The following is a 45,294-nucleotide window of genomic DNA, read 5'->3' on the forward strand; positions in this document are numbered from 1 at the left end:
CTGGATGAGCGGATCGCGGGACACTCGGTGATCGAAAAGCTGCTGGCCGATAGAGAGGGACGGCGTCCGCCGTCGTTTCTGGGGCGTATTTTCGGTGCCGACCCCTTGAGCCCGGATGATTATCCCTGGTACAAGGGTGCTCTGGGTGAGATAGCAATCGGACGTGTCCTTGAACGGCTAGGGCCGGAGTGGACGGTCCTGCACGCTGTACCGGTGGGCACCGGGGCATCCGACATTGACCATGTTCTGGTAGGTCCGGGTGGGGTGTTCACTTTGAATACTAAGAACCATTCTGGTCAATCTGTTTGGATTGCCGGCCGCACCTTGATGGTGGCCGGCAAGAAACAGCGCCATCTCCACAATGCGGGCTTTGAGGCTGCGCGGGCAGCGAAACTTTTAGGCCGCGCCACTGGCTGGGCTGTTGAGGTCACAGGTGTCGTGGTCCTTGTAGACCCGAAGAGTGTGACGGTTAGGGAACGGCCAACAGGCGCCGCTGTGGTCACGGACCGTCAGCTGCTGCGCTGGTTGAGCGGCCGCCCTAATCTACTTAATTCGAGTCAGGCGGCAGTGGTGGCAGCAGCAGCGGTCCGGCCTGGAACGTGGCGTCGGAACTCGGCGGCCAGCGTGGATACAGGGTTCCTTCAATCTGAATTTGCAGCGCTCCGAACTCTCGTCGGCAGAGCGCGACGTCGCCGCGCAGGATGGATCTTTGGTCTTTTGATTGGGGTGCCAATCGTCCTGGCCACACTCTTCACCTATTTCTAACAAGCAAGGAAGTGGGGCACTTGGTGGATTGAGCACGTGCTTTGGCCTTGGGGCGGCCGCAGCGGGAATCCGGGTGTTGCGGCCGGGCCAGCAATCTATCCCTCACTTGGCAGAACCCAACCAATACCGGTGCAGAGGTACGCGCATCGAACGGCAGCAGAGAAGCCCAGGCTGATAGTCAAATCCGCGATGGGGAGTGCCTGCCAATGGTGTTCCAGCGGCAATCGCCGCAGACTACGGGTGCGTCAGCTAGTAGGAGGTTTTACCGCGTCGCGGACAAGGACGCCGGCCTCAAACTGGAGACAACACAAGGTCGCGCCAAGGCGGGCGGCCCGCTCGTTGACAGCGAAACCCAGGCCACCGTTCGCGACGCGTCAACAACACGCACTGCACGTCACAACAACCGGCCTCAGACCGGCAAGGACTTCGGGAAATAACGACATGGAAAACACCGCGAAGCTACGGGAGGCAGCCTGGGTATCCGTCCTTGATGGCTGCGATATCTGCGCTAGCTAAAGTCCCATCTGGTTGGAATCCGGTCTGGGCATAGCCGCAGGAAGTATGGCTTCCGTCAGTGGTGCTGCCTTGAGCATTCGACACGCACAGATCGCCAAAGAGGTTTTCTGTCAGATGTCCGCCGATCGCTGCGCAGGCCTTCTGTTCGGTCATCAGACGTGCCGCCTTGTCCTGTACTGCCTGCGCGGAGGCTTGAGCCTCCCCAGCGGCATAAGAGGCCCTTGCACTTGCAGAAGCTTCGGCCGATGCCTGGGCTGCCTCCTGCCTGGATAGGTTCGCATCACACTGTTGGATCTGCTGGTCTGCCACGGCGCGGGCCTGCGGCAGATCGACACCAACATACTTGGACAGCAGGACATCTAGCTGGGCAGCACGAGATACGTGCTCGCTGCTAACGTAGTGCCACTCGTTGTTGCCGACGTACGCCTTCACTGCCGGATGGTAGCGGGATATGCGCTCAGGCATCGGGACAGGTGACGCGGTGACGTAGTCGTCAAAGTACTCAGTGAATACGATCGTCTTGGGGCCTTGATTCCAGGGGCCCGTCAAAACGATCTCTAGCTTCCTCCCTTTAGGGCGGAGCGGTGGTTTCAGGCTGAGGCGTACCAACTGTTCATACTTCTTCTCAAGGGCTGAGTCTTTCGGCAGGACGAGATTGCCTCCTGCATTAAGTAGCTGCCGGATCAATGTGTCTGGTTCGGCCTCGGCCATAAGCCCGTTGGATTCTTCGCGCGGCGGCTCTTTCCATGTATTCCCTGCTGCAGTTGCCACAGCCTTCCAGGAAGGACCGGTGCCGGTGATCGCTACTAGACCGCGTCGTTCCAGAGCCCGGGCAATAATCCTGTGCTCATAACCCTTAGTGAAGATGCCATCCGGGCATCCATCCCGGACCCATCGCAGCACTTTGACTTGCCTATTGTTCAAATGATCGAGCTTCTCAGCCATTTACCCATCATCCTCACGAACGTTCCCCTTACGTAGGTTGCTGCGTGGGGGAGTGTCCCACCAAGGTGTTCCAGTCCTAAGGAAGTGCGACAGTCCATCCCCGCGTCCGGTGAAATGTCCCACCCTCACACTATTCTTCCGGTCATGACTATCGATTCAGGAGTTCTCGCCCTTCTTGCGTGGGGTAATTCCCCACTCGGCGCCGCGGTTCTCACGGCTCTTGTACTGGCTACCCTGCGGAGCATCCCTAAGCTCCTGCGTTGCCTTATTCGTGGAGTCAGGAACGCTCCCGACCGAATACTGATGGGCGTGTTGAACGCTATCGACAAAAGGGCCTCCTCCAAGTCCGGCGGCCTGCTCTAAATTCCGGCCTTTGCAGTCCTTGACCGTGGAGACCACAATCCCGGACGAGCGTCCATGGTTACTTGGTTATGGTGGAGGGGGCGTGGATAGAGCCTGCGGCCTGTGCTTTGTCCCGGAGGAAGTCCTGGTCTTCCTTGGAGAGTACGATTTGTCCGTGTTGGTCACGGTCGATTTCGCCATCGACTTCGGTGCTGATTCTGGTGGACATCGTGCACGGCAGAATCAGACACCCCGGATTGTTCAGAAGCCATTTGCGGGTCTCGGCATCGAGCCGGTCCCACTCGTCGTTGAGATTCACCGAGTCACGCTCCAATCCCGATGGCTTGTCTGATTATCAGGTGCCGGGCCTCCGATTCAGCCCAGAGTACGCCTGAGGATAAGGGAATGACAGGTGCTTTTGCCTTAACTGCCCGGTGTCGGGATCCCCGCGGCACCGGACGGACTGCTTCAGATATCACGCTTGAGATAATCTCCCGAGCGATGGTGCACCCGGTGGGATTCGAACCCACGACCCGAGGATTAAAAGTCCACTGCTCTGCCAGCTGAGCTACAGGTGCTGACTGTCATCCATGGATTCGAGGCCGATGCTTCGGACCTCTCACCAGCGCATTCTGTGGATGAGCGAGACGAGGGCTGGGCCAGGAGGCGTAGCAGGCCCACGATCCGCAGCAAAATGAAGAGGACCAGGCCCGGCAGGAAGTAAAGGAACACTGCGATGACGGTCGCGAGGTATCCCGCGATGTATGCGGCGATCGTTGCTTCGTCCATTGGACTCCCCGATGACCAGCCGGATGGGCCGGAATGCGGGTTGTTGCTGCTGGTTCCCTGTGCAGCGTTGGGTGAGGCGGTCCCCGGCCGGATTGGCCGGGGACCGCTGGCGGGAGGGATCCGCGCGCCGCTGATCTACGCTACAAGGCGGTGACGTCCGCAATAATTGCCCCGCCCAAAAATGCAGCTTGAGCGTGTTGCGACGCTCGTCCCGGTCCATTAGGCGGCGCTGATCTGCTGCTGCTGGCCCTTGGTCTCAATTTCGATCTTGCGGGGCTTCGCCTGTTCGGCGACAGGGATCCTCAGCGTCAGGACGCCGCCGTCGTAGCTGGCCTTGATGTTTTCGGTGTCCAGGGCCTCGCCCAGGACCAGCTGCCGGCTGAACACACCGCGGGGACGTTCGGAAGCGAACATCTCGGTGTCCTCACCGACAGCATCCTTCCGCTCGGCGCGGACGGTCAGGACATTGCGTTCAACGTCCAGGTCCACCGAGTCGACGTCCACCCCTGGCAGATCCAGGGCAACCATAAATTCGTTCCCTTCGCGCCAGGCGTCCATCGGCATCGCTGCCGGGCGTGCCACGGTACCCAGGACCTGCTGGGCGAGCCGATCGAAGTGGCGGAACGGATCGTTGAGCATCAACATCACATACCTCCTTATGATCCAACCTAAGACCAGATGTATATCCGCTGATATAGATTTTATAGCACCATGAATTCAACACTGCAAGAGAGTTTCAGCGGGGGTATCCGGGGTTTGGCTGGCGGCGAAAAAACCGGGGCCGGTGGCGAGTGGGGGTCGACCCTCGGTCTGAGAAGGCTCGAATCAGCGCCTCCTGCAAGCTGCGGTAGGCGGCGTCAGGTGTTGCTTCCGCGTAGTAATCACAGCGGTCAATGCCCGCAGGCGTGCAAGTTCGGGGTTGCTCACTATGTTTCGCCTTCCCCTTTTGGCTGTGTGGGTCCCGGTTCCTGATCATTCCAGTAAATACACTCGCAGCGAGCGGAGATAGGCCACCGCAGACCGGGCATGCACCCGCACAAGCTCTGGCGCCTCCCTTCTGGAATCGGAAAGTCGGGGGCATGGTGCAGGCAGTCCGTTGGGGGGAATATGGGGAAATGAACCCTCCCGGTCCCGATCATCCGGTGCAGGGTGGCGCCGTTGACGACGGAGCCGGTCTGCACCCGTGGAGTCGTTATGTGGCTTTGGGCGATTCCTTCACTGAAGGGGTGGGTGATCCGGAACCGCGCAGCCTGGGCGGGCTGCGCGGGTGGGCGGACCGGGTCGCGGAGGAACTGGCCATTGGACACGAGGATTTCGCCTACGCCAACCTCGCGGTACGGGGACTTTTGCTGCGGCAGATCCTGGACCGGCAGGTGTGCCCTGCATTGGCCCTGAAGCCTGATTTGATCACGTTCAATGGAGGAGGCAATGATCTGATTTTCCGCAGAAGCGATCCGGACAAACTCGCCGCCGTACTTGATGCCGGGGTGGAGTTGCTGGCCTCCACCGGAGCGACAGTGGTGCTGTTTGCCGGGCCGGACTGGGGTGCCACCCCGGTCCTGGGACGGACCCGCGGGAAGGTGGCCATTTTCAATGAAAACCTGCGGATCATCGCTGCCCGCCATGATGCCGTGATTGCTGATCTATGGGCGCTGCGGGAGCTTACCCATCCGCAGATGTGGGATCCGGACCGGCTGCACTTCTCTCCGCTGGGCCATCACACCATCGCCGCCATGGTGCTCGATACGCTCAACGTCCCCCACACCCTCGAGCCGATGACACCTAAAGACCTACCCGAGCGCAGGTGGCGGGAGGCCAGGGCAGATGACATTCTTTGGGTACGCGAACACCTGTTTCCCTGGGTCCTGCAGCGATTGAAACAACGCATCTCCGAAGAAGAACGTCGGACTCCCAAACGGCCCGATGTCAGCACGGTCTTCGGGGCCGGCATGCCGCCAGGAACGTTCATTGGTAACCGTCCCCGGAAGTAATGACCCGGATCAGGAGGGGCACCTCAAATCCGGTCGTCTGCAATGAACAGGTTGGGCAGCATACATGGCTGAAGAATATATTCGAAGGGGATGGTTCAAGTGGTGAAGATCGCGGTGGTGGTTGGCAGCACGCGGCCGGGGCGCCGGAGCAGGCAGGTGGCGGACTGGGTGCTGGCCAGGGCAACCTCCCGAGGAGGTGCCCACTTCGAGATACTCGACCTGGCCGACCACGTGTTGCCGCTGCTGGATGAGCCGATGCCTCCCTCCCTCGGGAACTATCAGCATGAACATACCAAGGCCTGGGCACGGACAATCTCGCAGTTTGACGGTTTTATCTTCGTCACCGCTGAATACAATCACTCCGTGCCAGGAGTCCTGAAGAACGCCCTGGACTTCCTCTACGCGGAATGGAACAACAAAGCGGCCGGCTTCGTCTCCTACGGAAGTGCAGGCGGGGTCCGCGCGGTCGAAAACCTCCGCCTGATCGCCGGCGAACTGCAGATGGCAGACGTCCGCGCCCAAGTGGCGTTGCCCTTTGCCGCGGACTTTGAGAACTTCACCAAGTTCACCCCCAGCGAAGCAGCCGAAGAGGCACTTGAGCCCCTCCTGGACCAGCTCATCTCCTGGACAACGGCGCTAAAAACCATTCGCACGTAAACTGCGGGGAGGTCGCCTGGCGATTACTTAGCCCCATCCCGGCTGCGCGTCCCTGCCGAAGGTGGTCTCCGACCCGGAGTTCGCTCATAGTGTTCTCTACTTTCCTAAAAGAATCTCGAGTTTTCGCGTCGCGAGTCGCTTCCTCCCGGCACGCTATCCGGAGAAGGGGGTAATGCTCAGCGCTGGTGGTCCCAGTTCCAAGGAAGTGGAACACATCCCACAATGCACACCTCATGCCGCATGTAGTTTTAGAGGCAGTGGCATCTTCTTTTGCTGCTTCCACCTCAAGAGCCATACGATCACTAGGAAGTCTGGGGATCCGGGTGGCAACAATGCCGCACCGTGCCATCTCCCGCGTGGAGCATTAGGGAATCATGAAACGTCTAGGGGCCACGGTCATCGTCGCGGGAGTAGTCCTCGCTGGATGCGCTTCTGTCAAAAAGGATGCAAGCTACCAGACCTTGAAAGACCTTGCCTCTGCAGTGCAAGTGGCGTCCGGCGAGAAATGCGATGAGATAACAACAAGCAGCTCAAACATGGACAAGTACGGATGGGACCAGGACCCCTGCGGGGAAAAAACATCAATCGCCATATTCTCAGACCATGAAACGCAGAAGAAGATCAGGCTGAAAAATCCGCCGACTGCAGATAAGGCACTGCTCGAGGGCCCGAACTGGATCGTCTGGTCGCCGGCGGACACCGCCCACACGATTCAGGAAAAGCTGGGCGGCATCTTCCGCGAGGCTCCGCAGCAGATTACGGCAACGGTCAAGCTCCTCGTTCACGCTCCGTATGGCGGGATCCTGCGTGTGAGCGACACAGAGAAAGGACCAGGCCGTTGGTGCTATGGCAGTGGTGGAGATGTGTTCAAGGACCTTGGCCCGGACAGCGAAGCGTCAATCACGTCACAATCCGGCCTGGTCACGAGCGCTCGGCTGACGAACAGCGTTGTTGTCGACCGCGCCTGCCAGATGACGTACGTCGTTCCGGACATCATCGCTGAGGATGGGCCGTACAAGGTGCAAGTAGGTGAACGAGATGCCGGGACGCGAACAGAATCTGAACTCCGTTCCGGTTTGGACCTTCAGATCGGGAAGTAGAGCACCTTGACTTGGCCGCACGATCTTATGCGGTCCGGGATGAACTCACGCCGGCGCCTCAGTGGATGCCACGGAGGGCGCAGTGTCCTCGAGGTTGCCATGGGGCCGCAGTCAATTCTCGGAGGGGTCCCTAGGCCCATAACAAGCAGCAACCCAATTCCAAGCGAGATCCATGCCATGCCGGCCGTTCAGGCGTCTTGTGACTGATCGCCGCGACTCATTTCGTTCAACGTTGCAGCGATGAGTTTACGCAGTTCAGGTGCATCCACATACGGCTCGCCAGATCCGGGCGAATACATTGATAGCGCATAGAGAAGTTCGTCCGTCTGTTTGTCTTCGAGGTACTCCTCGATAATTACACCTTCTAGCTGCTGAGCGGCGATCATGGAGTCGTCGCCAGCCAGTACTTTCGCGGCGGCCGCACGCAGGCGGTCTGAGATGCTCATACCTGTGATTTTGGCACCATAACAGTGACAGTATGCTGAGGTCCGGAGCCCTTTACGGCACCGTACGCTTTGCCTTGAAAAAACTTGAACCGTGTTGTTGGTTGGTTCCATCTGACAGAGGTCGGATTGTCGAGAATCTGGTCGAAACGTGACAAAGTTGTTGGTGGTCTCCCCGCCCCACCCAACACGATTCGATCGGCGGCGTGCGCGGTGATCGTTCGTCCACCGGGTGTTACGGCATACCCACTTCCGAGCTGTCCAAGACGGTTCCTTGAGGCCACCATTGGGTCGAACCGAACGAGGGCCGTAGATACTTTGTCCGCGGCCTTGGCCGCTCCCGTCAGCGCTTTCGCGCCGGCCGCGGCACCTTTGATTAGCCTGGCCCCCAGCCGAAATTATCTAAGACACGGAAGCATCTTCTTACGCTGCACGACGTTGGCGAGTACACGCAGGCTGAGCTGGCGGAGCTGTTTGGTGCGTCCCGTACAACGGTCTACCGCGAGCTCCAGCGTCGCACGACCTAAAAGACCAGTGCCATGCTCTGCGCTTGGGGGAGTGGGGAGGTGTCCCGCTGACAAGGGAGGCTTGTGCGGGGACGGCGGTTCCGAGGAACAGTGCATCGCAACGTTTGGGCGCGTCGCCAAGGCCGCCTGTGTGGGGGGGTGCCCCTTTTTACGTGGTGGTGTCAGGTGTCCGTGGCGGCAGGAGCTCGCGGATGATTTTCCGCAGATTCTCTGGCCGGAAGGGCTTTGCCAGGTAGGCAGTGGCACCTGAGGCCATGGCTTCAAATTCGTCGTCCGGTTTCGCGGAGGGCGGTGATGATCACCAGCGGTGCCAGCGTTTCCTTCCTGACCCGACGAGCCACCCCGTTCTAAGTAACTGGAACACGGTTGTTTCTTTGCATCATTAATTAATTCTGGTAGGGCGCGTCCGGACATGGTTCTTCGGGGGTTCGGCGGGAGCGCTGGGGAAGGGAAGGTACCGGCTCTGTTGCGGTGCATGGCTCAGGCGTAGTGTCGGTAGTAGAAGATTTCGGGTGTGGCAAACGGTCCGGAGTTAACTATCCGGGTTGTGCGCGAACTCGAGCGCACTGCCGCCAGCCGGAGTCAATCGCTCTGGCATTGCCTGGAATGAGGCCGAATGGCCCAGAACGATGCAGTACCCACAGCGGAACAGTTGCAGGACCTGCTGTTGGAGAGCCCCGGATTCACGGAATTCCTTCTGGGTTTGACCACCATTTCGGCTTCCTTGTTGGGCGGGGATGTCCCCATGCTGTGCGCCATCACCGTAGAACGGGACGCGGGCCCGTCCACCGTGGCGAGCAGCACAGAGGCGGCTCAGCGCCTGGACGAGAAACAGTACGAGTTCGACGACGGCCCATGCCTTACCGCGCTCCGGCAGCAGCAGGCCGTTTTGGTTGGGGACCTTCAAGCCGACGTCCGCTGGCACCATTACGCCGACGCTGTTTCGCAGGAAGCTATCACAACCATGCTGGCGGTACCGATCGCAACAGACGACGACTCACGGGCGGCGTTGAACTGCTATTCCACCGAAGCAGGCACCTTCGATCCAGAGACCGTGGCATCGATTGTGAAGCACGCAGAATCCTTGTCGAGGATTCTCCGACTGGCCCTGCGCCTGCACACCCCGGATCCATACCCTGTGCACTTGCGTTCCGCGTTGGAGTCACGGGCGATAGTGGACGCGGCTATTTCCCTCATCATGATGCAGAACCGTTGCAGCAGGGACGCCGCCATCAGGCTCATACAGTTGGCATCCCGCAACAGCGACAAGCGGCTCCATGAAATAGCCGAAGACATTCTGAAACGGGCCGGGCACCAAGAAGAGGAGGGCAGGTAGCTCTATGAATGCCGAACCTTGGAGGGCACCGCAACACGATGGAAGATTTGACCAGCGCATGCACGCTGCCGACAGGTTCCGAACCGGAAACGTAAGCCTCAACAGTCTGTGGACGTACTACTTCGGGATTGGAGGGGACGCCGATGAGTTGGTCCTGGATGCTTACCTCAACGGACTTCTGGTTCTTGCCCCGGGCCAGATGGAACTTGTTGATACTGCCTTCAGGGAACTCACCTCAGACGTCCGGACAGAACCCGGCGGGGCAGTAGGGCCGAGAAGTGGGTAAGGAAAGAGAATGACTGAAACCCAGCCATCGCGGCACATCGCCAGAACTCCCAGTTATCTTGGTCCTTATGAGGACAGGGTAGATCTGACGGACTTCGTTGAACATCTGCAGGATCTCTTGGTGGAGAATGCCGATATCCGTGAATTCCTGCAGGACCTGGCCTCGTTGATCGCGAGGAAGCTCACCAGGAACGGAAACACGATTGCCTGCGGAGTCACCGTCATCCGGCAGAAGAAACCGGTGGCCGTGGCCGATAGCGATACCCTTGCCCGGAAGTTGGACGACATCCAGAACAGCTTCGGCGATGGCCCTTGTCTTTCTGCCCTTCGTTCACGAACGATCAGCCACGTCCCGGACGTCCACGACGAAGATCGCTGGCCCGAGTACATGCGGGCTGCTGCGGCCACCAATGTGGGTTCCATCCTGGCCTTTCCCATGGAGTTGAACAGCACCGCGGAGGCTGTGGTGAATCTCTACTCCACGCGCACTCACGGTTTTTCCCACGAGGACATTTTGTCGGCAGAGCGTGTCACGGCCACTGGCGCCAAAGCCCTCCATCTGGCATTGAAGATCGCGCAGCTGCGGGACGCCCGCGAGAACCTCACCGCCGCTCTGGAATCCCGCACGACCATCGACACCGCCGTCGGGGTCATCATGGCGCAGAACCGCTGCAGCAGGGATGCGGCCTTCCAAATCCTTGTCAGCGCTTCCAGCCACCGCAACATCAAACTCCGGCGGGTGGCGGAGGGGATAATCGCCCATATTGCCGGGGATCGGAAGATCTCAGCACCTTTTGAGGAATAGGTAGCAGCCTGACTACATGCGGTTTTTCTGGTCCAAAACCCATTAGGCTGGATTTGGAACACGGGAGTCCAGCGATTCAAAGATTGTTTCAGTCGGCCAGCCGACCTGAGCGGCCGGGGAGAAGATCATGACCAGGAAGCACCTTCCTCTGGACGAACTATCGGGCGCCATCGGCCGGATTCTGGGCCTACTGTTGACCGAGGAAAAGGTTGACCAAGCCGTTCAAAGCCTGTCCCAGGCCATCAAGGAATCCGTACCCGGCACACTTGGCGCAGGGGTCTCGATCCTGGATTCGCAGGCACGGAGGACCAGCACTGGATTCACGGACAGCATCGTGGAGCAGGCGGACTTCCTACAATATGAGCTGGGCCAGGGTCCCTGCCTGACGACGTGGGCCTCGGAAGAAAGCGTGCTGATCGAAGACCTAAGCACGGACACGCGCTGGCCGGAATGGCGCACAGCCGTCAGCTCCCTTCCCATCAGGTCAGTGGTCAGCGCACCCCTGATCGCAAACGGACGCAGCATTGGCGCTATTAAGATCTATGCGCCGGAACCTGCCGTCTTTGATGCAGGCACAGTCACGCTGATGGAGCTCTTCGCTTCCCCTGCTGCCACCCTTCTTTCCCACATTCAAAGCACCGAGACACCCAAACGCATCAGTGAGGGACTGCAGGCCGCCCTGCACAGCCGCGATCTGGTCAACCGGGCCTGCGGGATATTGATGGAACGCCACAAGATCACTCACGAACGGGCACTGCAGCAACTGATAGGGAACGCCCGCGAACAAGGCAGAACCCTGCAGGAAGTCAGCGCCGAGCTTGTAGCCGGGATCCCGGCAGACAACAACTAAGGCCGCAGGATATGGGGTTTGAACGTAAAGAACCCGAGCAACGCCGAAGGCTCCTGGAAGCCCTCTCCGCTGCGCGGATCAGCACGGGCACGCTGTGGCTGCAGTACTTCAGCATCGGCGGGTCCGTGGGTGAGTATGAAGTGGAGGCCTACTTGCAGGGAATGCTGTCCGTTCCGGAAATGGAAAGGGACCTTCTGGCCATGGCGGCAAACGAGCTATTGAACAGCCAACCCGGTACCCACGCACCATACGCTGACGAGCTTCCCACTTCGGATTCGGCGGGTCCCAATCCTGATGGCCCGGATGACAATTCTGCTCCGTCTTAGACATACCGTGGTGCTACCTGCAACGCCCCGCAGCAGATGCGCGAAGGAGCGGTCGTGACGAAGTCGCGCGTCGCCATCAGGTTCCAAGGACATGGGACATTGCCGGCGATTTGGAGTCCGTCCACATCCTTGTCCATGGGATGAAAACGCCTATTTGATTGTCGTTTCCTGGAGCTCCACAGAGGACAGTCGTGTCAGCTCCACACGATGCTTTGGGGCACCGAATGAAGCGGACCACTGTTGACGGTCGGCAAGGGCACAGTAGAACTTGGTGCCGACGGCATTATTCACCTCGTGTGGAATCCCGGGATCGTTCTGGACGTCGATGACGCCCATGCTGCTATGGCTAAGGTCAATGAAGTTGCAGACGGCGCCGAGTACCCGATGCTGGTCGACATGGAGAACACCCGATCCGTGACCCATCAGGGCAGGTCAGTGTTCGCCGAACCGTGTGCCGCTTCGCGGATTGCGTTGCTTGGTTCAAGCCCGATCGACCGGGTCATTGCAAACTTCACTATGGGACTGCATACCCTGCCGTGTGCCACACGGTTTTTCACCTCCCGTGACGAGGCCACGGCGTGGCTCCTCCATACTCCGCTTCCCTGATCTGGGCGGCGTTGGATGCAGGCAGGGGGACTAACAGCCCCAAGAATCCCCACGGGGGTGTCCCGGTACTGAGTAAGTGGAACACCCCAGTCCAGTTCATCTCGGGCCTTTTGGATCTTGACTGCGCGGATTAGAGGTCGATCATGGAAGTCCAGGGCTGGAGAGAGTAGCCGCTAATGGAAGGTGCTGTCATGGCACGCTTTCGCATCACGGTTACGCATGTGATTGAGATGGAGCAGGAAGTTTTACAGGAAGCGGTGCTTGAGCTTCCGAGCGTTATGGCCGGTATCCGGCAGGACGGGGAAATGTCCGTGGCCCTCGCGTCGATACCTGGATATGCGGCCCAAGCGCTGGGCGTGGAGTTGCATAATCAGATGCTCGTGCTGCTTCGAAACCGGGAATTCGTTGTGCCTGGTGGCATGCCAGAGATCACGGTGGAGCAGGTGCGGGAGTTGGACGGGGCGGCCTGACACGCATCTTGTACGGCCTCAGGGGCCGGGCAATTTGCCGGCCCTTGTGCCCCACAGCGGACGGGGAGTAGGTAGCGTGCTCAGGGTTGGTGCCCAAAGACGAGTACTGACTACTCGGGCGCCCGGGCGGGGTGCTGGTCTTTACTGAGTGCAGCGGATCCCAGGCATCGCCAAAGACCCCCACTTTTGGCGGCTGCTGCCCGTACGATCTGCCGGGCAGGGCCGGACAATGGTACCCAGAACTTGTCCGGCCCTTCGCCCCACCACGAAACGACCACTGGTGTTTGCGCGGGTTGACGGCCAGGCACCAGTGCGGGCACGAGCGCATGGGGTGGCTCGTTGAGTCCGAACGGACAACCGGAGAGCTGCCTTTGCTGCTTTGTTCCTGAGAGTACATAGGAAAAGCCCACCGGTGGGGGGCACCGGTGGGCTTCGGGTTCGACGGTATGGCCTGGTGCTTCCAACATCAAATGGAGGATCCATTACGGGCCACGGGCGGGCCGTCGCTCTGAGGTTCCAGGCCCCCACCTGGCCGGGTCCTTCCTTTGCTTTGGATAAAGCGCATACTCAGGCTTAAGGGCGTAGCACTGCGCAGGAAGCTGTTATGGACATGAGCATCACTGTATTTACTCTCACCGAGGTTCTTGAGGTCCATGACATACCGGCCCGGTTCCGCCGGGATCCCGAGCTGCTTGGTATCGCTTACGCCTTGGCGGCCCTCGACGAACCGGCCGACGATGTGGCACGGTCTTTCTACGATTCCGAAACGACGCTCCCCGCAGACACGGTGGGCGGACTGCGCACTCCGGTATCCAACGGTGAGCTTCTCAGGCAGATTCACATGGCCCGGCTGACCGACCGGCTACACGCGCTGACCACCCCTGACATCCAAAGCAGGACAGGCTAACGCCCGGACAAGCCCCGCGGCCGGGTGTCCCTTCAACAGGTGTTCCCCTGCCAACGTGAGCATCCCGGAGCTGCACCCCAATATCAAGGGAGGCTTGTGCGGGGACTCCGGTTCCGAGGAACAGTGCATTCGCAACGTTTGGGCGCGTCGCCAAAGCCGCCGGTGTGGGGGAGTGCCCCTTTTACGTGGTGGTCTCTGGTGTGCGTGGCGGCAAGAGTTCGTGGATGATTTTCCGCAGATCCTCTGGCCGGAAGGGCTTTGCCAGGTAGGCAGTGGCACCTGAGGCCATCGCTTCAAGTTCGTCGTCCGGTTTCGCGGAGGCGGTGATGATCACCAGCGGTGCCGTCGTTTCCTTCCTGATCCGACGGGCCACCTCGTGCCCGTCCAGGTCGGGCAGGCCCACGTCCAAGGTAATAAGGACCGGGTCAAGCTCTTTCGCGGCCGCCACTCCTTCCAGGCCCGTCGCGGTGGCCTGTGCTTGGAAGCCTTCATTGACGAGGATGAAGCAGAGCAGGGCCCGGACGTCCGGGTCGTCCTCAATGACCAGGCACATGCCGCGAGAATCCATGCAGAACCCGCACCTCCAAATTTTTGATCATTCTATGAGTCGCAGGGCGTCCTCAGGCGGACACCCCGCCCAAGACCGTTGTCATTTCGCTGCCGCAGCTCCCCGGACACCCGTAGTGTTGGTTCCATACGATGCTTGGGGGAGCAATAAATGAAACCGATCACTGTTGACGGCGGTAAGGGCACAGTGGAACCTGGTGCCGACGGAACTATTTAACTCGTGGGGAATCCGGGATCGTTCTGGACGTCGATGATGCCCATGCTGCTATGGCTGGCCCATAGGTTGTGCCCGCGCATGGCCGGCTCTAGATTGGGGCATGATCAACTCCCCAGACCAGAGGGCTTTTCTTGAGCTCCAGTGGTTACATCGCCTGAGCAGGCCCGCGGCATGGGCCCTCCGGTCCCGGCAGGTGGGAGAGCCGGGATGCGGATTGGCCTGATCGCTCCGCCGTGGATACCCGTTCCTCCGCCAGCCTATGGCGGCATCGAGGCCATCGTTGATGTGCTGGCCCGGGGTCTTACCGCCGCCGGACACGAGGTCCTGCTGGCCGCCGCGGCAGGCAGCACCTGTCCGGTCCCACAGGTTCCGGGGGGACCCATCGGGGACCCGGCACGAGTCGGGGACGGCTCTGATGAACTCCGCCACATTATCTGCGCCTACGAAGCGATGGACGCCGTCGATGTGGTCCACGATCACACCCTCGCCGGCGCGCTGTACCGGCACCGCCCACATCAAACACCCATCATCGCCACAGCGCACGGTCCACTCGCAGCAGGGCTGGGCCGGATCTATCAGGCGATAAGCCTCGAAGCGTCTCTCATTGCCATCTCACATCACCAGGCCAACGCCGCACCCGGACTCAGCATCAGCCGTGTCATCCATCACGGCATCGACGCCTCCGCAGTTCCAACGGGGCATGGCGAGGGCGGCTACGCGTGCTTTTTGGGACGGATGAATCCGGACAAGGGCCTGCTGCAGGCCATCGGGACCGCACGAATGGCCGGGATGCCGTTGCGGATTGCGGCAAAGATGACCAGCCGGGACGAGCACGAGTACTTCGCCGCAGTCATCGCGCCGCTGCTCGGTCCCGACGTGGAGTATCTGGGCGAGCTGAACACCAAGGACAAATACGCACTTCTGGGCGACGCCGTGGCGCTGCTGAATCCCATTCAATGGCCCGAACCCTTCGGCATGGTCATGATCGAAGCCCTCGCCGCGGGGACCCCCGTCATCGCCACGCCACGGGGCTCTGCCCCGGAAATCATCGACGACGGTGCAACCGGATTCCTGCGCGATGGAATCCGCGAACTGGCGGACGCCCTCTGCCAGGCCAGAACGCTGGACAGGCGCAACTGCCGGAACACGGCCGAAACACGCTTCAGCACCGAGCGAATGACCTTCGAGCATCTTCAGCTCTACAAGGAGGTCCTCACCACCGGTACCATTCCGGCGAGGTCCGCATCTGGCCAACTTTGAACACCCAGGGGCCCATGCGTCGCACGCCACCATGGGCGCATGATCGGGGACGCCAACACGACCGGCCTGTAAACCGGTTCCTGCGCGGCCCGGGTCGGACGATTTTCAGGACCAGCCCATCCCTAGGGCTGTTCTGGCACTTACCACCACACCAGTTCAGCAGTCACACTTCTCGGGCCTTTCGGAATGCCCGGATGGATCGCTCCGATAATGCATGGAAATGACGAACTCCCCGCGTCCGTTCCGGCTAGGCTTCTCCGAGCTGGGTTGCGTCCAAGCGGTGCTCCCTAGGGGATGTTTGGGTTCCTTCCGCCTTGGCCCGGATGAAATCCAGGTCGTCCTGGGAGAGCCTGGCCTGGCCATGTTCGTCGCAGTCAGCCCTTACGCCGGTTTCCCTGCAGATTTTTTCCGTCAGGGTGCGCGGCAGGACTAGGCAGCCGGCGTTGTCGGTGAGCCACCGCTGGGTGGCGGGGTTGAGCCGGTCCCAGCTGTCCTTGATGATCATCTCCATTGATGACGCCTTTCTGAGCTTCTGAGGGGCCCGGATGGATGAATGCGGTCCTGGTCTGGTACTCGGAGTGTGCTCAGGATATGCCAGTCGATCAACGAAGGATGTGGGCTCTCATCCGATAATCCAGTCCCCGGTTCTAACATGAACTGCGCGTTAGCGTTCTGAACCTGGTCGGCTCTCTGCATTCATCTCATTAATGGATCCGTTGATGAGAATCACCGATGTGTGTTTCTTCGACGATTCTGGTTGGCGGCTTTTCGGGCTACTAACTGTCCCAACAATGTGTCTCACTAGGGTATTCTCAGGATCACTCATATTTGCCCTTTGATAAGACCCGGAGAAGTGATGGCACGCCTTGGATACGCCCGCGTCAGCCTGGCTGACCAAAACACCGATTTGCAGATCCGGGAACTGGAAGCAGCTGGGTGCGAGCGGATCTATAAAGACCAGGGGATCAGCGGGACGCGGGTAAGTCGTCCGGAGCTGGACCGGATGCTGGACCGTCTCGGCCCAGGGGATGAGGTCGTGGTGTGGAAGCTGGACCGGTTGGGACGAAACACTCGCCACCTGCTCGAGCTCTTGGATGACTTCAAGGTGCGAGGCATCAAGTTCCGTTCCCTAAGGGATGGCATAGCCACTGACCCAGCCAGCGAGGTCGGGGGAGCGATGGCCCAAGCGATGGTCACCATCATTTCCGCTTTCGCCCAGCTTGAACGAGACCAGCTTTCCGAGCGCACCAAGGCCGGCATGGCGGCTGCAGCTGCTAACGGACGCAAAGCAGGCCGCCGGGAAATCACGACAGACCACGAGAAGGTCAAGAGGGCACATGAACTGAAGGCTCGCGGTCTCAAGCCGACGGACATCGGAAAGATCATCGGAGCCAGCCGCGCCACCGTCTACCGATACTTGGCCATGGGCTCCTGAGACACTAGGGGCAACTGTCCCGGAAGTTGTCTTGGGACTGCCTCCAGCAGCGGACGATTTGGGACAACATCCGGGACGGAAATGTTACGCGAACGCCGGCTGCCGTTGGCACAGCAAATCCCCGACGGATGGCGGTCATCCGCGAGGGAGCGTCCCGGTTCTAGGGAAATGGAACGCCTCATGCCGGGACACGTTCGATGGGTCTGATAGGTTCCAGACACGCCACGGACTCGGAGGTTATGTTCCATGGAGCTTTCTGCTAAGAATGCCCGGGATCTTTGGAAAGCTCTGATGGGTAACGCTGCATCTTTGGTACGCCACGCGGAGCTTCTACTGCGCTCGGGATCTTTCGGTCGCGCATGGTCCCTAACAGTGCTCGCTCAAGAAGAGTTGGGTAAGGCGTTGTGGATTTACGATGCATTCCAAGACTCTTGGAGCGCGGGTGACGATGATATCCAGGTCGTGAAGGTAATCAAGGAGCACGGACGGAACCACGCGAGGAAGTACATGGAGGCCATAGTCTTCGGACGTGAACTCGCGGCCTTCTGGGGTGACTACGGCCAGGACGACGATTACGGCGACGACCAGGAATCTTGGGAGAGGATTTGGCAAGAACGTCAGCAGAAGTCCGAGGCCGCAGCTAAGGAGGCGAATCTCCTCAAACAGAGAGGATTCTACGTTGATCAGGGATTGGGCGGTTCAATCCAGTCTCCAGCCAGCATCGAGCAGGGAACACTTGTCCAGGACCTCCAAACGGCGGCCCAGGTCATCGAAATGCTGCTGATCAAGGATCACACGCGGATGAAGCACTTCTCCGCTGAACCCTACGACGGAACACACTCGACTCAATTCACCTTGCTTCCGATAGCGCATCCGGAAGACTGGGCAGCGGCCAGCGAGGACTTCCGAGCGGCAGCAAATGGGGAGGACGCCAAAGACCAATGAAGCGGCACAGTTGCGTCTTTGAACCGCGGGTTAACTCCCACTAAGATGTTCCGCTTCCAAGGAAGTGGGACACCGTGAATGTTGGTAGGTCTGCTTCGAGCGCCCCGTTTACTTGAGCACCAGCCACAGGTCAACCGCGGCCTTGGCGGCCGCGATCAGCAGAGCAGGGGCGGAGAGCCACACGCCAGCGATCTGCCAGCTGTTGGCACGCGGCCGCGGTCCTTCACCCATGGTTCTCCTGTCTTTCGCTCGGTATGGGAGAACCATCGTAGAGGTTGAGGGCGAAGGCAGGGGTATTGGGAGTAGGTCCTGATATCGCTTCTGCACATGACATACACAGGGGTCGAACCGACGCAACAACGAGCTGTGGATCCAGGGACGCCAGCCGTCCACAGAAATCTCACGGCGCGTCGCCTCCCCCGGGCGTGTCACTGAGCGGATGCTGCGTCCTTTTCTTGTTCCGCTCGTGCTTCTATCTTCTCCGCCTCCTTGTCCTGCCCGGCGAGCAGTTCGATCAACTGTTCGCCAGAGATCCAGTTATGCAGGTGCCTTGCGCCTGCGGCTGCGCCACATGCCGCCACGCACCTTCTCGTAGATCAGTGCGAAACCTACCCGGACACGGGTGCCCCTCGGCCTCATGTGTCCTCCTCCATATGGAGTTGAGCCGCGGTCGCCTTGACCTCGCGGTCGGTCGGGTAATCCGTGCTGTTGCTCATGGTCGTTGCCTGCGGTTCTATTCTTCTCCGTGACCCGCATTCCGGACGGTGACCTGAGGGTGGCGATGACTGATTTCACCGCTCGGCATCCGGAGGAGCATCTGCCACAGCAGCTTGGGGTTGTTCAACAAATGCTTTCACCCGTTCGACATACTGTCGGCAGTGAAGCCTGTAATGCTGTTCGTACTGATGGAAGTGGCCGGCCGCTTCACCAGGCAGGCTGAAGTACAGCCCATGTTCAAGGACCGTTGCCCCATCTGCCGCGCCTTGCAAGAAAGTCCGCCCACGCGCATGCGGATCCTTGTCACCCAAGGTCCGGGTAATGGCCAGTTCCAACGGAATCTCTTCCACAACTTCTATGGCCGAAACATGCTCTAATCCATCGCGCATCGAGATGAACACCTGGATCTCACCAGCTCCTTCCTCCCCAGGAGCTCGGAAGCCTCTCACAACATCCGGGGAGACTAGGACGCTGTTCTCCGCTGGCTTGATGAAGTCCCAGACCCGCTGTCTTGACGCATTGATAGCGGCAGAAGCAGATACATAGTGCACGGTAGGTTCAACCGCTGGCGGCGTGACCTTCTGGCGTTCGAACCAAGGACTCATGGCCAGAGTGTTTCATCGCCGGTACTGACCGGCAAGCCGCAATTCCGCAGTGATGCCCCCGAACTAGGTCATTTTTGGGTGTTCCACTCCTAAGGAATCGGGACGCTAGGCCACGTGTAGTCGTGGGAGGTAATGCAACGCCAAGGCGCGTCGCGCCGCAGCCCTCTTTTGATTCTTATGGTCGTTTTTTGAGAGCTTCTTCGTAGAACGTGAGTCGCGTGGCTGCATGGGCCATGTTCCGCTGTTCTTTGACGTAGGAGTACGCGATCCAGTAGCCGGCAACGAGGACTACTAGGCCGATGGAAAGAGGCGGGGCAAGGGGGCCCGCCCAGGGTGCTGTTGCTTGGCCTATCAAGGGGAAGGCCACCAGGATTACCCCGATATATAAGGCGGTAAAAGCGCCGAGGCTCCCGCCACTAAGGTGAGCTGTTCGGTTGCGGAGGCTGCGCAAGTCTTCAAACTGTTTGTCCTCGCTCAAAGTGAGGAAGGTGGCTATTTCAGCACGTGTTACTTCCGGGAAGCTTCGCGACCGCAGCCCGCGGCGGGTGAAAGAGTGCATGCGAGAGAGCATATGAGCTGGGGCAGACTTTCTAATCAAAGTCATCCGGACGGTAGCCTTCGCAATATCGAGTTGCTAGCGCCAACAGCCCACCTGGTCCTCGGAGGGGTCGAACAGGTCGGTCTCCTTGATCGCCGTAATTTGGTGCGACTCCTTGTCGTAAAGTTCAACGAGGGAATCCCATGCGAGTGTAGGTGTCCTCCGGACCGCACGTGATCCCATCGATTGCCCGAGGGTTTCGGACCTGGTTCCTGGGAGGATCAGGAAGCCGGGGCCTGGAGGAGCCAGTTCAAGGCCTGGGTTCTGTCCGTGAAGAACCGTGTGGGACATGGATAGGAGTCCTCGGCGCGGAAGGTGGCAATAACCCGGTCCACCGGGGTTGCACCGACCAGGGCGATTCGTGACGCAGCGCAGGGTAGGGAGAACGCTGCTCGGGCGTCGTGGCTGACGGTGTCGAGGTGGGCCATGTCCACCAGCATGGGATGGGAATCCCCAGCGCAGAGCTCGTTGATCGTTGCCATGGCAGCTTTGATGTCGGCAGCCTCGAGAACACATTCATGCTGCCAGATCAGATGGATCACGCCATCCTCACGGAGCTGCACGATTCCTTTGCCGCCTTCGATGAGCACAGGCTGCACTCTGCATGATCCCTTCTTCAGACGGCTCCTGGCCGAACTCTCAAGTTGTGTATTAACTCCAGCTTTCGCTGGAGGTGCTCCATGAAATATTGAGAGCTTACCCTGCTGCCTAGGCGAATTGCGCTCGGGTGAGGCGATGGCCGGGAGACCTGACGGGGCGGGGCAGCCGGGGTCACCCGCCGGCCCGCGCTGGGGGAGCGGACACTCCAGCCACATGGCGGGTCGTCAAGGTTTCTTCGACGCGATGTCTTCGATCCAGCCTTCTGCAACTCTCAATGGCCACTAGCTTCTGCCACATAGCCGGTTCCGACCATCGTTGCCTTACTGGGCGCTTCCCCCTGCAGCATGCAGGTATCGCCTTGACTGCCGGAAAATCTGAGATTGCTTTCCGAGGAACCCTGAGGTTCCTCAAGAACTGGTGCGAAGTCGTTGAAGGATGACGCCTGGCTTCCTGCGGGAACCTAAAGCTTCGACTACAGACTTCGACATACGCGATCCCTGCATGCGGCACCTCGCGGCGTGCTTGGACACCGAATGTGGTTCCGGCGCTGCCAAGCCATTGTGGAGCCAAGCGTCCCTGAATCCCGGGACACGGGGGCCATCATGCCAAGGGTTGCTAGCCGGATCCTGTTTAAGCAGCAAACGGGGTTCCATACCTCGGCGGGACGTATGTTCGGACTTGGCGACCGGATTCCTGGTCAGGGAAGAGCCGAGCTTGTCGTGCTGTTTTCCCTGTGCGAGCGGGTCGCGAGTTCACGGGCTCGTATCATGGCATTTTCGGATGCCTCGATCTCGGACCACGGGCGGCGGGCCGTTCGGTAGAGATCCCGGGCCCATTCGAACTCCGCTGCCGCGTCGGCGTAGAGTGCTTCTTCGAAAAGCCGTCTGCCGATCTGGTACCGCACTGCTGCTTCCCGGGCCGGGGTTGCGGCAAGACGCAGGGCTTCTTCCTGGAGGCGCCGCGCCTCGTGCCAACGGTACTGGCCCCGGTACGCGCAGGCTAGAACGAGCAGCGGGTTCAGTCTTTTTGAGGAACGAGCCAGCAGCGCTTCTCCCTCTGCCATTGCTTCGTCACAGCGCCCGAGGAGGACAAGGATCCACACCCGTTCAATATCGGGGCAGCTGGCCAGTCTGTCCAGAAGGGCCGTGCTATCCAGTACGACTTCGCGAAGTGTCGCAGGGTCGGTAAACCAGGCCTCATTGGTCGACGTCACGGTCTCAGTCATACGCTTGCCTCCCGAGTCGTCTCAAGAACCGCCGCAGCGCCCCCTGTACACACCCATTCCGGGAAGGAGCTTCGAATTTTGACTTAGTATCAGTATTACAGAATTGACAAATTCTACTGATTGCGTGACAACAGCCGCTCGCACAGCAGGAACCTGTGTTCCAAGGGGGATGGAAATGCCTGCAAGGCCGGTTGGGTTGGTGATAGAGGACGACATGGACTTCCGAGGCCTTGTCAGTGCCGTCGTTGGTTCCCTCGGCATCAATGTTCATAGCGTGGCCACCGGTGCGGCCGGGATTGATGCCGCACGGGAATACCAACCGGACATCATCGTGCTGGATTATGGGCTGCCGGACCTGAACGGGCTTGAGGTCGCGTTGCGAATCAGGGAATTCAGCGATACGCACATGCTGATGCTGACCGGACGGGCGGACATGGCCGGGAGCATGCTCACGGCCGGCGTCCACGACTTCATGACCAAGCCGTTCAGGGTACGGGAACTACGAGAACGCGTCATCACTATTCTGGGAATGACCTGAGTCTTAGCCGAGCTTTCGGGCTGAGCGATTGATACTGCCGTAAGCGGCTGCCGGCGCCGGGCACTTCAGGCAGGTCCGAGGACGCTTTGGAACAGCACGGTCCCTGGTGTCTCGGCTTGATCTTTTCACGGGCTCTGCGCAAGCCGGCATCACTGTAACGCGCCCCGACAAGGAAGCGCCCTATGCCGGGTTTCCAAGGCTGGTTTTCAAGGTCTGGCGCGTTGTTTCATGGGATTGCCGCAGTTTTCTCCGAGCTTTCACCTAGCTCGGGACGGACCAGCCAATCGGGCTGTTAGCTTCGTACTTGTCGATGTGGTTTTAGCCGTATCAGGTCCGGTTAGTCCGGTCAGGTATCTGGCGCCCGCAGCGAATACGATTTGGGGGAATCGCAATGACTCTTACTTCTTTCGTGTTGGCCGCCGGACTCCATCGGCGAACGCCACCCTTCCAGTAGAGGGTTGGTCAGGTCACGGGGTCCGCTCAGGGGCTGCCGGGCAATCTAAACCGAAAGAGAACCATTATGCGCAAGTCCGCAAAGATCATCACCGCTCTGTCTGTCGCCGGCCTTGCCGTGGCCGCAGGTTCCGCGTTCACCGGTACCGGTGTCGCAGCCACAGGCCAGGCAAGCGCCGCCCAGTTCGTCGGCGGTACCGTCAGCCAATCGGTAAGTGGCGCAACGCTGACGGAGATCGCCTATTCGTTCGCCGATGCCGGCGCCAACACCCGCGTCAACAGCATCGCCCTGACGTTCAGCACCACGGCCGATGGCCGTGCCGTTGCTGTCACCCCGACCGGCGGCTCGGGCGGAACGTTCGACTGCACAGATGTTCTCTCCAATGCCTCGACCTGCACCTTCATCCCCACTGATGCGGAGACGGGCTACACGGGCTTGTCGAGCCTCGCCGTCACTGTCAGCGAGTAGGTTCAGGCGCGAGGGGGCGGCCCAAACTGGGCCGTCCCCCTCTTACTTCCTTGGGGGATCCGATATGGCTAACCGGCCGCTGCGGCGTCTAACGGCGCTGGTTCTGTCAGCGCTGGCCGTGCTGGTGTTGACTGTTTCAGGAATCGCCTTGGCGAGCGGCCAGGTATCTGTGGTGATCACGCACGGTAACAGCATGAACCCCGTCTACTACCAAGGTGATCTGGTGATCGTTCAGCGGGCCCCGTCCTATCAAATTGGGGAGATCGCCGCTTACAAGCTGCCCGGGAAAAAGGACGTCGCGCTGCACCGGATCATCGCCGGCGACTCCTCGGGGTTCGTCTTCAAAGGCGATAACAACGAATCCATAGACCCCCTCACCCCTGGCGCCGACGAGCTCACCGGCCGGGCGGTACTGCATATTGCCCAAGGAGGAACCTGGCTGGAGCGCCTGACCAGCCCCCCGGTCCTTGGCGTAGTCGCGTTCGCCCTGCTGGTGAGCGGGGGAGCGGCCACCACCGTCCGACAACGGCGCAAACGAAGGAAAACAGCCATGTCCCGACACACCACAGACTTCCGAGCCAGGCCACTATCCGTTGGCGGGTTCCCGCCCACCCTGAGGGTCTCTGCCATCGTGACGCTCGTTCTTGGGCTCCTGGGTACCGTGCTGGGAGTGGTGGCCTGGTCCGGGCCGCTGGAGGAGTCAAGGGCGTCGGAGGTCAAAAGCGGAACGCACATGGACTTCTCATACAGTGCCGCCGTCGGGCGAACCGCTGCCTACGACGGCACGACCGCCACTTCACCGGACCCGATCTTCCGGAAGCTCGCCAACATCGTTGAGGTCAAGTACGCCTACAAGGGTGATCCCGGCACCATCGCCGTCACCGCCGAACTCTCAACACCGTCCGGGTGGCATTCAACGTTGCCGCTTGCCGGGCCCGCAGCGTTCACGAGCGAGGAGTACCACGGCACGGTCCAGCTGGACCTCAATGCCGTGGACGCGAAAGCACAGGCAGCCGCCACAGCGACGGGCGTAGCATCCGGGCCGGTGACTGTCGCCATCACCCCACAGGTCACCACAGACTCCGGAGCCCTGTTCACACCAGAGTTGAAGCTGAGCCTCACACCGTTGCAGCTCGGCCTGGCGAACAGCCAAACAGATCTCACGGTCACGGACTCCTCCACCGTTCAGCAATTCATCACAGGCCCCAGGATGATTGGCTTCACCGGCTGGTCCATCACCGCCCTCAACGCAAGGATCATCTCCGCAGTGCTGCTCCTGGCAGCGATGACAACCGCAGCCATCCTGATCGTGTTTGCGCGAAGGACCGCCCCCAGCGATGAAGCCGCAGCCATCCACCGCCGCTACGCCGCGCTGCTGGTAAGGGTCCACCCCATTCCGGCCCCCCAGGGACGGCCGGTCATCGACGTCACCACCTTCGCGACCCTGGCCAAACTCGCCGAACGTTACGGCCTGTTGGTCCTGCACTGGTCCCGCAGCGGAGTGGAAACCTTTGTCGTCCAGGACGAAAACATCACCTACCGCTACCGCACCGGGGAAAACCAAACCCCTTCCGAGACAGCCCAGGTCCATTCAGGAGCAGACGCATGAACGGGAGGGCACGAGCAGACGCATGACCGGAAAGGTCAAGCGGTGCTGGGCCGGATCGGTGTCACCGATCGGGCGCATCGACCCGCGAAAAGCGGAAACGCCCATGCCTGCGGCCATGGAATCGCCCGCGCAGGAACCGAGGTTCGTCGATTCAGCCCCGCGTCCTGGACGGCACACCCTTGGGCGGCAGCCGCCACCCCAACCGTCCCGGTATGCTCCGTTGAAGGGGGACTTGGGGGAGGGAAGCATTCATGGGTGCGAGGGATACAACGGACACTTCTGTGTTCATGCCGCTGGACAGCTATTTCCAACAGATCGGTTTGAGGAGAAGCATCCTCCTCTGCCAACTGCCGCTCAGCGCCGCGATCCTGCTCATCGTCGCGCTCACGGCGTTGTTCAGCCCCGCAACCCTGCATGATCAACTGTTTCTCCTCATCCTGCTGGTTCACGGACTCATCTTCGTGGTGTGCTTATTGGCCCCCTGGAACCGTCTGCCAGCCGGCAGCTTCGCCGTCATACCGATCCTGGACTCCCTCGCGGTGGGACTGAGCCGGGAGGCGGGTGGCCCCGTGCTGAGCGTCGCTGGCCTGCTCATGGTTCTTCCCGTGGCCTGGCTGGCCGTCAGCACCTCGAAGACCCGCGTCCTGCTCGCTATAACGGCAGCATTATCGGGCACCCTCCTGCCACCCCTGGTCCTTGGATACATTCCCAAATCCTCTGACCTCGTGCGCGTGGTCGTGTTTCCAACGATCATGGGCGTGGTGGCCGTCACCGCGCATCTTGTAGCCCGCGCCGTTAAACGGCACCGGGCAGGGATGGAACGCAAGGACAGGGAACTTGAGCGGGTCTACGAGCAGAGCCGGCAACGGCAACGCCTTCTGGATGGAGTGCTGGAAACCGTCAGCGTCGGAGTGTGGGTGCTGGACGCCCACGGCGAGGCCATCCTGACGAACGCACCGGGACGTCAGGCCCTTGCCCAGGCCCCCACAACCCACCAAGGGCCCGGTCCCTCCAAGCCCACCAACTGCCCTGAAAATACCGGAACAAAGAGCCCCCTGAACCGGGCCATCTCCGGAGAGGAATTCTCCGACGAGCTTTTCTGGGTGGGCAGCGGCGAAGCAAGGAAGGCCTACTCCACCACAGCCCGGGCACTGCACAACGACGACGGACGCCGAGTCGGATCAGTAGTCGCCTTCACCGACGTCACAAGCCTCATCCAAGCAATGAGCGTGAAGGACAAGTTCGTGGCAACCATTTCCCACGAACTGCGCACTCCCTTGACTTCCATCCTGGGCTATCTCGAGCTCATGCTTGACGATCTGGACCCCGCACAGGCCCCAGGACAGCTTGCCGTGATCGAGCGCAACGCCCGAAGGCTGCTTGCCCTGATCAACGACCTGCTCCTGGTCGCATCCGACAGGCGGGACCTGAACATACAACCCACGCACTTTGCCAACATCCTGGAACAAGCCGTAAAAGCTGCCACCAGCGGTGCGTCAGCGAAAGGACTGCAGATCCGCACCGACATCGACAGCCCCCTGCCAGCACGGCTGGATCCCGATCAAATCCTCCAAGTGGTCGGGAACCTCCTCTCCAACGCGATCAAATTCTCCCCGGACGGCAGCGGAGAAATTACCCTCACGGCACGGTGTAACGGCGCTGGACTCGTGTGCGCTGTGACAGACCACGGAATCGGCATGAACGAACACGAACGGAACGAAGCCTTCAGCAAATTCTTCAGGGCCGACCACGCCATGAACACCGCCCTTCCCGGCGCCGGGCTGGGACTGCCCATCAGCAAGGCCATCATCGAACGACACGGAGGATCCATCAGCCTCACCAGCGCTCCCGGAGCTGGAACCACAGCCACATTCACAATCCCAACAGATACAACAACAATCGAATAATGCCCGTCACGGAATCATCGGGTACCGGACCCCACCGGTTCAACGAATCCAAGCGCCCCGACCTCGGAAATCATCACAATGGTGTTCGCCTCAACTAACTGTCCCGTAAGCCGATCCTTTACCGGACGCCAGGCAACTTCAAATCATCCACCCAGTGCAAATTTTGCTGCTGAAGGGGAGCAACAGCATGCATTTACCAGTAGCGTCCGAAAATGGTCTGGATGTAGATCAGCATCAGGATGTAGCCGGCGCTGCATAGCCAAACGTAAGGCCATGGAGTGCGCGTTTGTTCCGCCTGTGGCTTGGCCCGCTTCCCCTGCGGGTGAAACACGATCACGTAGAGGCTAAGGGGGCGCCAGCGGTAGATAGCAAGTGATGCCGCCACGAAAAGCGCCGAAAGATACGACAGAATAGCTATGCCCTTGAAGTCCGTTAGAGGCGGAAGAGTGAGTGCAATTGCTATGGCGCATCCGTGGAGGACAAGGTTCGCCCTCCCCAGGGATCTGTGGATGGGCGAACCCGGACGAACGATCATGGGAAGTTTGAAATGCCCGGAATAGCCAACGGCGTATGCCACGATGACGATGTAAGAAACCATCAGGACTCTGCTCAACGACGACACTCTTCACGGAGGTCCGAAATCGAGCCCGGCAGGTCGTTGAGGTTTGTGGTTAAGCCGGAAAGTCGACATCGCTTCACATCTGCCCCCACTCAAAGTCCGACGGTTTTGCCAGCATAGGCCACAAATCGTGAAGGAACCCTTTCCTGGTCTTAGAAACGAATTCGAGTACGTGCACCTAGTTCCGTTCGATGCCAATTCGGAGCTTCCACTCTCCCAAGCACAACGAGTGGTCAAGTATCTTGCTCCGTCCTGTGCCCCGGCTTAGCGTCAAGGCGACACATGCTTCCCTGCAAGCTCAGGGCTTTCGGACAAACAGGGAAGGGCGAGGATGCCGACTGTGACCTACAGAAGCCGCCGGCGAGCTGCCTATCCAATTCATAATGGAGAGAACACATGTTGCCCCTACCTTCGACGCCACACTACCTCTAGCTCCGCCCGTAAGCCGATCCCTCATCGAACGCCTGGTAAGTACCGTAAGCCGAATGGACTACGGAACATCCTGGCGGTTGCGAGCCCGCCTCAGCTTCCAGGCTCCCCAACCCATAATCATTGCCAACGGCAATGTCGCCAAAACTAGGGCGGGTCTGGGGTGGAAGGATTGAACATCTGGTCCACCGGTAATCGTGAATTGACAGTGGATTCCCAACGGAAAGAAATCGTAGGACGCCTTCGGGCTGCGGGGTCCCCCTTCCGGGGAAGCGACCCGTCCCTCGGGCGGATAGTCATGCAGGCAGACGACAGTTAGTCCCGTGTACTGGTGTATCGCGAGTTGCCGATCAAACACACCGACAAAGAAATACCAGCCGATCGACAGGGTCAGTGCGATAAGCAGAATCAGACCTCTCTTGTTCACTCATCCCCTAAATGAAGTGTCCTTGTCGCTGCAATCACCATAGACCCAGTGCGAGGCTGAAGAGCGGTTCCCCGATCCCAAATTGCTTTCAGGGGTCCAGGAAGCAATGAGTAACTTGATCTCGGTGCGAACCTTTTCGATGTTTCACAAGCCGGTCGATCAGCGCGTCACGGAAACCCGCCGACGCCGCCTGCGTTACGGCGGGTCATGGCGATGTACGTAAGACCTGCACGATGAAATGAACGATGAGGGGGCGCTAACAGCACAACGATGGTCTCACCCCACCCAGTCGCATACGCGTCAATAACGACCGTTTTTGACGAGTGGCGGGCGTGCCTTCCGGAACTCCCTAAAAGACCCTTTAGTATTGGTCAAAACTGGTTTCCGGAAAGAAAACCAGTCAAAACCATTCGTGGAGGGTTTTTGACGTGTCTGGAAATGTTATCGGGTACGCGAGGGTCAGCACTCGAGGGCAATCTTTGGATTCTCAGGTTGATGCCCTTGTGGCGGCTGGAGCTGTCCGGGTGTTTCAGGAGTACGCCTCCGGTGCCACCCAGGCGCGGACGCGATGGAAAGAGTGCCTGGACTACCTGCAGCCGGGCAATGTCTTGACTGTCGCAGATTTGACCAGGCTCGGTCGAAGCACGGCGGATCTCGCTGAAATCGTGACCGTCCTTGGCCGGCGGGGGATTGGGTTCCGCTCTTTGGCCGAACCCTGGCTCGACACCACAAGTGCCCACGGAAAACTCATCTTCGATATGTTTGCCTCCCTGGCGGAGTACGAGCGGTCCCGACTTTCCGAAAGAACGAAAGCCGGCCTTGCAGCGGCAAAGGCACGCGGCCGGCTGGGAGGGCGGCCTCGTTCCATGACCCCAGGAAAGCTGGAAACCGCCCGGCAGTTGCGCGCTGAAGGAAAGACCTTGAAGGAGACCGCGCAGCGGCTCAGCGTCAGCGTTTCATCGCTGACGCGAGCCCTCAGTGGAAGCGACACCCAGGAAGAAGAAGCTTCGGCAGCATAGCCAGCCTTCGCCACCTAGCTGTCTTCGTAGACGATGTCGTGCCGTACAAACCCGCGCGCATCCGCGCGCTTGAATCGATCCTGCGTGGGTCCAACCAGGCGTTCCAACGCGTCTTTCCAACCGCCTGCAGCAATGCGGTCCCTGTTAGAGGCGCCGGTGTCGCCTAACTGAATGTCGGGAGGCAGCCCGTCTGTGAGGGCGAGGCCGGTGAGAAGTGTAGGGAAGGCCACGGTGCTCAAGTACTGACGCATCTCATTGAGTTCGCGCACAGGGCTGACCCATGCCGAGAACGGCCCTGGGCGATGGATCATCGCAGCGGACTGCGTTTCGACCTCAACCTGCTGTCCTATACGCCCCCGCCCTAAGACATCTCCGATGAGGAGTTCACGGTGGCCATGATCCTGCGATCTAAAGGGTGTTAGATCATCTGAGGTGAATGTTCGGGCGGCAGCAACCCTGACGGCTCGGTGCTTGTCGGCGTTCGAGTAGGCCTGTAGCAGGAGCAGAGGGTGGGCGTACTCGATCTTTTGACCGCTGGCAGCTGCAAACCGGCTGGATATTGAACCCACCCGGCTCTTGTCATCCTGAAAGGGCTGCAATTGGCGCAATCTCTTTCCAAGTGTTGTGCTCGAACCGACCGCTGTAACGTGGGCGCGGACCATCGCGTCCTGCCACCTTCTGAACTTCTCCGCATCGTCGTATATGGGCATACTCACCTTGCGCTCGGCCGCGGGCGAGAGCTTGGTATTCACCTTGCCGACCAAATGCCAAATGACATTATCTAGCCCAGCGCGTAGATGATTGACGGCTTCGCTGAACAGTAGCGAGGCGACCGGAGGTACAGGTCGGATGGAGGTGACCCTGAGCTCCATCGTGTTCCCGCGTCTAAACTCCGTTAGCGTTATTGGGCCGTTCCAAGACCACTCGCCTGCAAGATCGCCGATTTCATACGCAAGCTGATCGGCGCGGGCTAGGCGTAGAACTACAGGATCAAGCTGTGGAGGGAACCAGCCCGACGATTCAGAGTCTGACATGTGTGTCATCCTCCGGACTGCGCTCTGGCCACAGCTCGAATTCCTTGTTAGTGCTTTGTGGCTCCAAGTCAGCCCAGAATCTGCCCATGGATCATTCATACCTGATCAAGCTGGGTCAATTTACCGCCGTCGCGACAGTACAGGGTGTGGGACCCTTGTTCCACGAGGCGAGGAGGCAAGTACTGTGTATTCCTTTCGGGAGCGCTTCCACTTGGGCGATAGGGTGCGGATCGCAGAGGCGGGCCAAGAACTTGTTCTGTCCACCGAAGACGATGCACCTCATAGAGTCTTCCTCGCCGTTTTGAACTCCCCATCGATAGCAGACACTGCCGACCTTGCCCTTAAAGGAAATGGCTTTGCAAGCGGGGAAGAAGCGGCTGAGGCCGCAGAGAAATGGTCGTCCTACCTTCAGCTCGGATTAGCCAGACGTTACGCAGGAGCTGAGTTCTATCAACCCCGGCCTGAGGCCGGGAGTTACATGTTCGAGCTTGAAGGCAGGCCCGTCCTTAAAGATGTACCCGGGAGGATCATCTTTAGGACCGATCCTCCACCGGCCTTCTCGCAGTTCCAGGCGACCGTTGTAGTCAACAAGGACCCAAATGGAATCGTCCAGGCTATTCGGGTTGCAAAGGAAAAAGGTCTCTCCCAGACACTGAATGACAGAATCGCATTCGACCTCTTTGGCATGTCTTTTTCCTCAGATCAGTTCACTACGCGCTTCGTGACGTTAATGATGGCTGTTGAGACCCTCATCAGACAGAAAGCTCATCCCCCTGAGGTCATCGGACTCATAGACGGGTTCCTTGCACAGACTGATTCAGCCGAGATACCAATGAATATAAAGGCTTCACTGCTGGGATCATTGCGCCAAATGAAGGAACAATCAGTGGGCCACGCCGGCAGGGAGTTGGCAGCCGAAGCACTCGTGGGGCGGAAGTATCAGGATCTTGAACCGGCAGCGTTTTTCAGCAAGTGCTACACGTTACGGAGCAAGCTTGTGCACGGGGAGTCAAGCGGGATCGATGAGAACGAAGTCAATTTCCGGGGAGCAGGTCTGGAGCTCTTTGTTGGAGATCTGCTGTCTGCGCCACTGCTGAAAGATGTGCCGGACCTGTAGCAACACCGCCCCGTCTGTTGTTGCTCTTGCCCAAGATGAATCTTCTTACCAGACCAAAATATCCAAAAGGCGAAGATCCGTGAGTCCGTCGAGAAGCCGGACTGCATTTTGTTTGTTGGCGTCATCGGACTCATAGGAGCGGAGACGATGCCTAAGCTCGGATAATGTGTCGGACTCCCTCGCCGCAAGTAGGTCATTGCGTATAGCGAGCCATGTCCGACGTCGCCATCCAAGCTGTGGGTAGCCCGTTCGAAGCAGCCTTGCTGCCGGGGCATAAGAACGCGCTATGTGACTATCCAGGATGGGAAACAGGCTCGGCTGTTTTAAGTGCAGCACCTTCGAGATCTTTGCGAAGCTGACCCCCTTGGGGGAGTTTTCGGCGAAGTGCCAGTAGAGATCTGTCATGGCGGCAAAAAGGGTGCCCTCTGGGGTAGCGTCGGCCAGGTCGGCGGTAGTCCTGATCCACGGGGCCGTTGCTGACATCTCCACGAAGTAGCCCACTTCTTTGTTCGAGATTCGGGAGCTGATCTTACGTGTCCGAATCACTTCCTGGGCGGTGAGCTCCTCTGGCTCTCCACTGCCTAAATAATCGAATGCGGCAGGCGTCTTGCGCGGGTACCTTTCAAAAACTCCCATGGCGTCTTCTAGGGTGAGGGTCTGGCCGGCCACGGTGAGTGTGTGCCCTGTTTCGAGATTCATCTGTCATTCTTCTTTCCGTCGATGCGATTCGCGAAGGGACGCGACCCCAGGTGGGCCTCTTTAAAGGCTTCGATGAGCTTGCTTTCCTCGTCATCGGCGTTTTGGTCACCTGTGACTCTCCAGCACACTCTGAGATTATGAGCGTCCTCCAGCTGCCATATGGCCCGGCCCCCACTGTGTCCGCTTCTTTTGCCGTTTCCAAACCGACGGTACTTGGTTAGGCGTTCAATGATGCCTAGTCTGCACTCCGCTTTGCCGAAATAGAGGATTTCAGCGTCGTACACCCACGCAGCCTCCAGAACTTCCAAGGTGTAGGAGCTTCCTTTTCGTCCTGTTCCTGGAAGCAGGAAACGCGGCTTATCCGTGCCTTCACGGACGACTGTGTAGACACCATGTTCAGTGGTTACTTCTTGGTCGTCTATCTGGTCGAATCGAATGAATCCTTCAAACCCCTGATCCTTCAGCCATTGGATCGTTGTCATCTTGCTAGTGCCCGCCACTGGGGCTAATAGGGTCCGGGGTGGCAAGGACGATATCGAGATCGGCCGCTGTCTTCTCATCGAGGGGCACGTCGGGTCCGACTTCCCGGGCCTCCCTAAAGGCCATGGCGTCTTGGAAGCGCTCCAGGGCAAACGATGACTCCACCCAGGCTTCAACAGTCATGCCTCTTTCGGCAGCCATTTGCTGACGGGTCACAGGAACGTAATCACGGAGTATCACAGCCCTCGTCGTTCCGATGGTTCTGGCGGCATTGTCGGCGAGGTCGATTTCATCGCGGGTGTATTGGGGCCACTTCTTTTGGGCACGTTTCAGGGTTCTCTCCCTCTTCTGCTCCCGGTCCAAGTTCTCGGCCAAGCGTTTCACGGCGGCCTTTTGCCTCCGCACGGCGTTGGCGGCGTCCTTGGCTTCAGCGACTGCTTCGGCTAGTCGCTGTTCCCCTGCTTCTGGATCAGTGATCTTCTCCTTCCACGACTCTGCGTACTTAGCCCGGTACCGGGCTTGTTTCAGTTGTTCCTGGAGGTCCGTCAAAGTTGCTTGCGCTTGTTTCAGCTGCCCCGCCGTTGAAAACGCGTGTGCAGGCACGGCGACAGCAGGTGCCTCAGCCGTTGGTGGCTGCGCTGAAAACTCCATTTCCCTTGCAGGACCCGGAATAATTCCGAGCGTTGCTGGCAGCCAATCAAGGTCCAGTTTCCAGTCGTGGGCGTTTCGCTCCAGCCATTGATCCCGGGCTGCGAGTAGGTGGTCATTCAACTGTTTCGCTGACCACGCGTTAACTTTCTTTAGCTGCTCATCCGCATCGCTGGCATACCCCATTATCTGCGTTCGGCCATAGTGCTTAGCGCTGTGGCATCGCGGGCATAACGCGATCAGTCCCACGAGCTCTTGAACGTGGAGCTCGCCATCCTTCAACCAATCCCAACGCTCATGACAATCCAAACGGCCATTAACACCAACGCCACCGCAAATGCCACACACGTCTCCTGATGCCGCCCTGGCGAACTTCTTACATTTCTCCCATTCAGAACGCGTTAGTCGATTCCGGAGGTTTTCCCCGAAAACGGGTTTCGGGATCAGTTCCACAGAGAGCAGGGGGAGGTCATGTCGGTTCAAGGGCTTCAGTCCTTCAAAATGCGGTTAGAGCATGCTCTGTTGACGGTCAGCCCAGCGGCTGAGCCTTTTAGGGATGTTCGTTAGACAGGACCAGAGCCACTTTCCAGTGCCTTTTAGAACACTGATGGCAAGGAATGCCAGAACCGCGCCGATGACGGATCTAGCCAAGGGATCATGCGCCATGCCTGTGAGGTACTTGAGGATTTCCGATTCCATGCGCGGACTTTACCTCGACCGTCCGACATTTAAGGCCATCATCGACGCGCTCGTGGTGGCTGGTATCCCGTTCGTCGATACAGGTATCGCCTCGGGAAGGACTCCAAGGGGGTCAACGGCGCACTTCGGGTCACCACGTTCACTCCCGGGCACGGCGAGCACATCGACAAGGTGGTGTCCTACTTTGTCGGGGAAGACGCTGAGTACGACACCAACCTCCAGGTCGACGAGCTCAACGCTTTGACGGCGAACCTCGCTGTGCTCCGTTACAAGAAGCTGCTCGCGTTCTACGCCGACCTTGAAAGCGAACATCACACCGTGTTCGACATCGACTCCGGTAACCTCAATCACCGATTCGGAAACCGCGAGACGGAAGGATGAAATACCGGCGTCTCACTCCGGCGTTCGTCGTGTCCATCCCTGCTGAACCAGAGCCCGGCAATCTCTACATCTCTATGGCGTACGAAACCGCAGTTCACCTATGCGCCTGTGGTTGCGGTACCAAAGTAGTCACACCGTTTGGTCCCAACGACTGGGCGCTTACCTTCGACGGCACGGTGTCCCTTGACCACTCTGTGGGCAACGGCCAATTCCCCTGCAGATCGCATTACTGCATCGCGCGCAACCAAGTCGTATGGCTTCGGAAGATGAATGCCGTGGCGACCAAAGCCGCTCTCGGACGTGACCAGCGAGCTCATCGACCCAAGGTCCCCACCACGCGTGCACCTCTACTAACGGCAACTGCCCGGGTCAGTGTGCTTTCCAAGGCTGACAGCAGTGCTGGCCGTGTTCTTCTTTGCAGTGGTCTACCGGGCGTCCCCCTCCAGGGCGCGGCAAGGGCTTATCATCCACAGTGCTCGGGGATAGGGGACCGGGACAGGTCAGACGGCACTAGCTGATGGATTCGAGCTGCCACGCGGTGGCCAGCGGCTCCCGCCGCAGCGTGAACGTGCGCAGCTTGCTGTTGGTGCTGGGCTGTTTGGCTTGGACCTGCCAGTGCTCGATGCTGACAACATCGCCGGTGCCGACGGCGGCCCGGTCCCGGGTTTCCCACCATGCGTCCCGGGTGAACCAGTGGGCGGTGTGGACGTCGGGATCGACCATCCAGATCCGGCCGTCGTGACGGATCGCCAACGGGGTGCCGTCGGGGCTGAACCGGACGGAGACTTCATGGCTGGTGGTGGATGATTCAGGTGCAAGGGTCATGGTGGTTTCCTTTCTGCTTGGCGCCGGTCAGGCGGCTTTGACGAGGGGAAGTTCGTCCCAGTGGGTGGTGTACCTGGGGGAGAGCATGTCGCGTTTCATGGACCAGTCAGGGCCGCCTTTGATCCCGGCATGGCCTAGTCCGATGGACCCGCGGCCGTATCGTTTGGCCACGTCCTCCAGCAGGGTGCCGATGCCGCGTTCTTCGTGCGGGTTCTCGAACAGCTCCAAGGGTCTCTGGTTCCCGGACGGTCGCAGGTCGGTGACCATGATCCCGGCCCGGACGTACTTCACTCCCTCGTGGACCTGGGGGAGCAGCGCGAGTGCGGCCCTGGTCAACAGCACCGGGTCAGCGGTCGGCATCGGCAGGGCCAGGCACACCGAGGGAAAGGACTTTTCGTTCGGGTTGAAGTGCGACGTCGCCGCGAACGCCGTCAATACCTTCGCTTGCAGTCCGTGTTTGGCCAGCCGCGCGGAGGCCATTTGCGCGTAGACGCTCATGACCTGCCGCAGGCCGGCCGTGGTGGTGATCGGTGTGGAGAAGGACCGGGAGAAGATCAGCTGGTCCCTGCCGATCCGTTCCTCTTCCATCGGGATACACGGTGTTCCCTGCAGTTCCAGGACGGTACGCATCATGACGATGGAGAACTTGTCCCTGATCGCGACCGGGTTTGCCCGGGTGAGGTCCAGGATCGAGAAGATCCCCATCGCATTCAGGCGCTTGGTCAATCTGGTGGCCACGCCCCAGATTTCAATCACCGACAACTTGGCCATCAGCGCTTCGCGCTGCTGGGCCGGCACTGACTCCCAGCGGCAGACACCGTTGAACGCGGGGTTGTTCTTCGCCCACTTATTACAGAGCTTGGCCAGGGTTTTCGTCGGCGCGATCCCGACGCACACTGGCACGCCGACGTGCCGTCGGCACGCAGCCTTCATCTCCCGCCCCAGGGCCAGCAGCTCATCGGGTTCACCCTTCACGCCCAGGAACGCCTCATCGATGGAGTACACCTCCAGCCAGGCCGAGTACCTGCCCAGCAGCTCCATCACCCGGGCGGAAATGTCCCCATACAACTCATAGTTGCTGGACAGGGCCACCAGGCCCCATTCCTTCGCCCTCGGGCGGAGTTTGAACCACGGATCACCCACGGCAATGCCCAAGCGCTTGGCTTCGGGGGAACGTGTCACCGCGCACCCGTCGTTGTTGGAGAGAACAATGACCGGCCTGCCCTCCAGGGCGGGATTAAAGACACGCTCAGCGGAGGCGTAAAAGCAGTTCACGTCCACGTGCGCGATCTCCTGCATCCGGCGCATCACCGCGGGCTTAGACACCGGCCCCACCGATCTCCCGTTTAACGCAACAACGCCGCTTAGACATGGTGCAGGCACCTGGTGGCGACGCCCCAGATCGTCAGTTCCGACAGCGCCGCAACCTCGATGTCAGGGAAGCGCGGATTGTCAGCCTGCAGGATCACGCCCGAGGCCGTGATCCGCAGCCGCTTTATCGTCAACTCTCCATCCAGGACGGCAACGACCACTGACCCGTCTTTCGGTTCCAGGGCCCGGTTGACGATCAGCTCGTCACCGTCGCTGATGCCCGCCTGTTCCATGGACTGCCCGGTGACCCGGACGATAAAGGTGCTGGTCACGTCTTTGATCAGGTGTTCGTTGAGGTCTATCCGGCCATCGAAGTAGTCCTGGGCGGGCGACGGATAACCGGCCGGGACCGCGACCGGTGCCAGCAACACCGTCACCAGAGAGAGTCCCGCATCTACCACACGGGGGCCGACTATCACGCCCACAACACACCTTTTATTCGAAACTATGTTCGATTAACTGTACTGCAGCGCAGCGACAAAATAACGACTCCACCAAGTTGCACCTGATGCAGGATGTACAGCGGCGCCAGCCCTGCAGGTTCTGGTAGGACATGGCATTTGTGGCTTGCACTGATTGACTCCTGTCGTTTTTCATGCGTTTAATGCAGGAATGATGCATCAGGGGGTTTGATTATGGGTTCCGGGAACGGCCATTTTGGGTCGGCTTCGTTGTACCTTGCTCCGGGAGTTTCGTATCTGGACGAGGAAGAGGCCGTGTTCGCGGCGATGCTTGAAGGGTGGCGGGCGCAGCGGGTTGGTGGCCGGAACTTGAGGCAGGCCGGCGTGCGGACGGATCTGGGCACGGTGCAACGCTTCAGGGAATCGGCGGGGGTGTTTCCTTGGCATTGGACGGCGGCTTTGTTCGATGAGTGGATGGAGGACCTGGTCGCGGTCCGGCGTTTGGCTCCGTCAACGCTCCGGAATTATCAGAATGTGGTGGCCCAGTTCTGTGACTTCATTTGCTCGCCTCATTATGAGTGGGTGGCCGAGTGCGAGGCCCGTTTCGGCACGCATCCGGTGCAGGTTTGCACTGAGTGGAACACGACTCGTCATCTGCAGGATTATGAGGGTCGCCCGCGTCGGCGTCCGCTGACCAGGGTGGAGCTTCAGCGGTTGTTTGATTATGCCGATGAGCAAGTCGGGGTGCGCTTGGAGTCGGGGCGGAAGGGGACGTTAGTTGCCTACCGTGATGCGACCTTGTTCAAGGTCGCCTATGCGTGGGGACTTCGGGCGAGTGAGGCCGCTGGTCTGGATGTGACTGATTTCTACAGGAATCCGCACGCCCCTGAGTTTGGTTCGTTCGGGATGCTGCTGGTTCGGAACGGCAAGTCATCACGGGGCGGGGCCCCCAAGCGGCGTTCGGTGGCGACGCTGCATCAGTGGGCCGTGGACGCGGTCCAGGATTATGTGGAGAACATCTGGCCGCTGGTGCGTGCTGAAGAGTCGAATGCGTTGTGGGTTTCTGAACGCGGCCGCCGGTTGCGGGCCGATGAAGTGAGCCGCAGGTTTGCTGAGTACCGGGACGAGCTTGGCTTTGACCGGGTGCTTTCCCCGCACGCTTTGCGGCACAGCTATGTCACTCATCTGACGGAGGACGGTGTGGATCCGATGTTCATCCAGCGGCAGGTCGGGCACGCTTACCTATCGACAACGGCGATCTACACCGCGGTCAGCGCCGATTTCGCCAACCAAATGATGCACAATGCCGTGTCAGGGATCATGAAGGCAGCCGGTGCAGGGAAGGTGGAGGGGTGAACTCGTTGGATTATGAGTGGCGGCTGCGGGAAGTGATGGCCACCCGGGGGTTGTTCACGACGACCAAACTGATCCCGTTGTTGAACGAACGGGGAGTGCATCTGTCCGCTTCCCAGGTCTACCGACTTGCTACCGAGAAACCGGAACGGCTGAACCTGCAGGTCTTGGTAGCGCTCATGGACGCCCTTGACTGCTCCGCCGATGACCTTATCGGCAAAATCCAGATGCCAGCGGCGCGCAAAGACGCCAACGGCACGGAGGCAGGAACCACCGAGCCCGGTCTGGACGTCTTGAAGCACAAGGGCTACCGGCCCCGACGGGCAGGCGTTCTGCCGCCGAACGCCGTGTGAAACCGCGATCGCTTTCGGTCCGCGGCCAGCCCCGGAAAGGCTGCATTGAGTGCGGGCAGGACGACTCCGATGCCGAGCTTGTGCCGGGCGGGGCTGTCTGCCGGCACTGCTGGGATTCGCTGCTGCGGACATCGACGACGAGGCTGTGCGATCGGTTGCTCGAACTGTTGGCCGGCTACAAACCTCACCCCATGCACATCTCCCGTGCTGTCGCCTGGTCTTTACCGGACCGCGGTGACCGCCTGCGGGTGTGGTTCGAGCTCAGGGTCCGAGGACTTGCCTCGTCCCGGGCAGCGGGCAGGCGGAGCCCGTTGCTGCTCGCCCTCACCGATGAACTGCGTGACCTCGATATCCCGCACAAGGTCTTCGGCCAACGGCACTTGCCGGGAACCCATGGCGCCCAGATCACTTGCGACCATTGTGGTGAGCTGAGGACCATGGCTGGAAGAATCCACGGACAGGCGTTATGCAGCGAATGTCGACGCAAACACCCGGAGATTGTGCGTCCCTGCGCCCGATGCCCGCTCTGGGAGTACCTCAACAAGAAAAAACCATGCCGGGAATGCCGTGCCAAGGACGCTTTAGCCGATGCCCTCACGGACGTCGCACAGAGCTGGCCGGTCCTCAAAGTAGCCACTGACGTACTGCTCGCAGCAGACGGACTCCACGTTCACTCCTCGCTCGCCCGCGGAAAACTGCCTCTGCTCTTACGTGAACTCAAGGAAGGACGGGCAACGATGACCCATGATGGGCTGGATATGCTCGGCCAGGACGCGGGCACCCGGCGGCTGCGGTCCTTCCTCGTGGCACATGGGGCACTGCCTAAACGGAACGAAGACCTTCTCAGTTTCGAGTCCTGGATCGATAACAAAGCCGCGTCCATCGGCGACCCGAGTGACCGGATGGCGTTCATCAGATATGCGCGCTGGCGTCACCTCCGCCAAGCCAGGAACGGTGTCCTCAGCCCCGCCCAATGGGCGTGGAGGCGAAGGGAACTGAAGATGGTGCATGCATTCCTCGGGTTCCTTCACGAACAAAACCTCGGGATTCGTTCCGCACGACAGCGAGACGTCGACCAGTGGATCGTGCGAGGGTACACCCACCGCGGCCATGTTCGAATGTTCCTCAAGTGGTGCAGGGCGACCGGTATCAATACCGGGCTCGAGGCCCAATACCCGCCGCCGACGCCTCTGGCGATCCCCTCAGCATCGGCAGAAAGCGAACGAGCCCAGCTCTTGCGCAGGTCGATGGATCCGGATGGAATTGAGGATCCTGGCCTGCGCCTGGCCGCCATCCTGGTGATCCTCTACGGGTTTCGGCCCCACCAGATCGCTGCACTGCGGGTGGAGGACATCACTTTCCACAACGGGTACGCCATGATCCGGTTCGGCCCGGACCCGCTCCAGCTACCCGTTCAGCTCACTGAGTATGCACTTCAAGCCAAAGCCGACAGAGTCATCAAACGCTTTGGCGGGGATGGCGAAGAGAACTACTGGCTCTACCCAGGGCATCTCCACGGACGGCCGATCATCCCGCATACACTCTCGAGCAGACTCGCGGCCATCGGAATATCCGCCCAAACATTTCGCGGCGCAGCGCTCGGACAACTCGCGCTGCAACTCCCGCCCGCAGTCCTTGCCCGCCTCACCGGGCTTCACAGACTGACAGCCACCCGATGGTACACAGCGGTTTCGGCCAGTAGCGCCCGCAACCTACCCCAATCGACAGTCGTTAGCACACCCACTGAGCCCATGCCCTTACCGTCGTGCGGGGGTGTGAATCCACTGGCGCCTCAGCCCTAAGGGCGGAAGGCGTCCCGGGCCTCCCAAGACCTGAAAATCTGTTCGAAAACAAATCTAAAAAGTTTGGGTATTGACTCCTCGCAGACCCGGCTGCTGGGTTACAGCGATTCCTACACGTACTTCGGTGCACCTGCAGCCGAAGTCGACTCGATGCCAGGGACTCCTTCCGGCAAGAGGATCTGCATCCTTTCCGTCCCGGCCAACAGGCAGCGCGCCTCCGTTGGGTGCACTCTACTAAAGCGCTTTGAGAGCGCTGGACTTAAAGTTGAGAGCCCGGGCAGGACGGAAGCGGCCTGGCTTCTGGTCCCTGCCGGCACGCAGGAGGCTTTGAACTCGGTCTCGTCCGAGGATGGCTGGACCCAACAAGCCCCGAATTTCCTAGTGCGGAACAGCCGCTGATTCGGACGGCGACGCGGAGCAGCCGGCCAATGAATCTATTCGTTGATTCTGGGTGGTAACGGTGGTGCGGTGATCTCCTTGACGGGCACGACGGCGGCGTTCATGACTGTTCGGGCACCGAGTGGTCGTTGGAGGTCGACTGTGAACGGTGTCGCTGGGTTTCCCTGACAGGTGGCCCATTGCGCCCCGGCGGGCCGCACCCCTAGGACGATCTCGACCGTGGACTCGGTTTCGGTGAGCTTGACGACGTCAACCCGGCCTTCGGCGTTTTGCCCGGAGTTGCAGTCGAACTCCGTGACGAGCAGTGCCACGCGGTCGGACTCAGGAGTCGGCGGCAAGGAGGGGTCCAGAGTGACTGCGCCCGCTCTCAGTTCGCCGAGGTCGAGCGTGGGAGTGCAGGTCGATGATTCAACGACCGCCCAAACGGGTTTGCCTGGTTCCGATGCCATGGAGTTGGTGGAAATGACAATGTACACGTGGTCGCGGATATCGCCGTAGCCGTGATCTTGGGGAACAGCGAGCTTGTTCATGAGCATCACGCGATCACTGCTCTCCTGCGCAATCAGCCAGGTGACCGGGTCAAAAGCCGAGACGCCGCGGCCTTGGAGGGCCGGGGCGGTTTCCGTGCCGAGCTCGCTGGCCGGTCTCGGGTTCTCCAGTGCCTGAACCGGCACCTTGTTCCCCTGGCACAGCACCACGTCAGGTTTGCTTACCGAAACTGGGATATCGGCGGACTCAACTGGGCTCCCGGCAGACTGACCGGGCGATGCGCATCCGGTTTCCAACGACATCATGGCCGCGCTGACGACTATGGCTCGTACGATGATGCCACCTGACAGTTTCCCCATGCCGCTAAGGCTACGCCTCACGCCACAGAAGATCTCATATTCGACCAAGCCCCGCTCACTCGCGAACCTCTCTGGTCATCCAGATAAAACGCCCCCAATATTGGGGCTTCGGGTGGCTATTCGCACAGAAGCTACATGGAGGTCCGCCAGTACGCCGCTGATCTTGCGAGATGGCAGGGCAGCGCGGGGTCAGGATTGGGCCGCTCTCCACGGGGTACATTGCAGACATGCAGCCACTGGTTTTGATGGGTGTCGTTCTGGGGGCCGCCATCCTATGGATAGGATTCGTTTTCCTCATGCTCCTTCGTCTTGACCGGCTTCAGCGAAAAACCCGCCGGGACGCCCGCAGGGCAGCCGGGCGGGACTTGGCCCAAAAGAGGGCCCGACGTTCCCGGAAGCCATTGGTACGGAGCCCTCGCAGCAGAGCCCCCGCGGCCATTCCGAGACGCTAAATCAGGGCAGGCGAAAGGCCGGACAGGCTTCTGGTTACCGCTATCCGGCCTTGCCGGCAGATTACTGAGGCATTGATCAGCGAACTGGGGGATTCTCGCCGTCTGCCATGAACCCGCTGAGCTAATTCAAGGCTCATCGCTGGTCATGCACACGAGTAGTCGGTACTCATATTTCAAAGTCATCCAACCACCCTGTTACTCGGTCCCAGTCGGGGTAGACCGCCGAGCGGCGTGGACGGTTGCACACCAATGGGGACAGGGCGGTTTCCAACGATCGTCGCAACGGGTTTGCTGTGAACACACATGGTAAGCGGCCAGCTCAAAGATCAGAGTGCACGTGTAGCGTTTAGGGCACCTTCACCGGGCAGTTTTGCGGGCGGGTGTTACGGGAATCGGAATGCCGCAGAGCCACGAGGACTTGGCTCGGAGCTCGTCAGGAGTGAAGAGCGTCCGGTGGAGGACCGACTTACGGGCGGTGATTTATCAAGTTAACCGTTCACCAAAAGGCGCACTTGGTTCGGACTACGTTGTCGACCGGCTTAGCCGTGGCGTCCCCACGTAGTGGAGAATGTCGATCATGGGTGTTCTTTTTGACTACTTCTCTGCTGCCTCCGATGAGGAAGCAGCCTCGGTGATCGACCGTATCGGTGGTCCCGGATCCCAGGCGACGATCACTCCGCCGACCGAGCCCCGGCGAGGCATCTTCGGCCGTAAACGCCCACCGGCGGCACCGGCGGCCGTGACCTACCTGGAGGCGGCAGTATTCGACACGGTATCCGGCAACGGTATTGATCCCGTTGTGCAGCTGGGAACACTAGAAGAACTGCTCACTGGACGGTCCTTCGACCGTGTCATGGACGATCCACGGAGCGGGCAAGCCCTCGCGGATCGGGATGGTGGGGAGCGTCTTGTACTGACCTTAACGGAGCCCCTTTCCACAGCGTTGGCCACCGCTTCCGACGAAATCCTTGAACAGGTGGCGATCCCATGGTCGGAGACCGAGGAGTTCTGGAACGCCGCCGACCCGGCGCTTCTTGCCGACTTCCTAAAGGATTTGGCTAGCCTGGCCCGACGCTCCAAGGCTTCCGGGCAAGGGCTCTACTGCTGGGTGTGCGTGTAGGCAGGTCAGCGTCCACGTAGAGTTCGGTGCATGAAGCTCGCGGACCTCTTTCTACGCCAGATATTGGACCTACCTGGCAAACCCGAACACAATCCATTGACTACTGGCTGGATCTTCGAGGAAGCACAACTCCTGGACGTACGCATCGACGTGCTCCACTCAACCGTGGGCGCGCTGTTCGAGATCCGCACAACTTATCTTCCTACTGAGATCGACATTGTTTCACTCAACTGTGGGGTCATGATGTTCCGTAGGACGACAGAGGTGACATGGACCAATGCGCAGCAAAGGGACAGGCCAAACCCTCAGGTTTGGTCAGTGGCTGAGTGCCATATAGAAACATCTGCCACCGGCGTGGAAGTGAGTCCTCTAGGAGGAACCAATGGCATGGATCTGCTAATCAAGGCGCAATCCGTCGAATTCTATGCCGGCAGACTGCCCACCCTTCCAGCCGACATACCCAGCTACCCCGACCACATCGATGTGACGGGACTCGTTCCCGCCTGGGAGATGGATTTCGCTCCTACCAACGTCTGGACGTCCGGCCCAGAACCTATGGACGCACTCTGACGTGCATGGCCAGCACTCGTGCGTCTCAGCTATACGGAACGCTGTGCGGCAGGGGTGACTCTCCGGACGCTCCAAGCGCCCGTTAGACGATCCTTCAGCGGGCCAAGCTCAAACCGGTTTGGCTGCCTTGCAGGACACATGCCCTATAGACTTCGGCCGTGATTGAAACCCTTGCCGCCCAGATCGTGTCTTATCTAGACGATCCAGACATAGTGCTGTTACCGGATCACCCAGAGAAAGAGGTGAGAGCAAACACTTGGGCGTACTCTGCAGCTACTTCGCCGCGCGCTTCCGCCGCAGATCTTGCTGCCGCCCTCGACGAAGTCGTCAATGGACTGCGGGACAGATTCAAAACGGCTCCAAATCGGGGGACTTTCTATGCTTGGTACGACGAACAGGCCGGCCAGTTGCGTTGTTCTCTGACCTCGCAAAGCCAGTTACCCTTCGGAGGCAGAATCCGCACGACCACTGATTCAGCCCTAGTCATAGACCGAATGCTCTCAGACCAGACCCCCGGATTCATCAGCTTCGATACTCTGCGAGAAATACCCTTGTCCCCGGCCTCCGCGGAGGAGGCAGAGAACGACGGGTTAATCGTATGGGCCGTCCCCTTATGAACAACCCTCAAATTGGACATCACTAGATCACGGTTCCCGGCGCCTGCCGTGTACGTACTTGAGCACGTAAGCCGATCCTTCACCGGACACCCTCATCACGAAGGTATCGCTATCCCTCGCCCGCTTGGTCGGACCCTTCCGGTGGGACAACGAAAGGCGCGAACCCTTCTCCGACCTCCGTGACGACAAGGTCGGAGAAGACGAGATCCAGATACTGAGCGTTGGTCTCGAGCCGAGCCTCGTAGAAGGGAATGCCCAGGCGGTCACCCCATGCCGCGGCTTCCCCCGATTCCTCTACAAGGGAAATGCCCGGATAGAGGTCGTGGAAATTGACGCCCCAAACATACCCATTCACACCAGACTCTATGGCTGCGTCGTAGTGCAGTAAGCGTTCATCCAAGGAACGCGCCCACGTTTTTGGCGAGATAGCGGTCTTCACGGTGGCGAGAACACAATGAGTGAATCGATAGCGAAGGTACTTTGGCTTGATCCCACTTCGTGGATCAGCAGACATGTATATGAACACGTCATAGTCACGCAGGTGCTCGGCGAAACCATGGAATACGACCGAGTGGTCGAACGCTTCTTCAAACGCTGCTAACAATTCGTGGCCATTCACTCACACATTCTCTCGTATCCCGCCCGACTGCGCTGCCGGTCTTGCCGATCATGGCGGGAACAAACCGCGCCCGTAAGCCGGTGGCTCAGCGGACGCCGCTGCGTCCGATTGGGGATCCTTGGGTTCTTGCGGTGATTGCAACACTTATCGGATGGGTGTTGTCATGGCGGGATATTCGATTCATTTGAGGCCTGATCTCTTGCAGGT

The 45,294-nt window shown here is 59.8% G+C and carries 54 protein-coding genes, 1 tRNA gene and 1 pseudogene; 33 read left to right on the top strand and 23 right to left on the bottom strand.

The genetic code is table 11. The features are described 5' to 3' along the window. Positions 1-765, top strand: a 765-nt coding sequence (locus ABIE18_RS21205) for a nuclease-related domain-containing protein (protein ID WP_499724489.1), incomplete at its 5' end; no start/stop codon positions are given. A 459-nt stretch (positions 766-1,224) separates the two neighbouring features. Here ABIE18_RS21205 and ABIE18_RS21210 read toward each other — a convergent pair. Next, a complete protein-coding gene (locus tag ABIE18_RS21210; protein ID WP_499724490.1) occupies positions 1,225-2,226 on the bottom strand; it encodes a hypothetical protein in 1,002 nt (333 codons plus the stop codon). A 144-nt stretch (positions 2,227-2,370) separates the two neighbouring features. On the opposite strand from ABIE18_RS21210, the gene ABIE18_RS21215 reads away from it, so the two are divergent. Beyond that, positions 2,371-2,589, top strand: coding sequence for a hypothetical protein (locus ABIE18_RS21215; protein WP_499724491.1), 219 nt, complete (start codon positions 2,371-2,373; stop codon positions 2,587-2,589). 58 nt (positions 2,590-2,647) lie between these two features. Here the strand turns inward: ABIE18_RS21215 and ABIE18_RS21220 are convergent, their stop codons facing one another. Beyond that, on the bottom strand, positions 2,648-2,887 hold the full coding sequence (locus tag ABIE18_RS21220; RefSeq protein ID WP_499724492.1) for a hypothetical protein: 240 nt from the start codon (positions 2,885-2,887) through the stop codon (positions 2,648-2,650). Positions 2,888-3,070: 183 nt separating this feature from the next. Further along, positions 3,071-3,146: transfer RNA gene (locus ABIE18_RS21225), tRNA-Lys, on the bottom strand. A gap of 158 nt (positions 3,147-3,304) precedes the next feature. Here ABIE18_RS21225 and ABIE18_RS21230 point away from each other — a divergent pair. Next, the gene (locus tag ABIE18_RS21230) at positions 3,305-3,511 is read left to right on the top strand and encodes a hypothetical protein (RefSeq protein ID WP_499724493.1); all 207 of its coding nucleotides are present in this window, start codon (positions 3,305-3,307) and stop codon (positions 3,509-3,511) included. A gap of 65 nt (positions 3,512-3,576) precedes the next feature. Here the strand turns inward: ABIE18_RS21230 and ABIE18_RS21235 are convergent, their stop codons facing one another. Beyond that, entirely contained in the window at positions 3,577-4,002 is a 426-nt protein-coding gene (locus tag ABIE18_RS21235) for an Hsp20/alpha crystallin family protein (protein ID WP_499724494.1), read from the bottom strand. Between the two features lie 470 nt (positions 4,003-4,472). Between ABIE18_RS21235 and ABIE18_RS21240 the strand changes: the two genes are divergently transcribed. From ABIE18_RS21240 to ABIE18_RS21250, 3 genes are all read left to right on the top strand, one after another. Next, positions 4,473-5,348 carry an SGNH/GDSL hydrolase family protein gene (locus tag ABIE18_RS21240; protein ID WP_499724495.1) on the top strand — a complete coding sequence of 292 codons (876 nt, stop codon included), beginning with the start codon at positions 4,473-4,475 and terminating at the stop codon, positions 5,346-5,348. 99 nt (positions 5,349-5,447) lie between these two features. Beyond that, positions 5,448-6,005: an NADPH-dependent FMN reductase gene (locus tag ABIE18_RS21245; protein WP_499724496.1), complete on the top strand. Its 558-nt coding sequence runs from the start codon at positions 5,448-5,450 to the stop codon at positions 6,003-6,005. Positions 6,006-6,379: 374 nt separating this feature from the next. Beyond that, positions 6,380-7,105, top strand: coding sequence for a hypothetical protein (locus ABIE18_RS21250; RefSeq protein WP_499724497.1), 726 nt, complete (start codon positions 6,380-6,382; stop codon positions 7,103-7,105). Positions 7,106-7,293: 188 nt separating this feature from the next. Here the strand turns inward: ABIE18_RS21250 and ABIE18_RS21255 are convergent, their stop codons facing one another. Beyond that, entirely contained in the window at positions 7,294-7,551 is a 258-nt protein-coding gene (locus ABIE18_RS21255; RefSeq protein ID WP_499724498.1) for a hypothetical protein, read from the bottom strand. 401 nt (positions 7,552-7,952) lie between these two features. Between ABIE18_RS21255 and ABIE18_RS21260 the strand changes: the two are divergent. The 9 genes and pseudogenes from ABIE18_RS21260 to ABIE18_RS21300 all read left to right on the top strand — a co-directional run. Beyond that, positions 7,953-8,075, top strand: a pseudogene (locus ABIE18_RS21260) (sigma factor-like helix-turn-helix DNA-binding protein); the annotation flags it as partial. 616 nt (positions 8,076-8,691) lie between these two features. Beyond that, positions 8,692-9,411, top strand: a complete 720-nt coding sequence (locus ABIE18_RS21265) for a GAF and ANTAR domain-containing protein (protein ID WP_499724499.1) — start codon at positions 8,692-8,694, stop codon at positions 9,409-9,411. Positions 9,412-9,469: 58 nt separating this feature from the next. After that, complete coding sequence (locus ABIE18_RS21270; protein WP_499724500.1) at positions 9,470-9,697, top strand: hypothetical protein; 228 nt, start codon at positions 9,470-9,472, stop codon at positions 9,695-9,697. A gap of 9 nt (positions 9,698-9,706) precedes the next feature. After that, the gene (locus ABIE18_RS21275; protein WP_499724501.1) at positions 9,707-10,501 is read left to right on the top strand and encodes an ANTAR domain-containing protein; all 795 of its coding nucleotides are present in this window, start codon (positions 9,707-9,709) and stop codon (positions 10,499-10,501) included. Between the two features lie 127 nt (positions 10,502-10,628). After that, positions 10,629-11,351, top strand: coding sequence for a GAF and ANTAR domain-containing protein (locus tag ABIE18_RS21280; protein WP_499724502.1), 723 nt, complete (start codon positions 10,629-10,631; stop codon positions 11,349-11,351). Positions 11,352-11,362: 11 nt separating this feature from the next. After that, on the top strand, positions 11,363-11,677 hold the full coding sequence (locus ABIE18_RS21285) for a hypothetical protein (protein WP_499724503.1): 315 nt from the start codon (positions 11,363-11,365) through the stop codon (positions 11,675-11,677). A 240-nt stretch (positions 11,678-11,917) separates the two neighbouring features. Next, complete coding sequence (locus ABIE18_RS21290; RefSeq protein ID WP_499724504.1) at positions 11,918-12,283, top strand: DUF7793 family protein; 366 nt, start codon at positions 11,918-11,920, stop codon at positions 12,281-12,283. A 191-nt stretch (positions 12,284-12,474) separates the two neighbouring features. After that, on the top strand, positions 12,475-12,753 hold the full coding sequence (locus tag ABIE18_RS21295) for a hypothetical protein (RefSeq protein ID WP_499724505.1): 279 nt from the start codon (positions 12,475-12,477) through the stop codon (positions 12,751-12,753). A gap of 610 nt (positions 12,754-13,363) precedes the next feature. Next, the gene (locus ABIE18_RS21300; protein WP_499724506.1) at positions 13,364-13,660 is read left to right on the top strand and encodes a hypothetical protein; all 297 of its coding nucleotides are present in this window, start codon (positions 13,364-13,366) and stop codon (positions 13,658-13,660) included. A 181-nt stretch (positions 13,661-13,841) separates the two neighbouring features. Here ABIE18_RS21300 and ABIE18_RS21305 read toward each other — a convergent pair whose 3' ends face one another. Further along, entirely contained in the window at positions 13,842-14,228 is a 387-nt protein-coding gene (locus tag ABIE18_RS21305; RefSeq protein ID WP_499724507.1) for a response regulator transcription factor, read from the bottom strand. 423 nt (positions 14,229-14,651) lie between these two features. Here ABIE18_RS21305 and ABIE18_RS21310 point away from each other — a divergent pair, with 423 nt between their 5' ends. Continuing rightward, positions 14,652-15,704 (top strand): glycosyltransferase family 4 protein, encoded by a 1,053-nt coding sequence (locus ABIE18_RS21310; protein WP_499724508.1) that lies wholly within the window; start codon positions 14,652-14,654, stop codon positions 15,702-15,704. A 247-nt stretch (positions 15,705-15,951) separates the two neighbouring features. Here the strand turns inward: ABIE18_RS21310 and ABIE18_RS21315 are convergent, their stop codons facing one another. Further along, positions 15,952-16,215 carry a hypothetical protein gene (locus ABIE18_RS21315; protein WP_499724509.1) on the bottom strand — a complete coding sequence of 88 codons (264 nt, stop codon included), beginning with the start codon at positions 16,213-16,215 and terminating at the stop codon, positions 15,952-15,954. A 345-nt stretch (positions 16,216-16,560) separates the two neighbouring features. On the opposite strand from ABIE18_RS21315, the gene ABIE18_RS21320 reads away from it, so the two are divergent. Both ABIE18_RS21320 and ABIE18_RS21325 read left to right on the top strand, forming a co-directional pair. Further along, positions 16,561-17,139 carry a recombinase family protein gene (locus ABIE18_RS21320; RefSeq protein ID WP_499724510.1) on the top strand — a complete coding sequence of 193 codons (579 nt, stop codon included), beginning with the start codon at positions 16,561-16,563 and terminating at the stop codon, positions 17,137-17,139. Positions 17,140-17,385: 246 nt separating this feature from the next. Continuing rightward, positions 17,386-18,084: an AbiV family abortive infection protein gene (locus ABIE18_RS21325; RefSeq protein ID WP_499724511.1), complete on the top strand. Its 699-nt coding sequence runs from the start codon at positions 17,386-17,388 to the stop codon at positions 18,082-18,084. Between the two features lie 108 nt (positions 18,085-18,192). Here ABIE18_RS21325 and ABIE18_RS21330 read toward each other — a convergent pair whose 3' ends face one another. The 5 genes from ABIE18_RS21330 to ABIE18_RS21350 form a co-directional block, all read right to left on the bottom strand. Further along, complete coding sequence (locus tag ABIE18_RS21330) at positions 18,193-18,315, bottom strand: hypothetical protein (RefSeq protein ID WP_499724512.1); 123 nt, start codon at positions 18,313-18,315, stop codon at positions 18,193-18,195. A 560-nt stretch (positions 18,316-18,875) separates the two neighbouring features. Further along, entirely contained in the window at positions 18,876-19,202 is a 327-nt protein-coding gene (locus ABIE18_RS21335; RefSeq protein ID WP_499724513.1) for a hypothetical protein, read from the bottom strand. A gap of 379 nt (positions 19,203-19,581) precedes the next feature. Beyond that, on the bottom strand, positions 19,582-19,965 hold the full coding sequence (locus tag ABIE18_RS21340) for a hypothetical protein (protein WP_499724514.1): 384 nt from the start codon (positions 19,963-19,965) through the stop codon (positions 19,582-19,584). A gap of 260 nt (positions 19,966-20,225) precedes the next feature. Continuing rightward, complete coding sequence (locus ABIE18_RS21345) at positions 20,226-20,603, bottom strand: DUF7793 family protein (protein WP_499724515.1); 378 nt, start codon at positions 20,601-20,603, stop codon at positions 20,226-20,228. A gap of 698 nt (positions 20,604-21,301) precedes the next feature. Then, the gene (locus tag ABIE18_RS21350) at positions 21,302-21,829 is read right to left on the bottom strand and encodes a hypothetical protein (protein ID WP_499724516.1); all 528 of its coding nucleotides are present in this window, start codon (positions 21,827-21,829) and stop codon (positions 21,302-21,304) included. 175 nt (positions 21,830-22,004) lie between these two features. Between ABIE18_RS21350 and ABIE18_RS21355 the strand changes: the two genes are divergently transcribed. From ABIE18_RS21355 to ABIE18_RS21370, 4 genes are all read left to right on the top strand, one after another. Beyond that, positions 22,005-22,367 (top strand): response regulator transcription factor, encoded by a 363-nt coding sequence (locus tag ABIE18_RS21355; RefSeq protein WP_499724517.1) that lies wholly within the window; start codon positions 22,005-22,007, stop codon positions 22,365-22,367. A 520-nt stretch (positions 22,368-22,887) separates the two neighbouring features. Beyond that, positions 22,888-23,289 carry a hypothetical protein gene (locus ABIE18_RS21360; protein WP_499724518.1) on the top strand — a complete coding sequence of 134 codons (402 nt, stop codon included), beginning with the start codon at positions 22,888-22,890 and terminating at the stop codon, positions 23,287-23,289. A gap of 64 nt (positions 23,290-23,353) precedes the next feature. Further along, entirely contained in the window at positions 23,354-24,898 is a 1,545-nt protein-coding gene (locus tag ABIE18_RS21365; protein WP_499724519.1) for a signal peptidase I, read from the top strand. Positions 24,899-25,149: 251 nt separating this feature from the next. Continuing rightward, entirely contained in the window at positions 25,150-26,805 is a 1,656-nt protein-coding gene (locus ABIE18_RS21370; RefSeq protein ID WP_499724520.1) for an ATP-binding protein, read from the top strand. Positions 26,806-26,998: 193 nt separating this feature from the next. Here the strand turns inward: ABIE18_RS21370 and ABIE18_RS21375 are convergent, their stop codons facing one another. Next, complete coding sequence (locus ABIE18_RS21375) at positions 26,999-27,403, bottom strand: hypothetical protein (RefSeq protein ID WP_499724521.1); 405 nt, start codon at positions 27,401-27,403, stop codon at positions 26,999-27,001. Positions 27,404-28,708: 1,305 nt separating this feature from the next. Here ABIE18_RS21375 and ABIE18_RS21380 point away from each other — a divergent pair. Beyond that, positions 28,709-29,299 (top strand): recombinase family protein, encoded by a 591-nt coding sequence (locus ABIE18_RS21380; protein WP_174177380.1) that lies wholly within the window; start codon positions 28,709-28,711, stop codon positions 29,297-29,299. 14 nt (positions 29,300-29,313) lie between these two features. Here ABIE18_RS21380 and ABIE18_RS21385 read toward each other — a convergent pair whose 3' ends face one another. After that, on the bottom strand, positions 29,314-30,333 hold the full coding sequence (locus ABIE18_RS21385) for a hypothetical protein (protein WP_499724522.1): 1,020 nt from the start codon (positions 30,331-30,333) through the stop codon (positions 29,314-29,316). A gap of 184 nt (positions 30,334-30,517) precedes the next feature. On the opposite strand from ABIE18_RS21385, the gene ABIE18_RS21390 reads away from it, so the two are divergent. Further along, positions 30,518-31,450 (top strand): hypothetical protein, encoded by a 933-nt coding sequence (locus ABIE18_RS21390; protein WP_499724523.1) that lies wholly within the window; start codon positions 30,518-30,520, stop codon positions 31,448-31,450. A 45-nt stretch (positions 31,451-31,495) separates the two neighbouring features. Here the strand turns inward: ABIE18_RS21390 and ABIE18_RS21395 are convergent, their stop codons facing one another. The 4 genes from ABIE18_RS21395 to ABIE18_RS21410 form a co-directional block, all read right to left on the bottom strand. Beyond that, positions 31,496-32,149 carry a DUF6308 family protein gene (locus ABIE18_RS21395; RefSeq protein WP_499724524.1) on the bottom strand — a complete coding sequence of 218 codons (654 nt, stop codon included), beginning with the start codon at positions 32,147-32,149 and terminating at the stop codon, positions 31,496-31,498. Further along, the gene (locus ABIE18_RS21400; RefSeq protein ID WP_499724525.1) at positions 32,146-32,631 is read right to left on the bottom strand and encodes a hypothetical protein; all 486 of its coding nucleotides are present in this window, start codon (positions 32,629-32,631) and stop codon (positions 32,146-32,148) included. The genes ABIE18_RS21395 and ABIE18_RS21400 overlap by 4 nt, the downstream gene beginning before the upstream one ends. Before the next feature lie 4 nt (positions 32,632-32,635). After that, entirely contained in the window at positions 32,636-33,400 is a 765-nt protein-coding gene (locus tag ABIE18_RS21405; RefSeq protein ID WP_499724526.1) for a hypothetical protein, read from the bottom strand. 384 nt (positions 33,401-33,784) lie between these two features. Next, entirely contained in the window at positions 33,785-33,976 is a 192-nt protein-coding gene (locus ABIE18_RS21410; protein WP_499724527.1) for a hypothetical protein, read from the bottom strand. Positions 33,977-34,150: 174 nt separating this feature from the next. On the opposite strand from ABIE18_RS21410, the gene ABIE18_RS21415 reads away from it, so the two are divergent. Then, positions 34,151-34,357 (top strand): hypothetical protein, encoded by a 207-nt coding sequence (locus ABIE18_RS21415; RefSeq protein WP_499724528.1) that lies wholly within the window; start codon positions 34,151-34,153, stop codon positions 34,355-34,357. Beyond that, entirely contained in the window at positions 34,354-34,875 is a 522-nt protein-coding gene (locus ABIE18_RS21420; protein WP_499724529.1) for a ubiquitination-like system serine protease family protein, read from the top strand. Before ABIE18_RS21415 ends, ABIE18_RS21420 begins: the two co-directional genes overlap by 4 nt. Here ABIE18_RS21420 and ABIE18_RS21425 read toward each other — a convergent pair. The 3 genes from ABIE18_RS21425 to ABIE18_RS21435 are packed head-to-tail and all read right to left on the bottom strand — an operon-like array spanning position 34,868 to position 36,978. Continuing rightward, a complete protein-coding gene (locus tag ABIE18_RS21425) occupies positions 34,868-35,182 on the bottom strand; it encodes a hypothetical protein (protein WP_499724530.1) in 315 nt (104 codons plus the stop codon). The genes ABIE18_RS21420 and ABIE18_RS21425 overlap by 8 nt on opposite strands. Before the next feature lie 27 nt (positions 35,183-35,209). Beyond that, a complete protein-coding gene (locus tag ABIE18_RS21430; RefSeq protein ID WP_499724541.1) occupies positions 35,210-36,490 on the bottom strand; it encodes a Y-family DNA polymerase in 1,281 nt (426 codons plus the stop codon). Between the two features lie 56 nt (positions 36,491-36,546). Continuing rightward, on the bottom strand, positions 36,547-36,978 hold the full coding sequence (locus ABIE18_RS21435) for a LexA family protein (RefSeq protein ID WP_499724531.1): 432 nt from the start codon (positions 36,976-36,978) through the stop codon (positions 36,547-36,549). Between the two features lie 291 nt (positions 36,979-37,269). On the opposite strand from ABIE18_RS21435, the gene ABIE18_RS21440 reads away from it, so the two are divergent. The 4 genes from ABIE18_RS21440 (at position 37,270) to ABIE18_RS21455 (ending at position 40,861) form a co-directional block, all read left to right on the top strand. Further along, entirely contained in the window at positions 37,270-38,310 is a 1,041-nt protein-coding gene (locus tag ABIE18_RS21440; RefSeq protein WP_499724532.1) for a tyrosine-type recombinase/integrase, read from the top strand. Further along, the gene (locus ABIE18_RS21445) at positions 38,307-38,660 is read left to right on the top strand and encodes a helix-turn-helix domain-containing protein (protein WP_499724533.1); all 354 of its coding nucleotides are present in this window, start codon (positions 38,307-38,309) and stop codon (positions 38,658-38,660) included. Before ABIE18_RS21440 ends, ABIE18_RS21445 begins: the two co-directional genes overlap by 4 nt. Positions 38,661-38,851: 191 nt before the next feature. After that, positions 38,852-40,462 carry a site-specific integrase gene (locus ABIE18_RS21450; RefSeq protein WP_499724534.1) on the top strand — a complete coding sequence of 537 codons (1,611 nt, stop codon included), beginning with the start codon at positions 38,852-38,854 and terminating at the stop codon, positions 40,460-40,462. A 63-nt stretch (positions 40,463-40,525) separates the two neighbouring features. Further along, the gene (locus ABIE18_RS21455) at positions 40,526-40,861 is read left to right on the top strand and encodes a hypothetical protein (RefSeq protein WP_499724535.1); all 336 of its coding nucleotides are present in this window, start codon (positions 40,526-40,528) and stop codon (positions 40,859-40,861) included. A gap of 35 nt (positions 40,862-40,896) precedes the next feature. Here the strand turns inward: ABIE18_RS21455 and ABIE18_RS21460 are convergent, their stop codons facing one another. Next, entirely contained in the window at positions 40,897-41,709 is an 813-nt protein-coding gene (locus tag ABIE18_RS21460) for a hypothetical protein (RefSeq protein WP_499724536.1), read from the bottom strand. 1,029 nt (positions 41,710-42,738) lie between these two features. Between ABIE18_RS21460 and ABIE18_RS21465 the strand changes: the two genes are divergently transcribed. The 3 genes from ABIE18_RS21465 to ABIE18_RS21475 all read left to right on the top strand — a co-directional run bounded on the left by ABIE18_RS21465 (position 42,739) and on the right by ABIE18_RS21475 (position 44,468). After that, positions 42,739-43,281 carry a hypothetical protein gene (locus ABIE18_RS21465; RefSeq protein ID WP_499724537.1) on the top strand — a complete coding sequence of 181 codons (543 nt, stop codon included), beginning with the start codon at positions 42,739-42,741 and terminating at the stop codon, positions 43,279-43,281. A 30-nt stretch (positions 43,282-43,311) separates the two neighbouring features. Then, on the top strand, positions 43,312-43,851 hold the full coding sequence (locus ABIE18_RS21470; protein ID WP_499724538.1) for a hypothetical protein: 540 nt from the start codon (positions 43,312-43,314) through the stop codon (positions 43,849-43,851). 158 nt (positions 43,852-44,009) lie between these two features. Continuing rightward, positions 44,010-44,468, top strand: coding sequence for a hypothetical protein (locus ABIE18_RS21475; protein WP_499724539.1), 459 nt, complete (start codon positions 44,010-44,012; stop codon positions 44,466-44,468). 109 nt (positions 44,469-44,577) lie between these two features. On the opposite strand, the gene ABIE18_RS21480 is transcribed toward ABIE18_RS21475, so the two are convergent. Beyond that, on the bottom strand, positions 44,578-45,087 hold the full coding sequence (locus tag ABIE18_RS21480; RefSeq protein ID WP_499724540.1) for a YxiG-like protein: 510 nt from the start codon (positions 45,085-45,087) through the stop codon (positions 44,578-44,580). Positions 45,088-45,294: the final 207 nt, after the last annotated feature.

Origin of the sequence: Arthrobacter sp. 2762 (assembly GCF_040548745.1) — a bacterium.
GTDB lineage: Bacteria > Actinomycetota > Actinomycetes > Actinomycetales > Micrococcaceae > Arthrobacter.

Bases quoted from the DNA above. Each gene is read 5' to 3' on its own strand.
- ABIE18_RS21425 (WP_499724530.1), bottom strand. From the start codon at position 35,182: ATGACCCTTGCACCTGAATCATCCACCACCAGCCATGAAGTCTCCGTC.
- ABIE18_RS21280 (WP_499724502.1), top strand. From the start codon at position 10,629: ATGACCAGGAAGCACCTTCCTCTGGACGAACTATCGGGCGCCATCGGC.
- ABIE18_RS21340 (WP_499724514.1), bottom strand. From the start codon at position 19,965: ATGCACTCTTTCACCCGCCGCGGGCTGCGGTCGCGAAGCTTCCCGGAA.
- ABIE18_RS21410 (WP_499724527.1), bottom strand. From the start codon at position 33,976: ATGGAATCGGAAATCCTCAAGTACCTCACAGGCATGGCGCATGATCCC.
- ABIE18_RS21320 (WP_499724510.1), top strand. From the start codon at position 16,561: ATGGCACGCCTTGGATACGCCCGCGTCAGCCTGGCTGACCAAAACACC.
- ABIE18_RS21240 (WP_499724495.1), top strand. From the start codon at position 4,473: ATGAACCCTCCCGGTCCCGATCATCCGGTGCAGGGTGGCGCCGTTGAC.
- ABIE18_RS21360 (WP_499724518.1), top strand. From the start codon at position 22,888: ATGCGCAAGTCCGCAAAGATCATCACCGCTCTGTCTGTCGCCGGCCTT.
- ABIE18_RS21330 (WP_499724512.1), bottom strand. From the start codon at position 18,315: ATGGGTGAAGGACCGCGGCCGCGTGCCAACAGCTGGCAGATCGCTGGC.
- ABIE18_RS21250 (WP_499724497.1), top strand. From the start codon at position 6,380: ATGAAACGTCTAGGGGCCACGGTCATCGTCGCGGGAGTAGTCCTCGCT.
- ABIE18_RS21270 (WP_499724500.1), top strand. From the start codon at position 9,470: ATGCACGCTGCCGACAGGTTCCGAACCGGAAACGTAAGCCTCAACAGT.
- ABIE18_RS21420 (WP_499724529.1), top strand. From the start codon at position 34,354: ATGAAATACCGGCGTCTCACTCCGGCGTTCGTCGTGTCCATCCCTGCT.
- ABIE18_RS21310 (WP_499724508.1), top strand. From the start codon at position 14,652: ATGCGGATTGGCCTGATCGCTCCGCCGTGGATACCCGTTCCTCCGCCA.
- ABIE18_RS21355 (WP_499724517.1), top strand. From the start codon at position 22,005: ATGCCTGCAAGGCCGGTTGGGTTGGTGATAGAGGACGACATGGACTTC.
- ABIE18_RS21300 (WP_499724506.1), top strand. From the start codon at position 13,364: ATGAGCATCACTGTATTTACTCTCACCGAGGTTCTTGAGGTCCATGAC.
- ABIE18_RS21305 (WP_499724507.1), bottom strand. From the start codon at position 14,228: ATGGATTCTCGCGGCATGTGCCTGGTCATTGAGGACGACCCGGACGTC.
- ABIE18_RS21465 (WP_499724537.1), top strand. From the start codon at position 42,739: ATGGGTGTTCTTTTTGACTACTTCTCTGCTGCCTCCGATGAGGAAGCA.
- ABIE18_RS21255 (WP_499724498.1), bottom strand. From the start codon at position 7,551: ATGAGCATCTCAGACCGCCTGCGTGCGGCCGCCGCGAAAGTACTGGCT.
- ABIE18_RS21350 (WP_499724516.1), bottom strand. From the start codon at position 21,829: ATGACTGAGACCGTGACGTCGACCAATGAGGCCTGGTTTACCGACCCT.
- ABIE18_RS21400 (WP_499724525.1), bottom strand. From the start codon at position 32,631: ATGACAACGATCCAATGGCTGAAGGATCAGGGGTTTGAAGGATTCATT.
- ABIE18_RS21295 (WP_499724505.1), top strand. From the start codon at position 12,475: ATGGCACGCTTTCGCATCACGGTTACGCATGTGATTGAGATGGAGCAG.
- ABIE18_RS21450 (WP_499724534.1), top strand. From the start codon at position 38,852: ATGCACATCTCCCGTGCTGTCGCCTGGTCTTTACCGGACCGCGGTGAC.
- ABIE18_RS21460 (WP_499724536.1), bottom strand. From the start codon at position 41,709: ATGGGGAAACTGTCAGGTGGCATCATCGTACGAGCCATAGTCGTCAGC.
- ABIE18_RS21375 (WP_499724521.1), bottom strand. From the start codon at position 27,403: ATGGTTTCTTACATCGTCATCGTGGCATACGCCGTTGGCTATTCCGGG.
- ABIE18_RS21235 (WP_499724494.1), bottom strand. From the start codon at position 4,002: ATGTTGATGCTCAACGATCCGTTCCGCCACTTCGATCGGCTCGCCCAG.
- ABIE18_RS21315 (WP_499724509.1), bottom strand. From the start codon at position 16,215: ATGGAGATGATCATCAAGGACAGCTGGGACCGGCTCAACCCCGCCACC.
- ABIE18_RS21285 (WP_499724503.1), top strand. From the start codon at position 11,363: ATGGGGTTTGAACGTAAAGAACCCGAGCAACGCCGAAGGCTCCTGGAA.
- ABIE18_RS21430 (WP_499724541.1), bottom strand. From the start codon at position 36,490: ATGCGCCGGATGCAGGAGATCGCGCACGTGGACGTGAACTGCTTTTAC.
- ABIE18_RS21370 (WP_499724520.1), top strand. From the start codon at position 25,150: ATGGGTGCGAGGGATACAACGGACACTTCTGTGTTCATGCCGCTGGAC.
- ABIE18_RS21385 (WP_499724522.1), bottom strand. From the start codon at position 30,333: ATGTCAGACTCTGAATCGTCGGGCTGGTTCCCTCCACAGCTTGATCCT.
- ABIE18_RS21365 (WP_499724519.1), top strand. From the start codon at position 23,354: ATGGCTAACCGGCCGCTGCGGCGTCTAACGGCGCTGGTTCTGTCAGCG.
- ABIE18_RS21215 (WP_499724491.1), top strand. From the start codon at position 2,371: ATGACTATCGATTCAGGAGTTCTCGCCCTTCTTGCGTGGGGTAATTCC.
- ABIE18_RS21265 (WP_499724499.1), top strand. From the start codon at position 8,692: ATGGCCCAGAACGATGCAGTACCCACAGCGGAACAGTTGCAGGACCTG.
- ABIE18_RS21210 (WP_499724490.1), bottom strand. From the start codon at position 2,226: ATGGCTGAGAAGCTCGATCATTTGAACAATAGGCAAGTCAAAGTGCTG.
- ABIE18_RS21470 (WP_499724538.1), top strand. From the start codon at position 43,312: ATGAAGCTCGCGGACCTCTTTCTACGCCAGATATTGGACCTACCTGGC.
- ABIE18_RS21325 (WP_499724511.1), top strand. From the start codon at position 17,386: ATGGAGCTTTCTGCTAAGAATGCCCGGGATCTTTGGAAAGCTCTGATG.
- ABIE18_RS21275 (WP_499724501.1), top strand. From the start codon at position 9,707: ATGACTGAAACCCAGCCATCGCGGCACATCGCCAGAACTCCCAGTTAT.
- ABIE18_RS21395 (WP_499724524.1), bottom strand. From the start codon at position 32,149: ATGAATCTCGAAACAGGGCACACACTCACCGTGGCCGGCCAGACCCTC.
- ABIE18_RS21230 (WP_499724493.1), top strand. From the start codon at position 3,305: ATGACGGTCGCGAGGTATCCCGCGATGTATGCGGCGATCGTTGCTTCG.